This window comes from Streptomyces cellostaticus, assembly GCF_001513965.1.
Classification (GTDB): Bacteria; Actinomycetota; Actinomycetes; order Streptomycetales; family Streptomycetaceae; genus Streptomyces; species Streptomyces cellostaticus.
On sequence record NZ_KQ948021.1, the window covers coordinates 306,365 to 364,035 of the forward strand.

46 protein-coding genes and 2 pseudogenes (1 of these 48 cut by a window edge) are annotated in these 57,671 nt (G+C 69.8%); 22 read left to right on the top strand and 26 right to left on the bottom strand.

The features are described from left to right. Window positions 1-639: 639 nt before the first annotated feature. A complete protein-coding gene (locus AQI88_RS16380; protein ID WP_066998924.1) occupies window positions 640-1,944 on the top strand; it encodes a hypothetical protein in 1,305 nt (434 codons plus the stop codon). A gap of 96 nt (window positions 1,945-2,040) precedes the next feature. Here the strand turns inward: AQI88_RS16380 and AQI88_RS16385 are convergent, their stop codons facing one another. Further along, complete coding sequence (locus tag AQI88_RS16385) at window positions 2,041-3,084, bottom strand: serine hydrolase domain-containing protein (RefSeq protein ID WP_107118573.1); 1,044 nt, start codon at window positions 3,082-3,084, stop codon at window positions 2,041-2,043. Between the two features lie 400 nt (window positions 3,085-3,484). Between AQI88_RS16385 and AQI88_RS16390 the strand changes: the two genes are divergently transcribed. From AQI88_RS16390 to AQI88_RS16405, 4 genes are all read left to right on the top strand, one after another. Further along, window positions 3,485-4,468 carry an ABC transporter permease gene (locus tag AQI88_RS16390; RefSeq protein ID WP_066998930.1) on the top strand — a complete coding sequence of 328 codons (984 nt, stop codon included), beginning with the start codon at window positions 3,485-3,487 and terminating at the stop codon, window positions 4,466-4,468. Between the two features lie 61 nt (window positions 4,469-4,529). After that, window positions 4,530-5,420 (top strand): ABC transporter permease, encoded by an 891-nt coding sequence (locus AQI88_RS16395; protein WP_066999200.1) that lies wholly within the window; start codon window positions 4,530-4,532, stop codon window positions 5,418-5,420. Beyond that, window positions 5,417-7,501, top strand: a complete 2,085-nt coding sequence (locus AQI88_RS16400; RefSeq protein WP_066998933.1) for a dipeptide ABC transporter ATP-binding protein — start codon at window positions 5,417-5,419, stop codon at window positions 7,499-7,501. The genes AQI88_RS16395 and AQI88_RS16400 overlap by 4 nt, the downstream gene beginning before the upstream one ends. 66 nt (window positions 7,502-7,567) lie before the next feature. Beyond that, window positions 7,568-9,250, top strand: a complete 1,683-nt coding sequence (locus AQI88_RS16405; RefSeq protein ID WP_208615801.1) for an ABC transporter family substrate-binding protein — start codon at window positions 7,568-7,570, stop codon at window positions 9,248-9,250. Between the two features lie 95 nt (window positions 9,251-9,345). Here AQI88_RS16405 and AQI88_RS16410 read toward each other — a convergent pair whose 3' ends face one another. The 4 genes from AQI88_RS16410 to AQI88_RS16425 form a co-directional block, all read right to left on the bottom strand. Further along, window positions 9,346-10,008: a VC0807 family protein gene (locus AQI88_RS16410; protein WP_159050343.1), complete on the bottom strand. Its 663-nt coding sequence runs from the start codon at window positions 10,006-10,008 to the stop codon at window positions 9,346-9,348. Window positions 10,009-10,724: 716 nt separating this feature from the next. Next, window positions 10,725-11,783, bottom strand: a complete 1,059-nt coding sequence (locus tag AQI88_RS16415; RefSeq protein ID WP_066998939.1) for a sulfotransferase family protein — start codon at window positions 11,781-11,783, stop codon at window positions 10,725-10,727. A gap of 183 nt (window positions 11,784-11,966) precedes the next feature. Next, window positions 11,967-13,277 (bottom strand): serine hydrolase domain-containing protein, encoded by a 1,311-nt coding sequence (locus AQI88_RS16420; RefSeq protein WP_066999202.1) that lies wholly within the window; start codon window positions 13,275-13,277, stop codon window positions 11,967-11,969. 273 nt (window positions 13,278-13,550) lie between these two features. Continuing rightward, window positions 13,551-14,342: a TetR/AcrR family transcriptional regulator gene (locus AQI88_RS16425; RefSeq protein WP_066998942.1), complete on the bottom strand. Its 792-nt coding sequence runs from the start codon at window positions 14,340-14,342 to the stop codon at window positions 13,551-13,553. 277 nt (window positions 14,343-14,619) lie between these two features. Between AQI88_RS16425 and AQI88_RS16430 the strand changes: the two genes are divergently transcribed. The 3 genes from AQI88_RS16430 to AQI88_RS16440 all read left to right on the top strand — a co-directional run bounded on the left by AQI88_RS16430 (window position 14,620) and on the right by AQI88_RS16440 (window position 18,115). After that, entirely contained in the window at window positions 14,620-16,332 is a 1,713-nt protein-coding gene (locus AQI88_RS16430; RefSeq protein ID WP_066998944.1) for an MFS transporter, read from the top strand. Window positions 16,333-16,854: 522 nt separating this feature from the next. Continuing rightward, a complete protein-coding gene (locus AQI88_RS16435) occupies window positions 16,855-17,604 on the top strand; it encodes a maleylpyruvate isomerase family mycothiol-dependent enzyme (RefSeq protein ID WP_066998947.1) in 750 nt (249 codons plus the stop codon). A 43-nt stretch (window positions 17,605-17,647) separates the two neighbouring features. After that, on the top strand, window positions 17,648-18,115 hold the full coding sequence (locus AQI88_RS16440) for a serine hydrolase family protein (protein WP_159050344.1): 468 nt from the start codon (window positions 17,648-17,650) through the stop codon (window positions 18,113-18,115). A 4-nt stretch (window positions 18,116-18,119) separates the two neighbouring features. Here the strand turns inward: AQI88_RS16440 and AQI88_RS16445 are convergent, their stop codons facing one another. From AQI88_RS16445 to glyA, 7 genes are all read right to left on the bottom strand, one after another. Continuing rightward, on the bottom strand, window positions 18,120-19,811 hold the full coding sequence (locus tag AQI88_RS16445; protein WP_066999204.1) for a tetratricopeptide repeat protein: 1,692 nt from the start codon (window positions 19,809-19,811) through the stop codon (window positions 18,120-18,122). A 295-nt stretch (window positions 19,812-20,106) separates the two neighbouring features. Beyond that, a complete protein-coding gene (locus AQI88_RS43125) occupies window positions 20,107-20,496 on the bottom strand; it encodes a cupin domain-containing protein (RefSeq protein ID WP_079057602.1) in 390 nt (129 codons plus the stop codon). A gap of 529 nt (window positions 20,497-21,025) precedes the next feature. After that, window positions 21,026-21,634 carry a sarcosine oxidase subunit gamma gene (locus AQI88_RS16455; protein ID WP_066998956.1) on the bottom strand — a complete coding sequence of 203 codons (609 nt, stop codon included), beginning with the start codon at window positions 21,632-21,634 and terminating at the stop codon, window positions 21,026-21,028. Beyond that, on the bottom strand, window positions 21,627-24,512 hold the full coding sequence (locus AQI88_RS16460) for a sarcosine oxidase subunit alpha family protein (protein WP_066998959.1): 2,886 nt from the start codon (window positions 24,510-24,512) through the stop codon (window positions 21,627-21,629). The genes AQI88_RS16455 and AQI88_RS16460 overlap by 8 nt, the downstream gene beginning before the upstream one ends. Beyond that, window positions 24,509-24,805 (bottom strand): sarcosine oxidase subunit delta, encoded by a 297-nt coding sequence (locus AQI88_RS16465; protein ID WP_066998962.1) that lies wholly within the window; start codon window positions 24,803-24,805, stop codon window positions 24,509-24,511. Before AQI88_RS16465 ends, AQI88_RS16460 begins: the two co-directional genes overlap by 4 nt. Window positions 24,806-24,839: 34 nt before the next feature. After that, complete coding sequence (locus tag AQI88_RS16470; RefSeq protein ID WP_066998965.1) at window positions 24,840-26,060, bottom strand: sarcosine oxidase subunit beta family protein; 1,221 nt, start codon at window positions 26,058-26,060, stop codon at window positions 24,840-24,842. Continuing rightward, window positions 26,057-27,379 carry a serine hydroxymethyltransferase gene (gene glyA, locus AQI88_RS16475; RefSeq protein ID WP_066998968.1) on the bottom strand — a complete coding sequence of 441 codons (1,323 nt, stop codon included), beginning with the start codon at window positions 27,377-27,379 and terminating at the stop codon, window positions 26,057-26,059. Before glyA ends, AQI88_RS16470 begins: the two co-directional genes overlap by 4 nt. A gap of 96 nt (window positions 27,380-27,475) precedes the next feature. Between glyA and AQI88_RS16480 the strand changes: the two genes are divergently transcribed. From AQI88_RS16480 to AQI88_RS16490, 3 genes are all read left to right on the top strand, one after another. Next, window positions 27,476-28,141 carry a GntR family transcriptional regulator gene (locus AQI88_RS16480; protein WP_066998971.1) on the top strand — a complete coding sequence of 222 codons (666 nt, stop codon included), beginning with the start codon at window positions 27,476-27,478 and terminating at the stop codon, window positions 28,139-28,141. A gap of 127 nt (window positions 28,142-28,268) precedes the next feature. Further along, window positions 28,269-28,931 carry an aldehyde dehydrogenase family protein gene (locus AQI88_RS16485; protein WP_066998974.1) on the top strand — a complete coding sequence of 221 codons (663 nt, stop codon included), beginning with the start codon at window positions 28,269-28,271 and terminating at the stop codon, window positions 28,929-28,931. A gap of 82 nt (window positions 28,932-29,013) precedes the next feature. Next, window positions 29,014-29,367: a VOC family protein gene (locus AQI88_RS16490; RefSeq protein ID WP_066998976.1), complete on the top strand. Its 354-nt coding sequence runs from the start codon at window positions 29,014-29,016 to the stop codon at window positions 29,365-29,367. A gap of 143 nt (window positions 29,368-29,510) precedes the next feature. On the opposite strand, the gene AQI88_RS16495 is transcribed toward AQI88_RS16490, so the two are convergent. The 3 genes from AQI88_RS16495 to AQI88_RS16505 form a co-directional block, all read right to left on the bottom strand. After that, entirely contained in the window at window positions 29,511-31,235 is a 1,725-nt protein-coding gene (locus AQI88_RS16495; protein ID WP_066998979.1) for an acyl-CoA dehydrogenase family protein, read from the bottom strand. Between the two features lie 97 nt (window positions 31,236-31,332). After that, complete coding sequence (locus tag AQI88_RS16500) at window positions 31,333-31,905, bottom strand: PadR family transcriptional regulator (protein ID WP_066998982.1); 573 nt, start codon at window positions 31,903-31,905, stop codon at window positions 31,333-31,335. A gap of 297 nt (window positions 31,906-32,202) precedes the next feature. Continuing rightward, window positions 32,203-32,877: a hypothetical protein gene (locus AQI88_RS16505; protein ID WP_066998985.1), complete on the bottom strand. Its 675-nt coding sequence runs from the start codon at window positions 32,875-32,877 to the stop codon at window positions 32,203-32,205. Window positions 32,878-33,724: 847 nt separating this feature from the next. Here AQI88_RS16505 and AQI88_RS45935 point away from each other — a divergent pair. Continuing rightward, a complete protein-coding gene (locus AQI88_RS45935; RefSeq protein ID WP_066998990.1) occupies window positions 33,725-34,084 on the top strand; it encodes a hypothetical protein in 360 nt (119 codons plus the stop codon). Window positions 34,085-34,167: 83 nt separating this feature from the next. On the opposite strand, the pseudogene AQI88_RS47690 reads toward AQI88_RS45935, so the two are convergent. Continuing rightward, window positions 34,168-34,418, bottom strand: a pseudogene (locus AQI88_RS47690) (IS110 family transposase); the annotation flags it as partial. 255 nt (window positions 34,419-34,673) lie between these two features. On the opposite strand from AQI88_RS47690, the gene AQI88_RS16525 reads away from it, so the two are divergent. Then, window positions 34,674-34,955, top strand: a complete 282-nt coding sequence (locus tag AQI88_RS16525) for a hypothetical protein (protein ID WP_066998996.1) — start codon at window positions 34,674-34,676, stop codon at window positions 34,953-34,955. Window positions 34,956-35,821: 866 nt separating this feature from the next. After that, window positions 35,822-36,865, top strand: a pseudogene (gene pyk, locus AQI88_RS16535) (pyruvate kinase); the annotation flags it as partial. Window positions 36,866-36,990: 125 nt separating this feature from the next. Here the strand turns inward: pyk and AQI88_RS48490 are convergent. The 8 genes from AQI88_RS48490 to AQI88_RS16575 form a co-directional block, all read right to left on the bottom strand. Beyond that, window positions 36,991-37,437 carry a LuxR C-terminal-related transcriptional regulator gene (locus AQI88_RS48490; protein ID WP_079057603.1) on the bottom strand — a complete coding sequence of 149 codons (447 nt, stop codon included), beginning with the start codon at window positions 37,435-37,437 and terminating at the stop codon, window positions 36,991-36,993. 202 nt (window positions 37,438-37,639) lie between these two features. Continuing rightward, window positions 37,640-40,639, bottom strand: a complete 3,000-nt coding sequence (locus AQI88_RS16545; RefSeq protein WP_066999007.1) for a glycine--tRNA ligase — start codon at window positions 40,637-40,639, stop codon at window positions 37,640-37,642. Window positions 40,640-40,819: 180 nt separating this feature from the next. Further along, the gene (locus AQI88_RS16550; RefSeq protein ID WP_066999010.1) at window positions 40,820-41,974 is read right to left on the bottom strand and encodes a hypothetical protein; all 1,155 of its coding nucleotides are present in this window, start codon (window positions 41,972-41,974) and stop codon (window positions 40,820-40,822) included. After that, window positions 41,968-43,044: a S66 peptidase family protein gene (locus AQI88_RS16555; RefSeq protein WP_079057604.1), complete on the bottom strand. Its 1,077-nt coding sequence runs from the start codon at window positions 43,042-43,044 to the stop codon at window positions 41,968-41,970. The genes AQI88_RS16550 and AQI88_RS16555 overlap by 7 nt, the downstream gene beginning before the upstream one ends. Further along, complete coding sequence (locus AQI88_RS16560) at window positions 43,041-44,387, bottom strand: MFS transporter (protein WP_066999016.1); 1,347 nt, start codon at window positions 44,385-44,387, stop codon at window positions 43,041-43,043. Before AQI88_RS16560 ends, AQI88_RS16555 begins: the two co-directional genes overlap by 4 nt. A 122-nt stretch (window positions 44,388-44,509) precedes the next feature. Continuing rightward, window positions 44,510-45,361 (bottom strand): class I SAM-dependent methyltransferase, encoded by an 852-nt coding sequence (locus tag AQI88_RS16565; RefSeq protein WP_066999018.1) that lies wholly within the window; start codon window positions 45,359-45,361, stop codon window positions 44,510-44,512. A gap of 23 nt (window positions 45,362-45,384) precedes the next feature. Next, complete coding sequence (locus AQI88_RS16570) at window positions 45,385-46,407, bottom strand: asparagine synthetase A (RefSeq protein WP_079057606.1); 1,023 nt, start codon at window positions 46,405-46,407, stop codon at window positions 45,385-45,387. Window positions 46,408-46,487: 80 nt separating this feature from the next. Then, a complete protein-coding gene (locus AQI88_RS16575; RefSeq protein ID WP_079057607.1) occupies window positions 46,488-47,708 on the bottom strand; it encodes an ATP-grasp domain-containing protein in 1,221 nt (406 codons plus the stop codon). Window positions 47,709-48,172: 464 nt separating this feature from the next. Between AQI88_RS16575 and AQI88_RS16580 the strand changes: the two genes are divergently transcribed. The 7 genes from AQI88_RS16580 (at window position 48,173) to AQI88_RS16610 (ending at window position 56,037) form a co-directional block, all read left to right on the top strand. Then, the gene (locus tag AQI88_RS16580) at window positions 48,173-49,375 is read left to right on the top strand and encodes a LeuA family protein (RefSeq protein WP_066999021.1); all 1,203 of its coding nucleotides are present in this window, start codon (window positions 48,173-48,175) and stop codon (window positions 49,373-49,375) included. Next, window positions 49,375-50,784, top strand: coding sequence for a 3-isopropylmalate dehydratase large subunit (gene leuC / locus AQI88_RS16585; RefSeq protein ID WP_066999024.1), 1,410 nt, complete (start codon window positions 49,375-49,377; stop codon window positions 50,782-50,784). The genes AQI88_RS16580 and leuC overlap by 1 nt, the downstream gene beginning before the upstream one ends. Beyond that, window positions 50,784-51,416: a 3-isopropylmalate dehydratase small subunit gene (gene leuD, locus AQI88_RS16590; protein WP_066999027.1), complete on the top strand. Its 633-nt coding sequence runs from the start codon at window positions 50,784-50,786 to the stop codon at window positions 51,414-51,416. The genes leuC and leuD overlap by 1 nt, the downstream gene beginning before the upstream one ends. Beyond that, entirely contained in the window at window positions 51,413-52,627 is a 1,215-nt protein-coding gene (locus AQI88_RS16595; RefSeq protein WP_066999030.1) for a pyridoxal phosphate-dependent aminotransferase, read from the top strand. The genes leuD and AQI88_RS16595 overlap by 4 nt, the downstream gene beginning before the upstream one ends. Then, window positions 52,624-53,652: an isocitrate/isopropylmalate dehydrogenase family protein gene (locus tag AQI88_RS16600; protein WP_066999033.1), complete on the top strand. Its 1,029-nt coding sequence runs from the start codon at window positions 52,624-52,626 to the stop codon at window positions 53,650-53,652. The genes AQI88_RS16595 and AQI88_RS16600 overlap by 4 nt, the downstream gene beginning before the upstream one ends. A gap of 129 nt (window positions 53,653-53,781) precedes the next feature. Beyond that, on the top strand, window positions 53,782-54,768 hold the full coding sequence (locus tag AQI88_RS16605) for an amidohydrolase family protein (RefSeq protein ID WP_066999036.1): 987 nt from the start codon (window positions 53,782-53,784) through the stop codon (window positions 54,766-54,768). A gap of 33 nt (window positions 54,769-54,801) precedes the next feature. Next, window positions 54,802-56,037, top strand: coding sequence for a cytochrome P450 (locus AQI88_RS16610; RefSeq protein ID WP_066999039.1), 1,236 nt, complete (start codon window positions 54,802-54,804; stop codon window positions 56,035-56,037). A 126-nt stretch (window positions 56,038-56,163) separates the two neighbouring features. On the opposite strand, the gene AQI88_RS16615 is transcribed toward AQI88_RS16610, so the two are convergent. Continuing rightward, window positions 56,164-56,673, bottom strand: a complete 510-nt coding sequence (locus AQI88_RS16615; RefSeq protein ID WP_066999042.1) for a hypothetical protein — start codon at window positions 56,671-56,673, stop codon at window positions 56,164-56,166. Window positions 56,674-57,036: 363 nt separating this feature from the next. Then, window positions 57,037-57,192, bottom strand: a complete 156-nt coding sequence (locus AQI88_RS45940; protein WP_159050345.1) for a hypothetical protein — start codon at window positions 57,190-57,192, stop codon at window positions 57,037-57,039. A 155-nt stretch (window positions 57,193-57,347) separates the two neighbouring features. Between AQI88_RS45940 and AQI88_RS16620 the strand changes: the two genes are divergently transcribed. After that, window positions 57,348-57,671, top strand: the 5' portion of a protein-coding gene (locus tag AQI88_RS16620; protein ID WP_066999045.1) for a helix-turn-helix transcriptional regulator. 714 nt of this gene lie beyond the right edge of the window; only the first 324 of its 1,038 coding nucleotides appear in the window; its start codon is at window positions 57,348-57,350; its stop codon lies beyond the right edge, outside the window.

Consider the following 57,671-nt stretch of genomic DNA (forward strand, 5'->3'; position numbering starts at 1 on the left):
CCATGGGTTGCATTTACCCTTTCAGAGAGACATAGTGATGCCGCCTCGCTCTGCCAGACACTTCCCCCGCAGCCGAGGCCACTACGGGGCGGTCGGCAGCACGGGAGGAGGGGAAAGACTCATCGGCCCAGGCCAGGACCCGGCGAGGAACTGAGGGGACCAACCTCGGGACCACCAGAGACCGAACCAACCCAAGCCCTTGGGTGTTCACCTCATGCAGGAGGCTGCTGTGCCCCTTTGTCCCCCTCGCCCAGGGGAGCCGGCCCGGGCCGTCGAGGACGCCGTGCTTCTCATGGCCTCTTCCTTAACACCCGAGCAGATGCTTCCTCCCCTGCCTGACCGGGCCAAGCCCAGTGGTGGGCCGTGTCGTCGGCTCTGCGACCCAGGGGTGTCCCGACGTCGGCGGTCCTCGGGCGTTGACGTGCTGCCGTCCCCGGGGGCACGCCGAACGGATTCGTTCACGCCCCCTCCGACCACGGCAGCCGGTGTTCACCGGACGCCGCGGCTCGGCCCCCCTCTTCCCTCAGTGCCTGAAGCCAACTCTCCGGGACGCGCGCGCATCTGGTCCTCGTAGTCTGCGAATGTCCGGCCCCGGCCACCCATCGCCCTGACACATCTTCCGTCCTGGAGCCCGTTCTCATGGCCATCACCTCCGCCGCACCCGTCGTCGCTCCCCGGTTCGAAGCCGCCGCGGGCAGTGTGGCGATCGTCGCCCCCTACGACAGCTCCTGCCACGCGGAGACCTTCGCGCGGCAGGGCTGGCGAACCGTGGCCGTCGAACTGGACACCCGGCACCGGCTGTCGGCACTCGCAGTGGCGCGCGGGGCAGGCGCCTGCGCGGACTCGGTGGAGCATCGCGGATCCCTGCGTCAGACGGTCAAAAGGCTGCGGGGGCTGGGTGTGTCGGCCGTCGTCGCCGGGAGCGCGGCGGGCATCGAGTTGGCGGATCGGATCGCCTGGCATCTGGGCCTGCCCCAAGGCGATCCTGAGACGTCGCGGTTGCGCTACGACCGTGGCGTACAGGCGGCCGTCCTGGCGCGCGTCGGGATAGAGGCACCTCGTGGCATCCGCAGCACGAATCTGGCCGAGGTCCTGGCCTGGGCCAAGTCCTGCCCCCTGCCCGGCTACGTGCTGGCCCCGGCTGCGGCCGGGTTACCGGTCGAGCCGGTGGCCTGCGGCGGGGAGAGGCAGATCAACACCGCCTGGCCTGCCATGATGCGAGCGGCCGCCCGATACTCCGACGACGCGTGTCTGGTCCTCACCGAGCAGCTGCCCGCCCGGCAGTTCGTCGTCAACAGTGTCAGCCGTCCCGGTCCGGACGGGCAGACCGACCATGTCATCACCGACGTGTGGGCCGAGACGCGCTCCTGCGACCGATCACTGGACCGCACCGACCTGTTGCACCATCACGAACCGCTGACGCGCGTTCTGTCGGCGTACATGCTGCGCGTGCTCGACGCCCTGGGCGTGATGCGCGGTCCGGTCACCGCGCGCGTCGCCTACGACGAGGGCCGGGGCCCGCTGCTCGTCTCGGCACTGGCGGTGCCCGGGATCTCGTTGGCCGACGAGGCGCTGCGCATGGCAACCGGCTACGACCGCGTGACGGACGCACTGGACACCTGGATCCCGCCCTCGCCCGTGCAGCTCGATCGAGGCCCGGCCGGTCACCGGGTCGTCCGGGTGCACCTGCAGCGGAGCAGCGGCAACGCCGTCGACCCGCGCCTCGGGCGCATTCTGCGCCGACTGCCGACGGTGGTCGCGGTCAGCGCAGACCTCCTGGGGCAGCACGCCCCGGTCACCGGTCCGGCCCGGTGTGCCGAGATCGTCCTCAGCAGCAACGAGCCGGAGTCCGTCGAGGCGGACTATCGCCTCATCCGGGCCCTGGAGTGCGAGAGCGTCTACGGCGGAGAAGAACTCAACCTGGTGTACTCCCCTTCTGGATAGGTGACACAGGAACCAGCGGGCCGACCGACAGCGGCGCGACTGCCGAGGCGGTCGCCCCGCTGCTTTCGACGGGCGCTCCATACCGCCGGGCAGTGCTCAGCTCGTGGCCGGCGGGGAGAAAGCCGCGGAAAGTATCTGGTTGACGAGGGCAAGGTCGTTGCCACCGCCGGTGGTGGGGTTGAAGGAGTAGACGAGGCGACGGCGCAGGTCGGGCGTGACGAACATGCCGTCGGTGTAGCCGAAGGTGCTGCCGGTCTTGCCCCATACGGTCACGCCGCCGACGGTGACGCGCATCGGGCCCGCACCGTAGTAGGCCCAGCCGTGGCCCGGGTCGTGTTCGGAGCCGTCCAGGTTGCGGACGTGGGGGATGGTGAGCATCTGGTCGAGTTGGGTCGGTGACAGGAGCCGTCCGCGGAACAGCGCGGTCATGAAGCGGTCCAGGTCGGCTGTGGTGGAGATCATCCCTCCGGCGCCCGGGTTCTGCTCGGTGATGTCCTTCAGACAGCTCCCGTCGCACGGCTGGGGGACGGTTATGTAACCGTGGGCGTGCGGGCCGGGGATGGTCGGGTCGGTTTCCGGGGCGGTGGTGTGCCGCAGGTTCAGCGGCCGCACGATGCGGTCGGTGATCTCACGTTGGTAGCTGTGGCCGGTCAGCTTCTCCACGAGCATCGCAGCGACGTAGTAGCCGGTGGCCCCGTAGTGCTGCATGGCGCCGGGCTCGAACAGTCGGGGGTGCCGGACGGCCTTGGCGACCAGCTCGGAGAGCGGGACGGGCGGGTAGTCGCCGGGCAGCACACCGGGGAGGTACTCCTGGACGGGGCGGTCGAGATCGACCCGCTGTTCGGCGGCCAGCTGCAGTACCACGGTGCTGATGAACATCTTGGTGACACTGCCGAGCCGGAACCGGCCCTCGGGCGAAACCGGCTCCTGGGTGTTCACATCGGCCGTACCGAACGTACCCATCCAGTGCCCGGCCGGTCCGCTGACTCTCGCCAGTACCGCTGTGACTCTGTCGGGAGCACTGGAGATCGCCTGCTGAAGTGCGGTCGGGTTCAGCGCGGCAGGAGTCGGCCCGACGGAGGCGGAGCGGGCTGTGGGCCTTTCAGACGCGGCAGCGACGGCAGGCCCGGCCGTGCTCATGGCCACAGCGGTCGGGGCCGTGCAGGCCAGTAGCACCCGTGCCAGGCGTGTACGGCGGACACGCTCGGTCGCTGTTCAGGGTCACGGTGGGCTCCCGCCGATCAGGGCAGTACATCGCCGGCCGGTACAGGGCCGACGGGACCATGAAGAACGTAACGGCGAGGCACGCCAAGATCATCCAGATTGCGCCGTATTCCGGATTGTCTGCTACGGCAACATGTCGGCCTCATGGCGGGACCAGCCAAAACCTGGTGTCCACCGCAAAGTACGGACCAAGCTGACGCTCGCACCTTAGTGGCTCCGTTCCGTCCCCGTAGAAAGCTCCACGGCGCATGCATCCGTCTCGTCTGTCCGGCGCTCCCGAGGCGCACCTGTCGTGTGTGGCGAGGAGGTGTCGAGCATGGTGCGCTATGTGACGCGCAAAGCGGTCGGCTGGCTCCTGATGATCGTGGTCGCGACCAACGCGACGTACTTCCTGGCGAGTTGGTTCCTTGACCCGCGGTCGAACTTCAAGGAGCTGCGGCCCGTTCGCAGCGAGGCCCAGATCGACCGGGCCCTTGCGCCGTACAATCTGGACCCGCGGGTGCCCTTGGTGCACCGATGGTGGGACTGGCTCACCTCGGTGACCCTCCACTTCGACTGGGGAAAGTCCCCCACCGGCGTCTCCGTCAACGGGGAGGTGGGCTACCGGTCACTCATCAGTGCCGAGTTGGTCGTCATGGCGACCATCCTGTCCGTCGTGATCGGCGTTGCACTCGGTGTCTACACCGCCGCACGGCAGTACGGCTGGGCCGACCGGGTCTCGCAGGCCATGTCCATCGCGTTGTTCAACGTGCCGACGTCCGTCGCCGCACTCGCCGTGGTCTTCGTCGCCATCTGGCTGAACCAGCACGCCGGGCTGCACTTCCTCTATGTCGCCGGGGAGAACTCACCAGGCGTCGAAGGGCTGTTCCCGACGATCGGTGACCGCCTCCTGCACCTGATCCTGCCGACCCTGACACTGACGCTGATGGGTTACGTCGGCTACCACCTGACGCAGCGTTCGCTGCTGCTCGACACGATCAACGCCGACTTCGTGCGCACCGCCCAGGCCACCGGGCTCACCCGCAGCCAGGCGATCCGCAGGCACGGCCTGAGGGCCGCGCTCATCCCGACGGCGGCCTCCGTGGCGTTCAGCGTCCCAGCCATCTTCACCGGCGCCGTCATCACCGAGACGGTCTTCGGCTGGAACGGCATGGGGCGTTACTTCATCCAGACCATCAGCAAGAACGACGTGCACGGCACGGTCGCGACGGCCGCCTTCGCCGCGGCCCTGACCGCGATCGGCGCGATCCTCGCGGACATCGCCACGGTCTTCCTCGACCCGAGAGTGAGGGTGAACTGACGTGGCCACCGACGCGACGACCAATGCCCCATCCCGTGCAGCGGCAGACCGGGTTCCGGCACTGGCACGCTCCGCGCGGAAGCACACCGACCTCGGCCTCGGCCGGCTCTATCTGCGGCGCTTCCTGCGCAACCGACTCGCCGTCGTCGGTGTGGTGATCCTCGTGCTGCTGGTGCTGTTCGCTGCCTTCGGGGGCCGGTTCACCTCCTACGCGTACACCGACGCCGACTTCACCGCACTCACCCGGCCGCCGGGCGCCCTCCATTGGTTCGGCACCAACCAGGGTGGCAACGACATCTACGCCTGTACCGTGCACGGACTTCAGCGCTCCCTGACGATCGCCGTGAGCGTGTCCGTTCTGACGATCCTCGTCGCCGCGATCGTCGGCTCCGGCGCCGCCTACTTCGGAGGCCGAGTCGAGAGGGTGACACTCGCCGTCATCCACTTCCTGCTGATCGTCCCTTCGTTCCTCATCCTGGCCCTGGTCTCCCACCACCTGGCCGGCGACTGGCGCGTCCTCATCGTCGTGCTGACCGTGTTCGGCTGGATGTCCACTGCGCGGGTGATCTGGTCCGTCTCGACCTCACTGCGCGAACGGGACTACGTGAGGGCGGCCGAGTTCATGGGCGTCAGCCCGCTGCGCATCATCCTCCGCCACATCATCCCCAACCTCGGCTCCCTGCTGATCGTCAACCTGACGCTCGGTGTCGTCACGACCGTGCTGAGCGAAACCGCCCTCTCGTTCCTCGGGTTCGGCGTCCAGACTCCGGACGTCTCCCTCGGCACGATGCTCGCGGACGGGGCGAGCACCGTCACGAGCGCCCCCTGGCTCTTCGCCTTCCCCGCGGGGCTGGTCGTCCTGCTCACCGTGTCGATGACCTTCATCGGCGACGGACTGCGCGACGCCCTCGACCCCACGTCGGTGACCGGCTCGGCAGGAGGCCGACGATGACACTCGCGACCCCTGTGCTCAACCCGGTACCACCCACCGATGCCGCCCCTGTGCTCTCCGTGCGGGACCTGCGGATCTCCTTCCCCTCCGAGGCCGGAACCGTCGAGGCGGTGCGCGGCGTGAGCTTCGACCTGCTGCCCGGCCGGACCCTCGGCATCGTCGGCGAATCCGGCTCGGGCAAGTCGGCCACCGCGATGGGCATCATGGGCCTGCTGCCGCCCTCCGCCGCCCTGCGCGGTCAGGTGCTGCTCGGCGGACGAGACCTGATCGGCCTCGGTGACCAGGCCCTCTCGGAGGTACGGGGCAACTCCGTCGGCATGGTCTTCCAGGACCCCCTGTCCGCGCTCACGCCGATCTTCTCCGTGGGCAGACTCCTCTCCGACGCCCTGCGGGTCCACCAGGACCTGACGAAACGGGCAGCCTGGGAGCAGGCCGTCGAATTGCTCGATCTCGTCGGCATCCCCGACCCGCGCAACCGGGCCACCTCCTTCCCGCACGAGTTCTCCGGCGGCATGCGCCAGCGCGTGGTCATCGCCATGGCGATCGCCAACAAACCGTCCGTGCTCGTGGCCGACGAGCCCACCACCGCACTCGACGTCACCGTGCAGGCACAGATCCTCGACGTCCTGCGACTGGCCCAGGAGGAGACCGGCGCCGGCCTCGTCCTCATCACCCACGACCTCGGGGTCGTCGCCGGCCACGCGGACGACGTCGCTGTCATGTATGCGGGCCGCTTCGTGGAACATGCGGGCGTCGAGGAACTGTTCCGCCGGCCGACGATGCCGTACACCGCGCGGCTGCTCGCCGCAGTGCCGACCGTGGACGGCGGGGCCCGCCGGCCCCTGGTCCCGATCGGTGGGGAACCCCCCGCCCTGGTGGGCCTCCCGGACGGCTGCCCCTTCGCAAGCCGCTGCGCCGTCGCCCTCGACGCGTGCCGCTCCGACGAACCGGAGCTGCGCCATGTCACCGGGCACGGGCACGTGGCCTGCCTGCGCGCCACAGAGATCGCCGACGGATCCCTCGACCCCGCAGGGGACGCCGCGCCCGTGGATCAGCAGGCGACCGCCGACCGTACCGAGGCCGGCGAGGTGGTGCTCCGTGTCGAAGACCTCGTCAAGACCTTCCCGGTCACCAAGGGCGCCTTCCTCAAGCGCCGGACCGGCACGCTGCACGCCGTCAACCGAGTCAGCTTCGAGCTGCGCGCCGGGGAGACTCTGGGCCTGGTGGGCGAGTCCGGCAGCGGCAAGACCACGACGCTGATGGAGATTCTCCGGCTCAGGCGGCCCGAAGGCGGCCGGATCGAGATCGCGGGCACCGATGTCGGAACGGTTGGTTCCGGCGCACGCGTACGGGAGTTGCGGCAGGACGTACAGATCGTCATGCAGGACCCGTTGGGGGCCCTGGACCCGCGCATGACCGTCTTCCACCTGCTTGCCGAACCCCTGCGGGCCATCGGGCGGGATCGCGCGTCGATCCGCTCCCGTGTTCGCGAACTGCTGGCACTGGTCGGTCTGGACGACTCGGTGAGCGACCGCTTCCCGGCCGCCCTCTCCGGCGGTCAGCGCCAACGGGTCGGCATCGCCCGCGCCCTGGCCACGGAGCCGAAACTGCTCGCCCTCGACGAGCCGCTCTCCGCCCTGGACGTGTCGGTGCAGGCGGGGGTGATCAACCTGCTGGCGCGGCTCAAGCGTGAACTCGGGCTCGCCTACCTCGTGGTCGCCCACGATCTGGCCGTGGTCCGATACATCTCCGATCGCATCGCGGTGATGTACCTGGGGCACATCATCGAGACCGGGGAGACCGAGACCCTCTTCTCCGATCCGAAGCACCCCTACACCCGGGCGCTGCTGTCAGCGATCCCTATGCCCGATCCGCTGCGGGAACGCACCCGCGAACGCGTCGTGCTGGAGGGCGAGCAGCCGAACGCCGCACGACTGCCCACGGGGTGCGTCTTCGTCGACCGCTGCCCGCTGTACCGCCTTGCCGACGACAGCGTGCGCCGGCGCTGTCGCACGGAACGCCCCGTGCCGACCCCCGTGGCGGGACAACCCGGCCATCAGTACGCCTGCCACGGCGTCTGAGTACCTGCCCCGGCGACCGGGGCCGCGTCCGCATCCGCTCCACCGACCCAGAAGGAACCGTCCCCCATGCACACAAGACTGGCCCTGCCTGTCGTTCTCATCGCCGCCATCTCCGTCACCGCCACCGCGTGCCAGTCCTCATCCGGGAAGGACTCCGCAGGCTCGGACGCAAGGGACGTCCCCTCCGCCGCACCGGCTGCCGCCGACTACAACCCCACGCCTTACGACAAGATCAAGGACGGCGGTACCTACACCACGGTCGGGACCTTCGACGACCAGGGCAACCCGTTCAACGTCAATGCCACGTTGACCGCATCCCGTGTCTGGGCCTGGTACAACGCCGACGCGATCACCTACTCGCCGACCGGCAAGGTGCAGTACAACCCGGACTACTACAGCGACGTGAAGGTGTCCGTCGAAGGCGGCAACCAGAAGGTCACGCTGACGATCAACCCGAAGGCCGTCTTCAACGACGGCACACCGATCGACTGGACCGCGATCAAGGCCACCTGGAAGGCGAACAACGGTTCCGACAAGGCCTACGCCGCCTCGTCCACGGACGGCTACGACCACATCACCTCGGTCGAGAAGGGCACGAACGCCAAGCAGGCCGTCATCACCTTCAAGGGCGTCAACGCCTCCTGGTCGAGCCTGTTCACCACCTTCCTGCACCCCAAGGCGGCGACGGTCGACAACTTCGACAAGGCGTACGTCAAGAAGGCCCACCCGGAGTGGGGCGCCGGCCCGTACACGATCGGTACGTGGGACACCCACTCGGGCAACATCACCTTCGTCCGCAACCCGAAGTGGTGGGGCAAGCGGGGCAAACTCGACAGGCGCGTCTACGTCAACCTGGAATCGACCGCTGCGGTCAACGCCTTCAAGAACGGTCAGCTCGACTACGTCTCCGCCGTCGACGCCGAAAGCCTCAAGCAGGTCAAGGGGCTCAAGGGCACGGAGATCCGCAGCGGCGGGAGCCCCTTCGAGTACTCGCTCTACTTCAACACCAAGTCTCCCGTCCTCGCGGACAACGACGTCCGCAGAGCCGTCCAGGAGAGCATCGACCGCACGCAGATCGCGAAGATCCGGTTCCAGGGCCTCGACTACAAGGAGCCGCTGCCTGGTTCGGCCGTGCTGTACAGCTTCCAGAAGGGCTACGAGGACAATGTCTCGGCCGTGCTGAAGTACGCGCCGGACGACGCCAAGAAGGCACTCGACGCAGCGGGCTGGAAGCCCGGGGGCGACGGCATCCGGGTCAAGAACGGCAAGAAGCTCGAAGTCGGCTACACACTCCTCGGCGACGACCCGCTGGACAAAGCCACGGCCGGCGCCTTCGCCGCGATGCTGAAGCCGGTCGGCATCAGCCTGGTCATCAAGAAGGCCGATGAGGCGGACTTCTCCAACATCCTCAGCGAGCGCAAGTTCGATCTGTTCCTCTCGGGAAACCGGTCCATGGACCCGTTCGGCGCCCGCTACCTGTGCGACTTCTACTGCTCGGACCGTGCCTCCAACATCACCGGTGCGGGTTCGCCTGCGCTGGACAAGGAGATCCGCGCCACCACAAAGATCGCCGATCTCGACCAGCAGGCTGCGGCGGTCAACAAGGTCGAGCGGAAGGCGCTCCAGGAGTACGCCTTGCTCCCGCTGTTCAGCGGCCCCTCGACCTACGGCGTGAAGCAGGGCCTCGCCAACGTCGGCGCGACCATCTTCTACAACCCGCTCCCCGAGACGGTCGGCTGGGAGAAGTAACCCCGCTCGCCCTGCGAGGACAGGTCGGGTCGGTGCGGGACGCCGCACCGTCACAGCGGGATCGGCACGGCACCTGCCTGGTTCCGGTGACTCTGTCAGGCTGCCGTTGCGGCCTCGTTGTGGATGGCGGCGATCCGGGTCGGCTTGCGACCGTAGCGTCGGCTGAAAAGCTCCAAGGTCACGAACAGCGCCACGTACTGGAGCGTGGTCACCAGCATCACCGAGTCGATGGGCACCGTGTACGCGAGCACCACCCGCACCACCGAATCCAGCAGCAGACCCACGCCCCAGACCGCCGTCAGCAACCGCATCACGCGGCGGAAGGTCGGCGACGCCTGCCAGTTGCGTTCCATCTCCGCGCGCCTGTCCCCCCTCGCCACCGACGACAGGATCCGGTAGATGATCGGTTGTCCACGCAGCGTGCCCAGGAACACCAGCCCGACGATCCCCGTCATCCAGCCGTCCTTGGCGAACATGAACCGCGGGCTCCCCGTCACCGCCGACAGCGCCGCGCCCAGGGCCACCATGCTGAGCACCAGGATGCCCAGCATCCCGACGCGCCGCTCCCGCGCCATCGTCAGCAGTGCCTCCAGCATCGGCGGGACGGCGCTCGCCAGCACCGCCCACCACAGGCCGACCCCGGCCGCCCGCAGGCCGTAGAACACGGCCAGCGGCGCGGCGACGTTCAGCCCCAGGCTCTGCAGCAGCGGCCCGTTCGACGACCTCGCCTGCTTGTTCTCGATGTGCATCACGGTCATGTCCTTCACCCTCGTCCGTGTCCGTTCCCGATGCCTTCGAAGCTACGGAGCTGCGCGAACGCGGACTATGCACCCAGCCGCCGAGATGGGGTGGGGCCACACCCACCCCCCGTGCGGGGCCCGGACACACGGCGTCCGGCCTGCGGACCAGCCGCCAGGCCTCGGTGAACAGCTCGAGGAGCGTACCCGGGAGCAGTTCGAAGGCCTTCACGTCGCTCCCGTCGGCGCTCAGCTGCGCTCCGATCAGGGACGGCCGGCAGGTGCAGGGCGAAGGGGGCGCCCTGGTGGTCGCGGACGGTGAACGAGGTCGTCCCGGCGAGCCGGCCCAGGCGGAAACGGTGGGCCGGGTCGGCGAACGGCGTCCGCGTCCACATCTCCAGGAAGTCGAGCAGCACCTCGCGGCGCTCCGGCCCGGTCGCGGGGGCTGCCGCGCGCAGCGCAAGTGCGCCCTATGAGTTCCGTCCAGCTGCCCGCCGCGGGCGGACGGACCTCCCATGCGCCCGGCTCGGGCGCCCAACTGCCTTCGATGTAACGGCCGATGCGCCAGATGTCGGCGAAGGAGTCGTCATTCCAGCAGCCCGAGGCTCCGACGAGACCCTGCAGGGCGGCGGATGCGGCGAATCCGCTCCACGTGCGGGAGGACCAGGGTGCGGCCGTGTCGATCTCGTTCATGCATCCGATGATGACGGACGGCACTGACAACGGGCCGCCCCGTCCTACGGCCCGCTTCGTCCCGCCGACGAAACACCCGGTCGTCCCTGCAGAACGCGGGTGCCCGGGGCGCAGCTCTCCCTCAGTTCTTCGAGTTCAGCGGCCGGCAGGCTCCGGGCGGAGCCGCGTCGGCTGTGGTCGAGCAGTGCGGATGCGGTGAGCAGCCACTGCGGGAGAGGGGCGACGCCGATGAACTCGGCCAGGCGGCTCAGCTCTTCGGCGGGATCGTCAAGGAGGTCCTCGTAGGCAAGTGCGGTGCGCTGGTCGGCGGGCAGTTGACCGAGGAACTCCGTTGCCTCGGTGACGAGTTCGGACCACAGGGTGCCGAACGTCCGCAGGGGAACGTTCCGGTCGAGTACGAGGGCAGGATCGAAGCGCTCGTCCAGCAGCGGCGACAGGTCCGCAGGCAGCGAGCGCACGTGCTCATCGGTCAGGGCGGCGAAACTGTCGATGCCGGCTCGTGCCTTGATCTCGCGCAGCAGGGAGATCGTGCGGTATCCGGGATGACGGCTCATGGACAGGGCGCAGTCCGGTCCGTCTCTGAACATGTGCACGAACCTCGCGTGCGGGAACGCGGCCCGTAGCCCTGGTGCCCAGCCTGTCGAGTAACCGGAGCGCTCCACGACGGCGGTCCGTCCGAACCGCGCGCAGAGCAGGCCGAACAGCGCTTGGTGGTGCTCGGCGGCGGTGCGCTCGGGCCACCGGACCAGCGCTGCGCGGAGCTCGTCGAGGAGGCCGTCCGGGTCGTCGGTGAGGTGCGGCAACACCATCAGGGAGAGCGCAGGAATACCGGTGGTCTCCGACGTATACCTCCCGGGGCGGCGTGTGTAGAGGAATTCCGGCAGCGGCAGCCCGCTACGGATCATCCGCTCGAAGTGCGGAGCAGGCCGGAAGAGCGACTGCCAGAACTCTTCACCGGTCACCTTCCCTTCGGGGAAGGCGGCGTCGCCCACGGAGGCCATGAACTCGTTGAGGCTCAGTACGTCCGGGTGGGCGTTGAGGATGCGTGACAGCGCAGTTGAGCCGCTCCGCCCCGTGCCGATGACGAAGGTCAAGGTACGCATGGTCACCCTCCGCAGCTTCGTGACGCTCAGGACCAAGCCCCAGCTACCGCAGGACTATCCCATGACTGCACCAACCCGGACGTCACGGAAGCGTGCTGCCGGCGAATCCGCCGTACCTGGGTCATGGGTCCGCGAGAGTGTGATGCTTTCCGGCAAGAAAGCCACACTCTCGCGGCCGATGTCTCAGCGCAGGGCCGTGGCCCACGCCTCCGGCGACAGGTCCACGGCGGGCAGCACCGTCCGGGTCGGCGCCGTCACCGAGCGGGAGTCGGCGGGCGGGGCAGGTGTGGTCGTCGGGCACAGTGCGCGAACGACCTGGCGGTTGAGGGCGTCGTCGATCGGGCTCGGTTCAAAACCGGAGCCGTCGGACTTGAGGCGCTCGTACTTCATGAGGTTCCAGCCCATGGCAACCTGGCGCTTGCCGTCGGGGCTGGAGTAGACGAGGGTACCGGCGCCGAAGACCGCGCCGTCGTGACCCCAGAAGCGGCCGCAGCCGGGGATGTCGATGGCGTAGATGCCCAGGCCGTAGTCCATGCCGTCGGCCGGGACGGTGCGCTGCATCTCGTGCAACGCGGCCGGGCCGATCAGCTTGCCGCCCAGCAGGGCGCGGTAGAAGCGGTTGAGGTCGTCGGTGGTGGAGACGATCGCGCCTGCGGTGTACGCCCAGGACATGTCGTAGTCGCTGTAGTCACGCGGCGGATTGATCAGGCCGTAGAACGAGTCGTACATGCGGGCGTGCGGACCCTGGATGTACGGGGTGCGTGGGAAGGAGGTGTGGTGCAGGCCGGCCCGGGCGATGACGTGGCGGGTGATGTACCCCGCGGCGTCCTGGCCGGTCACCTTCTCCAGAAGCAGCCCGGCGATGACGTAGTTGGTGTTGGAGTACGACCACTTCTCGCCGGGCTTGCCCGTGGCCGGTGCCGCCAGTCCGAGGCGGACCAGTTCCTCGGGACCGATGGAGCGGAAGCGGTTCTCGTCGAGGCTGGCCGTCGAGTTGTGGGCGAGGGAGGGGAAGGCGCCGATGACGTAATCGCCGATGCCGCTCGTGTGGTTGAGGAGCATGCGGACGGTGATCTCGCGGCCGCGCTCGCCCGGGACCAGGTCGGGGAGGTAGTCGCCGATGGGCGCGTCGAGGCGGACGCGGCCGCGTTCCACCTGCTGGAGGAGGGCGACGGAGGTGAAGGCCTTGCTGACGCTGCCCACCCGGTGGAGCATGCCCGGTCGGACCGGGCGCCCGGTGTCCACGTCGGCGACGCCGGCCGCGCCGGTCCAGCGCTGGGCGCCATCGCGTACGGAGGAGTAGATGCCGTACATGCCCGCGTCGTGGACAGCACGGAGGCCGGTGTCGAGCGCCGCCCTGTCCAACGTCTCGCTGGTTAAGGGGAGTTCGGACGCCTTCGTGGCCGGTCTGGCATCCGCCTGAGCGACCGGTGCCGTGGCGGTCAGCAGAAGCGTCGTGCCCACGACGGTTCCGACGAACCGGATGATACGCAAGAGGTGCCCCTTCCCTCGGGTCCGGACCCCGTGCCCGGACCTCGCCCGGTCATCGTCATCGATCATGGATGCGCCTTACATCCTTCCTGCGGAGGATCACGGCCGGCGCACCGTACGACCAAAGCCTTGGTCCGGCGCGATCACGCCGGGGAGGGAGTGGTTCGGGAACCCGTCACAGGACGCCCGGCTACCGGCCCTGCCTGACGCACCACAGTCGGAAACCATGCCGGCCCTGCTTGGTGGTGTCGCGGACCAGCTGGTGTTCGGAGCCCGTCAGGCGTCCGGACTCGAGCAGGCCGCCGGGTCCGGCAGATAGCTCGCCAGGCCCCGCAGGATGATCTCCAGACCGATGTCGAACCGCTGGTCGGAGGAGTCCGACACCATCAACCCGGCCAGAGCGCGCAAGTGGGGAAAGTCCTCTGCGGGCAGGGACGCGAAGTAGTTCTGCATCTCCTCGGCCATCTCGCGCCAGTCGGGGCGGGCCAGGGAGGAACCGTCGCCGCCGTGCCGGCCGGCCCGGTCCCGCCACATGCCCTCCTCCAGGACGAACCCGTCGATGTAGGTGGAGATGAGGTCGCCGGCCTCCGCCGCGATGTGGTCGGGCAACCCTGCGGTACGGAAGACGGCGAGCAACGCCTCGACGTGCGGCAGCAGTTCGGCGGTGAAGGGGACATGAGCCATGGAGATCCTGGCCATGTCCCGGTGGGACAGCAGACGCTGCCGTCCGGAGCGGGCGTAGGCCCGCACCTGCTCCCGCCACCTCTCCGGGTCGGGCTCGGGCATCGTGAAACCGTCGAAGAGCCGGGTGTACATGAGCTCGAGGAGGTCGTCCTTGGAGCTGACGTGGGCGTAGAGGGCGGACACCGTGACCCCCAGTTCGGCCGCGACCTGACGCATCGACAGCCCGTCGAGCCCCTGACGGTCCAGCACGGTGAAGGCGGCCTCGACGACCCGTTCACGCGACAGTGGTGCGCGCGCGGGGGCGACGCGGGCGCGCGCAGGGCGCTCGCGCTCCCAGGGGGACGGCGGAGGCGGTGCGGGGGTGCCGGCGGGCGCGTCGGTCATGAGGACAGTCTAGGCGTCGGGAGAACAGTGTTCTCCTTCGGTGAGCAGTATCTACATCACTGAACGCGATATATCTTGTCCGAGCCTCGAAGTTGCGCTATATCTTAATGAACGCCGTTCTCCAGGTGAGCACTGTTCTGTTAAGGTGAACAGTGTTCTGCGCGCGTCCGACCGTCCGTCTCCCCGGGCCGTACCAGCGAACCGGGCAGTCACATCCATCCGTCCGACCGCGCCCGCGGGTCGTCACCGCGGCGTGGCCTTTCTGCGAGGAGTTCCGATGTCCACCACCGGTGTCGCGTCCACCGAGACGCCCACCGACTCGCCAGCGCCCTACCGGTGGCGCTGGGCTGCGCTCTTCGTGATCCTCGCGGCCGAGGTGATGGATCTCCTCGACGCAGTCGTCACGAACATCGCCGGCCCTTCCATGCGGGCCGACCTCGGCGGCGGTGCCTCCACTCTGCAGTGGCTCGCCGCCGCGTACACCCTCTCGATGGCCGTCGGGCTCGTCACCGGAGGGCGGCTCGGGGACATTCACGGGCGCCGCCAGATGTTCCTGGTGGGGGCCGCCGGCTTCACGCTGGGTTCGCTGCTGTGTGCGATCTCCGTGTCGCCCGAGATGCTGATCGCCTCACGCGTCGTACAGGGACTGTTCGGCGCGGTGATGCTGCCGCAGGGTCTCGGCATGATCAAGGAGATGTTCCCGCCGAAGGAGTCGCAGAAGGCCTTCGGCATGTTCGGCCCGGTCATGGGACTCTCCGCGGTGTGCGGGCCGATCCTGGCAGGCTGGCTCGTGGACGCCGACTACTTCGGCACCGGCTGGCGGATGATCTTCCTGATCAACCTGCCGCTGGGTGCCGCGGCCTTCCTCGGTGCCGTGCGCTACCTGCCCAGGGGACTGTCCGCCAGCAAGCCGCGCCTCGACATTCCCGGCATGCTCCTGGTCACGCTGGGCGCGCTGCTCATCATCTTCCCGCTGGTCCAGGGCCGCGAGTACGACTGGCCCGTGTGGTCGTTCCTGATGATGGCCGCCTCGGTGGTCGTCTTCGTCGCCTTCGGCACGTACGAGTCGCGCCGCAGCAAGACCGGACGGGACCCGCTGGTCGTCCCCAGCCTCTTCCGCAAGCGTGGATTCAGCGGCGGCATGACCCTCGGACTGGTCTTCTTCTCGACCATGCAGGGCTTCATGTTGGTCTTCAACCTCTACACCCAGATCGGCCTCGGCTATTCGCCGCTCAAGGCGGGACTGGTGATGGTGCCCTGGTCGGGCGGCATGATCGTCGGCTTCGGGGTCGCTCAGGGTGTCGCCCGGTTCGGACGAGCCGTACTGCAGGCGGGCGCGCTGGTCATGGCGGTCGGCGTGTTCGGCGTGTGGCTGACCCTCGACATGGCGGGCGGCGGCGTCGGCCCCTGGCAGCTCCTGCCCTCCCTGCTCGTCACCGGCATCGGGATGGGCCTGCTCATGGCGCCGTTCTTCGACATCGTGCTCGCCAGTGTCGAGCAGCACGAGACGGGCTCGGCGTCCGGCACGATGACCGCGGTCCAACAGCTCGGCGGCGCCTTCGGCGTGGCCATCCTCGGCACCGTGTTCTTCGGCCTGCTGGGCGGCGGGATCGCCACCGCCGTCGACCACCACTCGAACGGCCTGCGGGGGCAGTTGACCGCCGCGCATGTCGCGCCCGCCGCTCAGGAGCGTGTCGTGGCGGACCTGCGCAGGTGCGCCTCGGACCGCGCCGTCGCCAAGGATCCTGCCGCGACCCCGGCGTCCTGCGCGCGCCTGGAGAAGGACACTCGGTCCGCCGTGACCTCACCTCAGGCCGGCGCCCGGATACCCGCCGCGCTGAAGGACACTGCGTCGTCGGCCTTCCGGAGCGGTTTCGGCTCCGTCATGAAGACGGTGCTGTGGATCGTCGACGGCATGCTCGCCCTGACCTTCCTTCTCGCGTTCCTGCTGCCGCGCCACGCGCGACCCGAGGGGTCCGCCGGGCACTGAGCCCCGGCCGCACCGGCATCGGAGACCGGACGGCCGGGCACCTCTGAGGAGGAAATGCCCGGCCGTCCGGTCTCCGCTGACACCAGGTGCCCGAGGCGGCTTGCAGGATTCCGAATACGGCCGGAAGGCAGCCACGGCGACCCCGGCCGCCTGCGCCGTTGATCTCTTGGTGATACACGCGGTGTCCCTGCCGCACATCTCGTGCAGGGCTCGGGCCGCGTACGGAACCGTGTCTCCAGCGCTGCGGAGATCTTCGAGGCTGGAGGCCACCTGGTGACGGCTCGCGCCAACCGCGACGGCGTGCGCCGACTCGCCGCACCGCCCGGATCGCCGCGATTGCCGAACATCCCCCAGGCTGCCGGTCACCGGCCCCCAGCCGGTTTCCAGGTGCGGCAGGCGCTGACGCGCCGCCACGCCCGCACAACTCGTCCTCGGCTTCGGCAGCGTCGGCGAACGAGCCGTCACCGAGGGCATCGCGGCCGTCGGCCACCTGATCACCGGCCGGCCGTAGAGTTGCGGCCCGTGACCGACACCACCGACCTCGACCGCGCGGACATCTCCCTTCTCCTCGACGACGTAAGCGGCTCCGCCGCACGTCTCGGCGCCACCCTCGACGTGCTGACAGACCTGAAGGCCCGCGAACCGTCCGGGCTTCCCGGCTGGAGCCGCGGCCACGTCATCACCCACCTCGCCCGCAGCGCCGACGTGTACCGGTGGCTGCTGACCGTGGCCCGCACCGGGGCCGAGCCCGGGCCACGGGCCGACGCCGCCACCCTGGACCGCGCGCTGCGCGACGGTGCCCAACGAGACGCCGCCGGCCTCGTCACCGACCTGCGCCGCAGTCTGGACCGACTGCTCGACGAGGCGACAGCCATGCCCGCCGAGCGCTGGCCCACCCTGGTCACCGCCCTCGCCGGATGGCGACACCCCGCCTGGTACACCCTCCACCGTGCCCGGCGCGAACTCGAAACCCACCACGTCGACCTGAACCTCGGTTACACCACCGCCGACTGGCCTGCCGGGTACGTCACCTGGGCACTCGACGAATCCATCGCCGCCCTGGCCGCGCGCGATTTCCCCATCGCCCGCATCGAAGCCACCGACCTCGCCCGCGCCTGGCCCCTCGCCGCGACCGGACCGACCGCCACCGGCCCGGGCCACGCGCTCCTCGCCTGGCTCACCGGCCGCGCGCCGGACACGCACCTCCTGTCGGACCTTCAGCTGCCGACCCCGCCGACGTGGCCACTCCCACCGGCGCCCGGCTGGACCTGAGCTGGACGCCCAGCCCGTCCCCGGCTTCACGACGATCTCGTGAGTGACCGTCTTCCGGAATTCGCCGGTGGTGGCAAGGACACCGTCGCTGTCCGGCATCTATGGCGCCTGTCTCGGCCATGCAGGGTTTCTGCTGATCGCCGAGATCATCGCCCGCCGCAGCGGCACTGCTTGTGCCGACTTCCTGCAGGCCCAGGTCACCGAGCCGCTCGGGCTGACCGCTGCCCTCGGCACCCCGCCCGGCGCCCGGGTCGTGCAGGTGCCCTACCTGGGGCCGGCCGCAGCCGCGGCCCGCGTCTCCTGCCTGGCCCTGGCCGACCCCGACGCCAAAGTGACCATCGCGGCGCACTTCAACGGCAACGCCCCGCTCACCGAGCGGATACGCCGAGACCACGCACTCCACACCGGCCGTGCTTCCGAAGCCGAAACAGGCAACACTTCGTCGGCTTCGCGCCCCATGAGTTCCTGCACTGCCGGCGGGAGGAGACAGCTCAGGACGGACCCTCCCTGACGACTCAGTGTTCCGTGTTGCAGCAGCCGTCTGCGCCGGCGGTGTCCGAGACCGCGTCGAGGCGGCAGAAGCAGGACGCCTCGATCGGTACGTCCGCCGACGCGGCGGCAATCTTCAACTGCTGGGCCACGATCTGCGCCTCTCCCGCCTTGCCCAGCCGGACCAGACACTCGTGCAGCCCGTGCAGGGCCCAGACATTGCCAGGGTGCTGCAAGGCGCGCGGAAGGGTGTCGTCGAGCCCCAGGTCGGCCCGATAGACCGCCTCGGCCTCCGCGACGCGCCCTTGTTCCAGGAGCAGGGCGCCGTATGCGTGCCGGGTGGGCTGCATCCATCCCCACGGCTCGTCGTAGGGAAGATTGTCATCCCAGGCGATCGACCGCTCGAGAGCGGCGAAGGCGGCGTCGTAATCGCCCTTGCGGTAGGCGAGTTCGCCGTCGAGCATCGCCGACGCGACCGCCAGGATGTCGGCGCAGGTGTTGTTGAACAGCATGCGCGTCTCGGGCACCCGGGCGACCGCCTCGCCGAACAGGCGCCGTTCGGCCTCGGCCTCGGCGATACGACCGGTCGCCGAGAACGCGACTCCTCGGGCGTAGTGAAGCATCGCCGTGCTCACGCTGTAGAGCTCCGGGTCGGCGGGCACGGGCATACGCAGGATGTCGCTCCAGCGGCCGAAGCGGATCAGTGCGTGGACCCGCATGGCGAGGAAGCCTTCCAGCCAGTCAGCCATCGGTGGGCTCTGCACGCGCAGCAGCTCCTCCGGGACGGACGCCTCCAACTGGGCAACGGCCTCCAGAGCGTTCCGTGACTGGCCGAGGAACATCGCGCCGTAGATCTTGAAATGGTAGTTGTGCGACCGGTACAGCGTGTAGAAGTTCATCGCGCCGGCCCGTGCGTGGAACTTCTCGTCGGCGACGATCGCGTCGCTGTTGTCCGACACCACGCGACGGTAGTCGCCGCACAGCACCTCGATATGTGAAGGCATGTGCTGCAGGTGGCCGGCGTCGGGGACCAGGCCGCGCAGCCGGTCGGCGACGGGCAGGGCCGCCTCGGGCGTCGGGGACATCTCCATCAGGTGGATGTACATGTGCAGGATGCCGAGGTGTGCCGCCCCGGCGTCCGTCGCGAGCGCCCGGTCAAGGACGGCCTTGGCCTCGAGCGTGCGGGCGCCCTCGGCCGGCTCACCGGTGCGTAGGTTCCACAGCTGCCAGGGAGTGAGATTCATCAGCGCGTCGGCGTACAGGGTGGCGATGTCGGCGTCATCAGGGGCACGTTCGTAGACGGCGCGCATGCTGTCGGCGTAGGGCGCGTTCCACACGGAGCAGTCCCCGACGGCCTCGGCCTGCGGATAGCGGGCGCGCAATGCGCCGATCAGGGCCCGTTCGACGGGCGTGGCGCCGGCCTCCGCCTTCTCGTGGGCGCGTTCTACGGCGGCATGGGTACGTTCGACGGTACGTGCAAGGTCCTGCTCGTCGAAGAACTCCCACGGCTTGTTGTAGTTGGGTCCGAGCGCGTACGCGATGCCCCAGTGCGCCATGGCGCAGCCGGGGTCGGCCGCGGCGGCGGCTTCGAAGCAGGAGACGGCTTCCTCGTGGTTGAAGGCGTACGTCCAGATCAGTCCCCGGTCGAACCACAGTTGTGCCTCGGGAGAGGAAGTCGTCACGGGGCGGCTGTAAGGGCCGAGATCGTAGTAGTCCATGTCCATGGAACTTCCCTGACTGCCCGACCGCCGAGGCGCCGGGAACCGACCGCAGTGATGTCGCAGAGCGCGCACTGCGCAGCATAGTGTGCCGAGTCGTGAATTGGTCACCAACAGTAGGCGGGCGCGGGTTCCTTGCGGACCAGATCAACCGGCGGCTGCCCAAAGGGGTCGTTCACTCCGCTCGTGGATTCCAGCGGTAACGGCGGACGGCCACCGCCGCACCGGCCCCCTTGGGCTTCTCTGGTGGATCACGTCTCGCAGACGAATCGCTGTGCCCCTCGCTCCTTCGTGCTCAGCTCTGCAGCCGTGCCTGATCCTTCTCTGTCACTGCGTAGCCGGGCACGGACGGCCACCGAACAGTCAGCACCACCGACTCTTCCTCCGCGAACCACGAGTGGTCGACTCCGCGCCCCCACACGACGTAATCACCCTGTTCTTGCAGAAGAACGCTGCGGCCGGGGAGTTCAACGCGGAAGCGGCCGCTGACGAGAACCAGGAGAGCTGTGCGTTCCTCGCCCCTCACCCACTGCAATCGCTCATCGCCACGGGGGTGGACGCCCCATTTGATCTCTACAGCCTCGCTGTGCCTCGGATCGCCGACGTCCTTGAAGTGCCCGAGGAGCCATCCCCGGTCCAGTGCCGCATCCTTGCCTGCGTTGCCCACGTACACGCTGTCGCTCACATGGCCGGACGCTAGCAGCCGCTCCAGTGAGCGCAACCAGCACCTTCGTGCGGGACGTCTGCGCGGTCATCGAGAAGCGCTCGGGAAAGACACCCCCTTTGCCCCGGCTCTCGCGCGGGCTACCGCTGATATCGGGCCTCAGCCTTGGCCCGGAACTTCTCGAACTTCTCCGGCCGATATCGCTCATGCCACAACACATTCAGCGCACCCAGGCCGCACAACAACAGAGTGCCGAGTGTCCAACCCGCTACCACTGGCCAACTGCGGTGCCCAGCAATGTTCGTGACCGCCGCAACAACAGCAGCGCCGGCCGACATGAGGGCCTGCCGTATCCACCATCTTCGAGACATGCTGCGCACTCTAAGCGCTCCCCCGGCACCAGTGTTCGAGGAGACTCAACCGTGACCCGTGGTCACTCCGTGCTTGCCTCTGCGGGGCAAGATGGAGGCATGCGGGATGAGTTGGCGTCCTTGGCCGGATCGGCCTGCTCGATGGCGGCCGGGACGCAGGTCGAACGCGCTCAACGCCATCAGGGGACCTCGGGGCCGCGGTACTCGCTCATCGCGTCGATGAGCCAGCGGGCGAGGTAGTCGGCGAACGAGGACCGCGGGAACAGCCGGTACGTGGGCGTGTCGTCGGCCTGCCAGAGCAGCACCGCGACGGGGCCGACCGTGGTCGACACCGCCTTGCCGGGTGCGAAGGACCGGGGATGCAGGTCCAGCGGGCAGCCTTTCTCCAGCACCTGCCGGGCGGCCGGGCCGCTCAGCTCCAGCGTGGTGCGGTTCGCCGAGACGTCCACGACCGAGCCCGGGGCGCCGCCGAGTGCCTCCCGCAACTCGGTGGCCACGGCGGTCGCGTCGGCCTGGGACAGCACCAGCCATTCGTCAGGGCCGAGCCAGGCGATGGTGTGGGGGCCGGATGTGGTGGTGTGGCCGCACTCGCGTGGGAGGGGCGCGCCCAGGCTCTTCTCGATGCGGTCGGCCGCTTCGGAAGCGGGGGCGACGCGCAGGTTCACCATGGTGACGAACGGCCACTCGGTCAGCGTGACGCCACGGGCGCCGGTGACCGTTGCGGCGCGCATCCGTTCTTCCAGGTGCGCCAACGGGCTTACCCGTGCGTCGATCGTCGGCTCAGCCATCGCGCTTGGTCCCTTCGGGGTCGTAGAGGACGAAGTCGGCCACCTCGACGGGCACCAGGTCCTCGCCCACCGGGGCGAGCAGGGTCTCGCCGATTCGTGCCCGCCCGTCGGCGACGAGGGCGAGGGCGAAGGGGCGGCCGAGGGCCGGGCTGTGGTAGCTGGAGGTGACGTGGCCGAGCATGGGGACGGGCACCGTCTCCAAGTTGACGTCCGGCGCGACGAGTTGGGTGCCCTCCGGCAGCCGGGTCGTGCGGTCACTCGGCAGCAGGCCGACCAACTGCTTGCGGTCGGTGCGGGAGGTGTCGGCGCGGGAGTAGGACCGCTTGCCGACGAAGTCCTTCTGCTGGGAGACGACCCACGACATGCCCGCGTCCTGCGGGGTGAGGGTGCCGTCGGTGTCCTGGCCGACGATGATGTAGCCCTTCTCGGCCCGCAGCACGTGCATGGTCTCGGTGCCGTACGGGGTGATGCCGTACGGCCGCCCGGCCTCGTACACCTGCTCCCATAGGGACAGGCCGTACCAGGCGGAGACGTTGATCTCGTAGGCGAGTTCGCCGGAGAAGGAGATCCGGCAGAGGCGGGCCGGGATGCCGGAGGCCAGGGTGGTCTCGCGGAAGGCCATGAAGGGGAACGCCTCGGCGGACAGGTCGAGGTCGGGCGCGAGTTGGGCGACGACCTGGCGTGACCGGGGGCCGACGACGGCGATCGTCGCCCACTGTTCGGTCACCGAGGTGCAGTGCACGTCGAGTTCGGGCCACTCGGTCTGCAGCCACTCCTCCAGCCAGTCCAGAACCCCGGCGGCGCCGCCGGTCGTGGTGGTCATGAAGTAGCGGTTGTCGTCGAGGCGGAGTGTCACGCCGTCGTCGAAGATCATGCCGTCGGGCTTGCACATGACGCCGTAGCGGGCGAGGCCGGGCTTCAGCTTCTTGAAGGCGTTCGTGTAGATGCGGTTGAGGAACTCGCCCGCGTCCGCACCCCAGATCTCGATCTTGCCGAGGGTGGAGGCGTCCATGAGCGCCACGCCCTCGCGGGCCGCGCGGCACTCGCGGGCCACGGCCGTGTCCATGTCCTCACCGGGCTGGGGGTAGTACCAGGGGCGCTTCCACTGCCCGACGTCCTCGAACTCCGCGCCGTGGGCCACGTGCCAGCTGTGGATGGATGTGGTCCGCTCCGGGTCGAACAGTTCGCCGCGCTCACGCCCGGCCAGGGCGGCGAAGGCCACCGGGGTGTACGGCGCGCGGTAGGCGGTGGTGCCGATCTCCCCGGGTGACGCGCCCGCGCCGAGGGCCTCGGCGATCACACCGATCGCGTTGACGCCGGACGTCTTGCCCTGGTCGTTCGCCGTGCCGAGCGAGGTGTAGCGCTTGACGTGCTCGACACCGCGCATGCCGGCGCCGGTGGACCGCCAGACGTCGGCGACGGTGACGTCGCGCTGGAGGTCGACGAAGTGGGTGTCCCAGCTGCCGGGGTCACTGTCAGGTGCCGGTACGAGCCACAGTGCGCGCACCGGGCCTGAGCCCTGGGCCTCACCGGACGACGGTACGGAAACCGGGAACCCGGCATCCGTCGCCGCCCGAGCACCGGCCCGCGCCCCTTCGGCCAGACAGCCGTCGAGGTCGTACGTCCCGCGGGCCGCACCGACGACCTGCTGGTCCCGTGCGGCGCCGTCGGGGACGAAGGCGACCAGGTCCTCGTCCCAGCGCAGCCGGCCCTGGCGCTGGCTGTGCAGGTGCACCACCGGACTCCAGCCGCCCGAGACGGCGAGCAGATCGCAGTCGAACGACTGTGGTGCACCGGTGAGTTGAGCGCTCTCGTCAAGAGCCTGGACGGTGACGCCGGTGAGCCGGCCGTCGCCCGCGGTGTCGACCACCGCGCTGCCCGCCAGCACCCGAACGCCGGTCGCCACGGCGACCTCGGCGGCCCGGTGGGACAGCTCGGGGCGCGCGTCCACGACGGCGGCGATGTCGATCCCGGCGGCGTGGAGGTCGGCGACCGTGTCGTAGGCGCTGTCATTGGTCGTGCTGACCACGGCCCGCGAACCCGGCACCACCGCGTACCGGTTGAGGTACGACCGCACCGCCGCGGCGAGCATCACCCCGGGCCGGTCGTTGCCGGCGAAGACCAGCGGACGCTCGTGCGCGCCGGTCGCCAGGACCACCTGGCGGGCCCGTATGTGCCACAGCCGCTGGCGCGAGACGCCCTCAAAGGGTTCAGGGGCGTCGGCTCCGAGGTGGTCGGTGCGCCGCTGGAGGGCCAGCACGTAGTTGTCGTCGTACGACCCGAAGGCTGTCGTGCGCTGCAGTACTACGACCTCGGGGGCGGCGTCGAGCGCCGCGCGGACCTCGGCGACCCACTCCAGAGCGCTCTGCGCGCCGACCCTCTCGGTGCGCCCGGAGAGCAGCGAACCGCCGGACTCGGGCTGGTCGTCGAGGAGGATCACGCGGGCGCCGGAGCCGGCGGCAGCGGCGGCGGCCGCGAGGCCGGCCGGTCCGGCGCCGACGACCAGGACGTCGGTGTGGACGTACTTCTTGTCGTAGACGGCCGGGTCGCGGGTCGGGTCGAGCCGGCCCATCCCGGACAGCGTGGTGGCGGACAGGCCGTCGTACAGCTCCACCGTCGTCGCCGGGAGCATGCCCTCCGAGCACGGGCCGTCGATCTGCACCAGGGCGTTGGGCTCCTCCACGCCCGCGGCGACGATGCCGCGCGGGCGACCGCGATAGAGCGACGGGGCGACCTCGACCAGCCCGTTCGCCAGCATCGCCGAGGCGACGGTGTCTCCAGGGTGTCCGGTCGACTCCCGCCCGTCGACAGTGAACCGGAGCACGGTGCCGCGGTCGACGCGGCCGCCTTGCCGGAGCCGGAAGTGCTGGTCGGTCATCGGTTCCCTCCGGCCTGGGGCAGTTCGGGGCGGGGCTCGTCCAGGCGGTAGGAGGCGAGCAACTCGTTGGTGACGGTGTCGCGCAGGACGTTGAACCAGCGGCGGCAGCCGGTGCTGTGCATCCACCGCTCGGCGAAGGGACCCTTGGGGTTGTCGCGGTAGAAGACGTACTCGGCCCACTGCTCGTCGGTGAGGTGCGCGGGGGTCTCGGGGTAGGGGACGTGGGCCTGTCCGCCGTAGTGGTACTCGGTCTCGTCACGGGGACCGCACCATGGGCAGCTGATCAGCAGCACGGTGTCCTTCTCTCAGCAGGCTCTCAGCGGGCTTTCAATGGGCTACGGCTGCTGCGCCGTGTTCGTCGATCAGCGCGCCCGTCGCGAACCGTTCGAGGGCGAAGGGGGCGTTCAGCGGATGCGGCTCGCCGGTGGCGATGGTGTGCGCGAAGGTCCAGCCGGCGGCCGGGGTCGCCTTGAATCCGCCGGTTCCCCAGCCGCAGTTCACGTAGAGGTTCTCGACGGGGGTGGTGCCGATGATCGGTGAGGCGTCCGGGGTGACGTCGACGATGCCGCCCCAGGTCCGCAGCACGTGCGCCCGCGCGAAGATCGGGAACAGCTCGACGGCGGCGGCCATCTGCTGCTCGATGACGTGGAAGGAGCCGCGCTGCCCGTAGCCGTTGTACGCGTCGACGCCCGCGCCCATCACCAGCTCGCCCTTGTGGGCCTGAGACACATAGACGTGCACGTGGTTCGACATGACCACCGTCGGGTGCACCGGCTCGTGCAGTTCGGAGACCAGCGCCTGCAGCGGATGGGACTGCACCGGCAGCCGTACGCCCGCCCGCGCGGCCAGCACGCTGCTGTGCCCGGCGGCCGCGAGTCCGACCCGGCCGGCGTGGATGCGCCCGCGGTTCGTCTCGACGCCCACGACCCGGTCGCCGTCCTTGAGGAAGCCGGTGACCTCGCAGCCCTGGATCAGGTCCACGCCCATCTCGTCGGCCCGGCGGGCCAGTGCCCAGGCGACGTGGTCGTGCTTGGCGATGCCGGCCCGCGGCTGGAAGGTGCCGCCGAGGACCGGGTACCGGGTGCGGGACGAGACGTTGAGGATGGGGCAGACCTTGGCGACCTCGTCCGGTTCGAGCCACTGGGCGTCGACTCCGTTGAAGCGGTTGGCGTTGACGCGGCGCATGCCCTCGCGGACGTCCTGGAGGGTGTGCGCGAGGTTGAGGACACCGCGCTGGCTGAACAGGAAGTCGTAGTCCAGTTCCTCCGGGAGCTGCTCCCACAGTTTCAGCGCGTGCTCGTAGATCGCCGCGCTCTCGTCCCAGAGGTAGTTCGAGCGGATGATCGTGGTGTTGCGGGCCATGTTGCCGCCGGCCAGCCAGCCCTTCTCCAGGACGGCGACGTTGGTGATGCCGTGGTTCTTGGCGAGGTAGTAGGCGGTGGCCAGGCCGTGGCCGCCCGCGCCCACGATGACGACGTCGTACGAGGAGCGCGGCTCGGGGTTGCGCCAGAGGAAGTCCGGATGCTCCGGCAGCGGCTGGGTGGTCATGCCGAGCCTCCGTTCACGTGGGGCAGGCGGGGCAGGTGGGGATAGAGGGGGAAGGCGGAGGCCAGCTTCTCGACCCGGTCGCGCAGTTCACCGTCGGGCCGTTCGCCCTTCAGGGCCTCGGCGATGATGTCCGCGACCTCCCGGAACTCCGCCTCGCCGAAGCCGCGGGTGGCGAGGGCCGGGGTGCCGATCCGCAGCCCCGAGGAGACCATCGGCGGGCGGGGGTCGAACGGCACCGCGTTGCGGTTGACGGTGATGCCGATGTGGTGCAGCCGGTCCTCGGCCTGCTGCCCGTCGAGCGCGGAGTTGCGCAGGTCGACGAGGACCAGGTGGACTTCGGTGCCGCCGGTCAGCACCGTGATCCCGGCCTCGGCAACGTCGTCGGCCAGCAGCCGTCCGGCCAGGGTGCGGGCTCCGTCCAGGGTGCGCTGCTGGCGCTCCTTGAACTCCTCCCCCGCCGCCACCTTGAAGGCCACCGCCTTCGCCGCGATGACGTGCTCCAACGGGCCGCCCTGCTGGCCCGGGAAGACCGCGGAGTTGATCTTCTTGGCCAGGTCGGCACGGCTGAGGATCACCCCGCCGCGGGGTCCGCCCAGGGTCTTGTGCGTGGTGGTCGTGACGACGTCGGCGTACGGCACCGGGCTCGGGTGGAGGCCCGCGGCCACCAGACCGGCGAAGTGCGCCATGTCCACCATCAGGTACGCGCCCACCGCGTCGGCGATCCGGCGGAAAGCGGCGAAGTCCAGTTGGCGGGGGTAGGCCGACCAGCCGGCGACGATCATCTTGGGCCGGTGGGCGAGGGCGAGCTGCTCGACCTCGTCCATGTCGATGCGCATGTCGGACTCGCGCACGTGGTACGGCACGACGTTGTACAGCTTGCCGGAGTAGTTGATGCGCATGCCGTGGGTCAGGTGACCGCCGTGCGCCAGGTCGAGGCCGAGGATCGTGTCGCCGGGCTTCAGCAGTGCGAACATGGCGGCCGCGTTGGCCTGGGCACCCGAGTGGGGCTGCACGTTCGCGGCCTCGGCGCCGAACAGTTCCTTCACCCGGGCGATGGCCAACTGCTCGATGACGTCGACGTGTTCGCAGCCGCCGTAGTAGCGGCGGCCCGGGTAGCCCTCGGCGTACTTGTTGGTCAGCACCGAGCCCTGGGCCTCCATGACGGCGGCCGGGGCGAAGTTCTCCGAGGCGATCATCTCGAGCGTGGACTGCTGGCGGTGCAGCTCGGCGTCCACGGCGGTGGCGACGTCCGGGTCGAGTTCGCTGAGCGGGAGGGAGAGGGGCGAGGTGAGCGTGGTGATCGACGGGTTCGTTGCCATCTGTGCACCATCCTGAGAGCCAGCTAATGAGCAACTGATATATCAGCCTCTGCGGTAAGGTATGGGAGCTCGCCGGCCAGGTCAAGGGGGCTTCTCATGCAGCAGGTGGCGACCGACCCCACGAGCGAGGAGCTGTCACTCGCCGAGCGCGCCTACCGCGCCATCCGCGACCGGCTCGTGATGCTCGAGATCCGCCCGGGCGCGCCGATCAACGAGGAGCAGCTGGGGCAGTCCCTCGGCGTCGGCCGCACGCCGGTGCGTGAGGCGCTCAAGCGGCTCCAGTACGAGCGCCTGATCACGACCTACCCCCGCCGCGGCACCTTCGCCACCGACGTCAACATCACCGACCTGGCCCACATCTCCGAGGTGCGCCAGGAGCTGGAGCCCCTGGCCGCCGCCCAGGCGGCGCGGCGCGCGACGGCCACGGACCGCGCGAGCCTGTCGGCCCTACGGCGCTCGCTGCAGAGCGTGGATCCCCGTCGGGATGACGCCGCCGAGCTCATGCACCTGGACCTTCAGGTCCACCGCGCCATCTACGCCGCCACGCACAACCCGTACCTGGAGGACACCCTCGTCCGCCACGACAACCTGGCCACCCGCATCTGGTGCCTGTTCGTCGACCGGCTGTCCGACATGGCCGGCCACGTCGAAGAGCACGGACCGTTGATCGAGGCGATCGTCGCCGGTGACTCCGACAAAGCGGCACAGCTCGCCCGTAGTCACGTCGAAGGCTTCGAACGCGCCATTCGCGACGCCATCTGAGAATCCGCCGGACAGGTCCTGGCGTCAGTGCGCGGCGCCCCGCAGTTCGTCCCGGTGCAGGCGGGGCCTGCCCGCCAGGGTGGTCCACAGGTGCGGGGCGACGTCGTCCTCGGGGAGCTGGGCGATCATGTGGCGGACGCTGCCGCCCGGCGTGGTGAACGTGGTGAACGGGTACGGGGCGGTCGCCGGTGCCCGGCTCGCCGAGCACCCGGACGTGGACATGATCGCCCTGACCGGTTCGGTCTCCAGCGGTCGCGCCGTCGCCCGGGCCGCCGCCGACACCCTCAAGCGGGTGCACCTCGAACTCGGCGGCAAGGCCCCGGTCGTGATCCGGGCTCTGGTCGTCGGTGAGCCGACCTCCGGCGAGGACGTCGAGGTCGGTCCGATGGTCTCCAGGGCCCACTTCGACCGGGTCACCGGGTACCTGGAGCGGGCCAAGAACGCAGGCATCCGTGTGGCGACCGGAGGCGGGGCCATCGACGGGCCCGGCTACTTCGTGGCCCCGGCCGTGCTGGTCGATGTCCCCGAGGGGGCCGAAGTCGCCCGCGAGGAGATCTTCGGCCCCGTGGTCACGGTCGAGACCTTCGCCGACGACGAGGAAGCGGTACGGCGGGCGAACGACGTCCCCTTCGGCCTGTCGGCATCGGTGTGGACCGAGAACGCCCGCCGCAGCCACGACATCGCCGCCCGGCTCGACTTCGGAACCGTCTGGGTCAACTCTCAAGCACGTGATGCACCACCACGGGCGCTGATCCGACCTTTCGTCCGATTGCATGGAGGTGCGGGGTGACCGTCGACGGCCCTATCGCGATCGTGCGCAAGTAGCGGCTCGCAGTTCAGCGAAAGCGACGCCATCCTGACAAGATGGCGACATGGAACGTGTGCTTGGAATCGGCGGATACTTCGTGCGGGCCACCGACCCGGGGGCGCTGAGTGCGTGGTATCGCGACTGCCTGGGCCTGGACGCCGATGAGAACGGCCTGTGGCGTCAGGAAGCCGGGGTGACGGTGTTCGCGACGTTCGAGTCCGAGACCGACTACTTCGGGTCCCGCGCCCAGCAGACCATGCTCAACTTCCGAGTCCGCGACCTGGATGCGATGCTCGCGCAATTGCGCGCCAAGGGAGCGGACGTGGCCCAAGAGACTCAGGACATGGAGGGTGTCGGTCGATTCGGTTGGGTCACTGATCCTGAGGGCAATCGGCTCGAACTGTGGCAGCCCGCCTGACCGTGTCATCAGGCGGGCTGGTTTCGGCCACCTTCGAGCCCCTGAACCGCCCTTCCGCGAGTCGGCGTGGTGGCGGCACGCACAGCCGACGCCCGAACCATGTTGCCCCACCACATGTGCCCCACCGGTGACGTAGGGCGCGGCTACGGAGCCATCTCGTACGCGCCGGACAGCGCCTCGACCTGCTGCCAGACCCGCTCCGTGCGCGCCTCGTCAACGACCGGTCGCCGGACCGCACCCAGCGCCCAGTCCTGCTGCTGCTCGGTCGCCGAGTCCTTGCCGTGCAGTTCGACGGCGTGCGCGGAGAAGTCCCGCACGAGGACGGCGAAGAGTTCGTCGAGTACGTCCTCGTCGAGTCCGGTCAGAGCGGCCTGCTCCAGGACGAGCTGCCCGTGTACGACGAGGGCGAAGAGCTGACCGACCGCGAGGACGAGATCGAGGTCGCGGCTCTGCTCCGCGTCGGGAGCGGCCGTGGCGACGAAGTCGCAGAGTGCGTCGGCCTGTTCGCGGAGGCGGGACACGTTGGGCAGGTGCGCGTACGCGTCGAAGGCGGGCCGCCAGTCGTGGAAGCGCACCGAGCCGAGGCCGCGGGCCGGCCCCTGCCGGAAGAGGAAGTCGTCGTCGGCCGCGTCGAGACGGGTCGGCACGCCGGGGTACTCGGCCGGGTCGAGGAGGTGGCTGCGCATGAACTTCAGGATCAGCGCCAGGTTGACGTGGACCGTGCCCTCGAGCTTCGGCAGACCGCGGATCTCCACGGCCGCCTGGCCGAAGTAGTTGTCCTTCTCGAAGCCCTTGGCCGCGATGACGTCCCACATCAGGTCGATGACCTTCTCGCCCTCCGTGGTCACCTTCATCTTCGTCATCGGGTTGAAGAGCAGGTAGCGGCGGTCGTCCGGACCGGCAGAGCGGAAGTAGTCGACCGCGCGGTCGCTGAAGTACTTCATGCCGACGAGCCTGACGTACGCGTCGGTCAGCTCGCGCCGCACGTGCGGGAAGGTGGTGACGGGGCGGCCGTAGAGGATGCGGTTGTGGGCGTGGGTGACGGCCTCGTACATCGCGTGCTCGCAGATGCCGATCGAGGCGGTGCACAGGTTGAACTTGCCGACGTTGACGGTGTTGAGGGCGGCGTCGAAGGCGGCGCGGCCGGTGTGCAGCACGTCCTCGGCGGCTACGGGATAGTCCTCCAGGCGGAACTCGCTGACGAACTTCGAAGAGTCGACGACGTTCTTGACCAAGTGATAGGCCGGGTGACGGCTGTCGGCGGCGAAGAACACGTAGCCGTCGGGGCCCTCGACGTCGGTCCGGCGGCCGAAGACGGAGACGAGTCCGGCGGCGTTGCCGTTGCCGATGTAGTACTTGGACCCGGTGGCGCGGAAGCCGCCGTTGCCGTCGGGCTCGAGCAGCATGTCGGTGGAGTAGATGTCAGCGCCGTGGGCCTTCTCGGACAGGCCGAACGCGAACACCTCTCCCTGGGTGAGGAGTTCCGCGGCGCGGGCGCGGGCGGCGGCGTTGTCACTCTGCCAGACCGGGCCGAGGCCGAGGATCGTGACCTGCCAGGCGTACCAGTAGTCGAGGCCGTAGAAGCCCAGGACCTCGTTGAGCGCGGCGATCCGGGCGGTGTCCCACCGCTTGTCCGGTTCCGCCTCCCCCGCGGCGGACGACGGCGTCAGGAAGGTGGCGAAGAGGTTCTCCTTCGCCGCGAAGGCAAGGAAGTCGCCGAGCCACGCGCGGGTCCGGTAGTCCTCGATCAGTCGCCGCTTCCCACGCTCCTCGAACCAGTCGACGGTGGCACGCAGCAAGCGGCGCGTCTCGGGGTCGAAGTGCGCGGGATCGTACGTGCGCGGGTTGAACAGCAGCTGGTCAGCCATGGGGATGACGCCTTTCGGCTGGTGGAAGGGTGAGAACAGGGGGGTCTGACGGCTGGACGGGCCGGATCGGGAGGATCGGCGGCGGGTGCGGAGGCGATCAGCGGCCCGGACCGAACCGGGCCAGTGTGGCGAGCACGTCGTCCAGCCACTCGATCATCATTCGCTCGTACGCGATACCACCGCGCAGGACGACGTGCTGGAGCTCTCGTTCCGCGTCGAGAGGCGCCTTTGCACCGGCCGTGCTCACCGCTGGTCCCGTGAAGTCCCGTGTCTCTCCTGCGAGATAGTGCGCCAGACGGTCCCGGTGCGCCAGACGGTGCCGCTCCACTTCGCGGATCAGGGCGGTCGGGTCGTCGAAGGCGGCGCCCCGGATCTTCACGGCCAGGTCGTGGCGGACGCTCTCCGGCTCGATCGGATCGTGCAACCAGGAGGACAGCGCAGCCCGGCCGAGGTCGGCGACGCTGTACTCCTTCTTGTCCGGCCGGCCCTGCTGCGGGACGTCCCTGACATCGACCCAACCGTCGCTCTCCATGCGCTTGAGCACGCGATAGATCTGTTGGTGGGTCGCGGTCCAGAAGTAGCCGATGGACCGCTCGAAACGCCGGGCCAGCTCATAGCCGGATCCCGGCTTCTCCAAAAGCGACACCAAAATCGCGTGTTCGAGCGCCATGACGCAGATCCTTATATGCAACTCGTTGCATAGCAAGCCTCGCCCGCTCCGATGCGACGTGGCTCACCCTCCGGGCGGCCCCTGTCCCAGCGGCAGAGCGCCCTGGATCCGCCCGCATGTGTCCAGGCGGGCGGCCTTTCGGCAGTCCCGGCAGCTGCGCGGTTGATGAGGGCCCCACAGAGATCGCCCGGACAAGGTGCAGCCTCACATGGCTGATCGCTCAGGGCCCCTGTGAGCTGCCCCCGGCTGCCTCGCGGATCCACGGACCGCGAGGCAGCCAGGCGCGCGATCGGCGGATCAGCGTTGAACGACGAACGTCTTGGCCTTACCGGAACGGCTGGAGCAGGACCGCTTCTCCGCGGAGGTCATCTTCCTGGACTTGACGACCACCGCGTTGCTCTGGCCGTCCGTCCCGTTCGGGGCAGGCCCGGTGACGACGTCGGGGACGAACCAGAAGTAGTGACCCCACTTCCGGTCGTCGTAATGGGTCTGCCACGTACCGGAGACGGTCTGCATCACCTGCGCGCGGGAGATCCAGCCGACTTCACCGGGTTTCACCGTCATGTTGACGGAGCTGGTCTCCGAGTGCGTGCTCGACCAGGTGTGGCTGTAAGTCGCCGTCACGCTCAAGTCGATGATTCCCGCTATCTTGCCGCCGGCGGTCACGGACACGCCCGCCGAGTCCGTGGAACCGACCGTGTCGGACCAGGTCATCGACTGGGTGGCAGGCGAGGTGCTGCAGTTGTAGAGCGAGTCGGAGACCCGGTGGAAGCCTCCGAGATACGCCTCGCCCAACTGCGGGTCGTTGAAGGTGCACTTGCCTTCACCCGAGTCGCAGTCGGCTATGAGCTGTGCCCGAGTAGGCTGGTCATCGGCCGAGGCCGGAACGGCTATCGCCGCGACCATGCCCAGGGCAGCCGCTGAGAGCGCCAGCATCCGTCCGGCGTAGCGCATCCTGCGGTTGTTCGCCATACATGTGCCTTTCGCTGTGCATGAGGGGGTCGGCGAGCGCAGGAGAGCGACTGAAGTCACCCGCGATCACCGCCTGTTGCGATCCAGGAGACGCAACAACTGACTTATTTACTACACCAGTTGATGAAATCCCAGCCATGGACTGCCTTCTGCCTGTAAATGATCGGCGGGACCCACTTCGCCTCCGCGATGATGTGCCACGCTGGGCCGGGGGGCCGTGCTGAAGTGCTGCGAGAGCGACCGCAAGCTCTGCGAGAGCGACTTATCCGACGAAGGGTGAGCGCTGATCTAACCGGTGATCACCGCACTCATGACACCGGGATACACCCACCACCGAGATCCCCGCCGGCATGACCGTGTGCGACGGCCGGCGATGCCGTGACCGAGGACCAGCGCGAGGGTCTGCACCAGTGCGTCGGTATCACCCCGGCCGCCCAGGCGGCGCACGAGTCGGTGGCGGTCGTGGTCGGCCGAAGGACCCGGGCGCCCGGCTGGGCCCCCGGCTGGCGCCGCCTCACCCCCAGCGGGTCGCACCAGGTCACGGGGTGGGTCGTGTACGTCCCCCCACGCATCGACGGTAGTTCAGCGCCGAATGGCCCACATCGCCTTGCGCTCGCGGCGCGGCCACACGGGTGGTTCTGCGCGGAGCGCTTACGCCCGCGGTTCGCCCTCGCGATGCCTTGATCACACGGGGAACCTGGGTCGGCCGGGCCGACGCCGCCCGTGTTCGTTGATCAGACGATCCGGCGTGCCGACGAGCGAATATCGGGCATTTACGCATTAACCTCTCGTCACCTTATGACGTGGCGGATCGCGTACGCATCCGCTTCAACGCTCGGAGAAGACAATGCGCAAGACTCGCAAGACCGCTGTCGTGGCCGTCCTTCTCGGCACCGTCGGCTTCCTCGGCGCCGGCACCGCCTACGCCGACGGGCACGAACCCGGGCACGGGCACAAGCACGGGCACAAGCACGGGCACAAGCACGGGCAGAAGCACGAGCACCATGGTCGAGCGATCAAGACGATCCTCATCAGCCAGAGCACCTCATGCACGACGACCGAAGAGAACATCGACGTACAGGGCGAGTCCGGGTTCGAGAACGGCCAGGAGGGCAACCGGTCCAACGGCGAGGGCTCACCTGGCACGCAGACCACCACCATCGGCTCACGCCTGGGATGCAACAACACCCTCGTCCTCGGCAAGTAGCTCACACAGGTCCCGGCGTCGGGGTCCGGGCCCCCGGGGGGTTGCTCTCTCACCAAGGGGCGGGGCGGCTGTTCTGTGGTGGTTCAGACGGCTCGGGGGGTGTGGTGTGGTTCGAAGAAGGTGCCGCCGCGGAGCATGGCGAACAGGACGTCTACGCGGCGTCGGGCGAGACACATCAGGACCTGTTTGCGGCGCATCCCCTCGCCCTCTTCCCCTCGTAACAGGCCCTGGACGCGCAGTCGGCCAGGGCCGCGAACGTGGAGAGAAGGGGCCCCTTCGAGGTGTTGTCGCCGCGGCGGGAGGGTCTCTCGCCGCGGATCGAGGATCCGGATCGCGCAGATGCGTGCCGAGGGCCGCGCAGTCGACAGCGAACTCCTCGCGCACATCTCCCCGGCCCACAGCGAGAACGTGAACTCGCCTTTCGTGTCCGTCCGCTGGATCTGCATGGATTGTCCGGCATCGACCAGGCAGAACGCATCTCAGGTATGACGGACAATTGCGCCAGGGATGCACACTGCGTTCTCCCATCCCTCGTGCCCCGGGCCAGCGACCCCACAGGGCGGCAGGGAGACACACCCCAGGAGAGCCCGTGCATCCGAACCACCATGACACACCCCTCGGCCACGCCGGAGATGCGCAACCTCCCCCGCGCCAAGGCCGGCAGCGCATCGCGGTACCCGTTCCTCCGGTCCTGCTGTCGGCGAAGGCCGGCATCACCAACAGGCCCGGAACCTACGGGGCCACCTCCCTGGCCGGCTACATCGCCGCAGGCGCCACACACGGCTCCAGCACCTGGGCAGTCGTGGTCATTGCGGTTGGTCTGATGGCCGCCGAGACGATCCAGAACTGCCGACGTGGTAGTCAGTTCTGAGCGGACAGACACCGGGCCTCGGCACGTGAAGGTGCAGCATGGGTGAGCGGAAAGATCTTGCCGGGCGGGGAAGAGGCCGTCCCATCCAGCTGAAGGCGGAGACTGAGCAGGCCGCCGAGCTGGCGAAGTGGCTGCAGGACGTTACTCAGAGGGAGACCATCCGATCCTTGGCCGATCGGTTCCGGTATGAAAAGACGAAGTGGGCGCAGTACCGCAACGGTGAAGAACTCATCCCGAAGTGGCTGTTGGAGCAGGTGGTACATGAGTTCGTACGTGAACCGCTCCGTCGCAGGCAAGTCCTTCAGCGGGGCCTTCGATTGCTCGACGAGGCCGAGCGGGCCACAGCAGGCAAGCTGCCACAGAGCATAAGGACACTGCCGGAGCCACTGCTTCGAGCACGCCTGGACCAAGCCCTCGGACATCTGGCGCGCGCCGAACAAGCAGTGCTGGGCATGACCCGGCTCATGCTGCTGCTGAGCACGCTCACGAGCACGCTGCACGAGCGATGTCAGCGACTCGAACAGGGCTCTCTCTCCCATGCCTTGGAGTACCTCAGGCGCCTGGAGCGCGCAGAGTCCCAGCTGTGTGAAGCTACAGAGGGCCGCGATGAAGCCGAATTGCTGCGCCGCGAAGCCCACCGGCAGGCCGAACCGTACCGGCAGGCCGTGACCGATGACCGCCTCCCGGAAACAGCGGCTTCCGCTGTCCGCGCAGATCAGCTGCCGCCGGTATCGGCAGAGCAAGCCGATGAGCTCCTGGCGCGCAATCAGCAATTCCTGGCCCAAGCCCGCCAGGCTCTCGATGATCTACGGTCCCTGCTTGGCCTGCCGCCCGCCGGACAACCCCGCATTGTCCGCGGACAACTCGTGGACCGTACCGAGCCTCGGCGCGGCACGGGGATCGTGGCGACGCTGGGCCCGGCGACCGACTCGTTCGAGCAGCTCCGCGCGCTGGTCAAGGCAGGTATGGACCTCGCACGCCTGAACATGGCCCATGGCACCTGGGCTGAGCACGAGGAGCGGTACCGCAGGGTTCGGGCGGTGGCGGCCGAAGCGGGACGGCACGTGGGGATCCTGGCCGATTTTCCAGGAGCACGCCTGAGTCTGGGGGCCTTCGCGGACGGCCGTGTCGGGCTTGAGCAGGGGGACAGGTTCATCCTCACGGTTGAAGACGTGCTGGGCGACCAGTCGATCTGCACGGTCGCCTATCCGCTGCTGCCCAATGACGTCTCGGTCGGTGACCCGATCCTCGTCAACGACGGAGCGGTCGAGCTGCAGGTGACGGCCGTTGACGGCCCACGCGTCATCACCACAGTCGTCACGGCCGGGCTGGTCTCCGACCACAAAAGCCTCTCCCTTCCCCGGAGTGTGCTCAGCAGCCGCCCGATGCTCTCCCCGAAGATTGCTGACGACCTCAGGTTTGCGCTGCGGCTGGGCTGCGACGGGGTCGCGGTGTCCTTCGTCCGGCGCGCTGCCGATGTCCAGGAGGTCCACCGGATCATGGACGAGGAGGGGCATCGGCTGCCGGTGATCGCCAAGATTGAGACGCCAGAGGCCGTGGAGAACTTGGAGGAGATCCTCCGGGCCTTCGACGGCATCATGATCGCGCGCGGCGACCTCGGGGTGGAGCTCCCGTTGGACCAGGTGCCTATCGTGCAGAAGCGAGCGATCCGACTGGCCAGGCATGACAACAAGCCGACGATCGTCGCCACGCAGCTCCTGGACTCCATGATCCAGGCGCCCAGGCCCACCCGCGCGGAAGCCAGTGATGTGGCCAATGGCGTGATGGACGGCGCAGACGCGCTCATGCTCTCTGGCGAAACCAGCGTGGGTCACTACCCGCAACTGGCTGTGGAGACCATGGCGAGGATCATCGCCACCACCGAAGAGGACATGACGGCCAACGGCCTCACACTGGCCCACGGCATACCAGCCTCCTGGACGGGACAGCACCACTCCCGTGGCGGACCGCGCCAGAGCCTGCCTTGAGGCAACGTCGAGATCTTGGTACTCCCCGGCGAGCTGTCGGCCATGTCCTACGGGGCGACGCACGCCGGCAGCACCCGCGGCGGCCATTGTCCGGGGGCGAACAGGCCCTGTGCGTATGCCTTCGCCACCAGGGCCGTACGGTTCGGCACCTCGAACTTCCTGAGCATGTCGCTGATGTGGTAGTCCACGCCTTGCTTGCTCAGGAAGAGGTGGATGGCGAGGTCGGCCGTGGAGTGCCCGGCCGCCACTCCCTCCAGGATACGGGCCTTCAATGTGTTGAGCGGTCCGGGACGTGCCGGCCCCAGCACTTCGCTTCCCTGCGCTGTCCGAGGTCCGGTCACCGTGCCTCCGGGTACCTGGACGCCGTGCCGCCGTGCGGCCGTCTGATTGCCTTGACGTGTGGTCAGACCGACCGACCTCCTCGAAGTCGTGGATCCGGGCATCCGGACCCGGGGGTGTTGACACTTCAAGGATGTGAGAGAGGAGGTGGTCATCGGCGGATCTGCATCGCTCACCAAGCTGTTCGACACGAAAGCGAACGGAGGGCGTTTCGGGCGAACCGGTCACAACCACGCATCACGCCGCTGCGACACCGCTGAGCTGCTTGCACGGCAGAACTCCCGGTAGGCGACATGTCGGGGCCGGGACGGCCTCTCGCCCGTCCCGGCCCCGATGCGTACCTCGGGAACGAACCCTCTACAGGGCCCGCCAGTCCAGCATGTTCCCGGCGATCGCCTCAACGCCGGCGATCAGCCCCAACCGCGCGGCACGGACGGTGTCGTCGGGGTCCATGACCAGCACCTCCTCGAAGAACCGGTCGACCGCCGTGGTGAGGGGGGCACAGACGTCGACCAGGTGCGCCAAGTCGTCCTCATGCCCGCGCATCGCGGCGGCGACGGCATCGGTCGCGTCGATCAGGGCCCGCTCCGCCGGTTGCGTGAGCAGCGCGGGGTCGTACCCGCTGGGACGATCGCCCGGCAGGATCCGGCTCACGCGCTGCAGCGCCGCGGCCAAAGCGGTGAAGTCCTCCCCCGCGACCCGCTTTTCCAGCGTGGCCAGGGTGAGGTCGCCGTGCGCGGGGGTGTCCGCCCAGAGCATGACGGCCTGCACCAGCCGGTGTTCGTGGCCGGAGTCGATGAGCTGCTGCTCGTAGCGCCGTGCGACGAGTTCGGCCGCGGCGTCGAGAGGTTCGGGGCCGATCTCGACACCCTGGGCCCGGTAACGGGAGGCGGTTGCCTCCAGGCAGGCTCGGACGGACAGCGAGCGAGCGGCCGGGAGCGTGCGGAGGATGTTCACGATGCCGATGGCCGCGCGGCGCACCCCGTACGGGTCGGACTTGCCGGTGGGTACGGCGCCGATCACGAACATGCCGGCGAGCAGGTCGAACCGATCGGCGAGGGACAGCATGACTCCCGCGTCGCTGGCCGGGAGGGCGCCCCCGGCGGAGCGCGGCATCTCCATCTCCACGAGCGCCTGGGCGATGTGCGGTGGCTCCCCCGCACGTGTGGCGTACTCGCCCGCCATGGTGCCCGCCAGGCTGGAGAGCTCGACCACCATCTGCGAGGCCAGGTCGAACTTCGCCAGCGTTCCCGCCCTTCCAACGGTGTCGACGGCTGCCGCCGGCAGTGCGGCCGCGGCCGTCAGGTCCAGGGCCAGTCCGGCGATGCGTTCCGCGCGGTCGCCGACCGAGCCGAGGCGGTCTTCGAAGGTGAGCTTGTCGAGTCGGCGACGGAACTCCTCGGGTGCCACCGCGAGGTCCGCCTGCCAGAAGAACGACGCGTCCTCGTAACGGGCCCGCAGAACCGCCTCGTTGCCCTTGCGGACCACCTCGCGGTCACATTCACCATTGGCGACGGTGATGAAGTACGGCAGGAGGCGGTCGCCGTCGAACACGGGAAGGTAGCGCTGGTGCTTGCGCATGACGGTGGTCAGCACGCTCGCCGGCAGGTCGAGGTAGCGCGAATCGAAGCTGCCCGCCAGCGGGCTGGGGTATTCGACGATGTCGGTGATCTCGTCGATGAGAGCCGCCTCGGCGTCGGCATCCACCCGGCCGCCGACCGAAGCCGCCAGTTCCTCGGCACCCCGGACCACCAGCTCCCGGCGGCGCTGCCGGTCCAGCAGGATGCCGTGTCCTGCCAGGAATTCCTCGTAACCGTCCGCCCGAGTCACCTCGACCACCGGCTCCGGGGCGGTGCGGAGCAGGCGGGTGGTGGTCCCCGCGCGGAGCCCGGAGACGGTCACGGGCAGGGGCGTGTCACCGAGCAGCGCCAGCAGCCAGCGGACCGGCCGGGAGAAGGACAGCGACGGGTCGTTCCAGCGCATGTTCCGGTCGGAGCGCAGTCCCGCGACCACGTCGGCGAGCACACCGGTGAGCACCTCGGTGGCGGGGCGGCCGGTGTCCGTCGTGGCGAGCGTGACGTAGTCGGTGCCGTCGACGTCGACGACGCGCAGGTCCGCGACGTCGGCGCCATGGCCGCGGGCGAACCCCCGGGCAGCCGCGGTCGGTTCGCCGCCTGGGCCGTACGCCGCGGCGGCCCGGGGACCGCGGACCACCTTGTCGGTGTCGGGCTCGCGGGCGGCCACGTCCGCGACCGTCACCACAACCCTGCGCGGCGTGGCCGCGACGGTGATCTCACCGTGCGGCAGACGGGTTCCCGCGAGCTTGGCCGACACCGCCTCGCGAACGGCGGCGGTGACGCGCCGTACGTCGGCGTGGGGCAGCTCCTCGACACCGATCTCGAACAGGAGGGTTCGCGTGAGTTCCGGAGTCGGCGCGAGCCCGGCGAGCGCCGGCAGCATCGGCGGGACGTGTTGTCCGAGGGGATGTCCGAGTTCGGCGCGACGCCGCTTCCACAGCGCGGCCGATTCGTGGGTCAGGCCACGCATCAGGGAGAACGCCCTGGCGCGCTCGGTGGTGCTCACCGCCCCGCGGGAGTCGAGCACATTGAACGTGTGGCTGCACTTGAGCACGTAACCGTACGCCGGAACGGGCAGGCCCGCGTCCAGCATGCGGCGCGCCTCGGCGGCGTACTCCTCGAACAGCCGCCGGTTCGTGTCGATGTCGGCGTCGTCGAGGTAGTAGCGGCTCATCTCGTATTCGGCCTGGCCGAAGATCTCGCCGTAGGTGATGCCCGGCGCGTAGACGATGTCCTTGAAGTGGGAGACACCCTGGAGGGCCATCAGAATGCGTTCCAGGCCGTACGTGATCTCCACGGACACCGGATCGAGCGGGATGCCACCGACCTGCTGGAAGTAGGTGAACTGGGTGATCTCCATCCCGTCGAGCCAGACCTCCCAGCCCAGCCCCCAGGCGCCGAGTGCAGGTGAGGCCCAGTTGTCCTCGACGAACCGCACGTCGTGGGCGCGCAGGTCGACGCCGAGCGCCTCCAGGCTGCCGAGGTACAGCTCCTGGGAATCGCCCGGGTCAGGCTTGAGGATGACCTGGAACTGGGTGTGCGTCTGCAACCGGTTGGGGTTCTCGCCGTAGCGCGAGTCGTCCGGCCGCACGCTGGGCTCGACGTAGGCGACGTGCCAGGGCTCCGGACCGAGCACCCGCAGCGCCGTGGAGGGGTTGGCCGTTCCGGCACCGACCTCGGTGTTGAGGGGCTGGGTGATCAGACACCCCTTGCTCGTCCAGTACTTCTGCAACGCTGCAATGGCGTCCTGCATGGTCAGCGGGACCTGGCGCTCAGTCATGATGGTGATCTCATCCAGCTCGTGTGTCGTTGGCGACGGCGTGGGTGGGTCGTTGACGATGGGCCCGGGCGTCGGTGGCGCCGGCTCGCGCGCCGGTCGGTCGGGCCGGGCCGCCGTGGACAAGGGATGCGGTGACGGGCGTTGCACCCGGCACTTTGCGGGTCGGTGGCGGACATCATGTCATGGGGCAACTCCGTGGTCAGAGCGGTTATTTGCGCGACTCGGGGCCGAGCGCCGAGGCGCTTCGAGATGACGGCTGCCGGCGGTCGGCGCCGGCGCGACCCGGCACAGGTCGTCGACCAGTTGTCGGGCGGTCCGTTCGGCGGACAGGTCTGCCACCCCGTCTGCCGGCGGACTGGCATGCCTGCGCAACTCCTCCTCGGCCCGGGCGACCGCGCCGGCCGCCCGCTGCATCGCTTCCGGAGCCGCACCGGCGCGTTCGTCGAGCAGCCGCAGCAGCGCCCGGTAGTTCTGGCCACGTCCGCGGGCGACGGGCCTGAGCCCGTCCATGGCCAGCACCGTCGCTGACGACAGCGCGTCCAGCGCCACCAGGTCCCTGACGCCGAACTCCTCGGCGGCAGCGGCCGCACCCGCGCGGACCGGATGGCCGAGTCCGAGCGTGTGGACGAGAACCGCGTTGACGCCGAAGGCCAGTTCGGCACCGATCGGCCTGCCGTGGCGCTCGATCACGATGACGTTGGCCACGTCGGCCCAGCCGTCCGGCCCGCGCAGGGCGAGGTTGGCGTTGCGTCCGGTGATCCCCTCGATGCCGAACCGGTGCCGGAAGACCTCCGGGGTGTCGGGGCAGTGGATCACCGCCACCCCGGCCCCCCGGGCATGGTCGACCAGGTCGCCGTCGGTGGGCAGCAGACGCAGCCGCACGTCGTCGTCCCCGACCCCGAGTCCGCGGACCAGAAGGTCGCGGGCGAGCGCGGTCAGCGCTCCGGCCTCCCCGGGCGGGGCGAGCGCGCCGAAGGACATGAAGGCGCATCCCCAGGGGGACATCGTTCCGGTCCTGCGGACGTGGTCGAGATTGCGCAGCCGCAACGCGGGCTGCACCAGGAAGACGCGGTCCCGTACGCGTTCGGAGAGCAACGGCTTGAGCACACTGATCGTCGAGTTGGTGTACCGGATGGAGAGGTCATGGTCGGACACCACGGCCCGTCGGCGCTCCTCCCGGTAGCCCCGGGCGTGGCAGAGTCCGCGGAACGACCGCAGGACGGCCGCGCCGGCGTCGGCGACCCGGCGCGCGGCCGGCGTGCCCGAGCCGGGCGGGGCCGGGGTGGGCGCCGTGACCGGCGTGGCAGGCGTCGGCGTGTGCGTCGGATTCACCATCCGTGCTCCTGGTCCCGTCCCGGGCGGGACTTCGGCTCGTCCTGTCGCGGCCGGACCGCCGGTTCGTCGAGTACGAGGGCGCCGCCGTCCAGCGTCGCCCGTACGCCGAGCGGCAGGGTGGCCATCGGGCTGGTGTGACCTGCGGGGAAGCCGATCACCGTGGGAACGTCGCATCGTGGCAGCGCGAGCCGCACGGCGTACTCCAGATCGTCCAGCTGCTCGTGACGGAAGGGCCAGCCGAAGACCAGCGCCCGAGCACCGTCCAGCACCCCGGCATGACTCAGAGACAGCAGGTCCTCGGCCGCGTCGGCCATGTCGTAGGGCGATTGAGGGGTCTCCAGCACGGCGATCGTCTCCCTGAAGTCGGGCTGCCAGCGGGTGCCCACCAGACGCCGGAGTACGGGCAGGCAGCCGCCCGCCAGGACACCGCTCGCCCGTCCGGGTCGGATCACCCGCTGGGTGGGGGCCCGCTCGGCGCGCCTGGGGCGGTGGTCCGCGCCCCAGTCCACGGTCTCCCTGACGATCCGGTGCGGGAACGGGATACGTCCTGCTGCCCGCGGTTCACCGGTCACCCTCAGGAAGTGCCGGACCGTCTCCGTGAGCGGGCGGGGGTACTCCGCCCATTCGCCCAGCAGTGAAGGGCCGTAGAAGGTGATCAGGCCGGTCTCGGAACGGATCGCCGTGTGCAGCGAGGTGATGTCGGAGTATCCGCAGAAGATCTTGGGGTGGGCGGCGATGTGTGCGAAGTCGAGCTCCGGCAGCAACTGGGCGCTCAGTCGGCCGCCGATGGTGCACAGCACCGCGTGTGAGCTCTCGTCGGCGAAGGCGTCGTGCAGATCGGCGACGCGGTCGGCGACGCCGGCGGAGGTCCAGCGGCCACGGGACCTCGCGTGGCCCGCGAGCCGGGGGCGCAGTCCGACCGCGCGCAGCGCCCGCAGTCCCCGTTCGAGCCGGGCCGGGAACAGCGCCGCCGTGCCGGCCGCCGGGGCGACCACGGTGACGACGTCTCCGCGGGCGAGAGCGGGTGGCCTTACGGCCGCGTGTGCGGCGGGGTGCGGGAGCCGGATCATGCCACACCGTCCGGCGCCTTCGGCGCGTGCGGGACCGGTGGCGTCGACGGTTCCTCGGGCGTGCCGGGACCGGTGCCGGCCGCCGGTGCGGCATCGGAGGCGGACGTCCCCGGGCTGTCCGAGGTGGCCACCGCGGTCGAGGGCAGTAGCCGGGTCGTGAGCGCCGCGACGAGGCACAGTGCCGCGGCGGCGGCGGTGAACGTCCGTGCGTGACGGGCGTCGACCAGCAGGCCGGCAGCGAGAGGACCGATGACGTAGCCGAGGGAGGTGGCCGCCCCGTGCAGGCCGTTGACGCTGCCGAGCCGACGAGGGCCGGCGACCGCGGTCAGCAGGACGGGCATGCCGACCGCGTAGAACGACTCGCCGACGGCGAAGATCCCCATGGCCACGGCGAGCCCGCCGACCGCGGCCGGCTGCTGCCCGAGGGGCCAGGTCACCAGGGTCAGCCCCCAGAACGACGCCCAGGCCAGCGCCGTCAGGCGCAGCGCGTCGCGGGCGGTGCGACGGCCGGCCGCCGACAGGACCAGGGCCCTGCCCGCCACGACCACGAGGGTGTTGACCGCGAACAGCAGCGCCAGGTCCGCGGTGCTCATGCCGTGGGCCGCCACGAGCACCGCGGACAGTCCGGATTCGAGCTGTGAGTAACCGGCCAGGTAGAGCAGGAAGGCCACGAGCAGGACCCCGCCGAGCCGCACGGGAACGGTCGGTGGCCGCGGGCCGGGTGGCGCCTCCTCGCCGTCCTCGAGATCGTCCTGCCGGGTGGCGAGGCTCCGCCGCACGACCAGCACCAACAGGGCGACCAGGACGAAGGAGAGCCCGTCGGCGACGTACAGCGCGCGGAAGGCGGTCAGTCCGCCGCCGTGGACGGCTGCCCCGCCGATCAGTCCGCCGGCGCCGATCGCGGCGTTCATCACCGCGAAGTTCAGCGAGAAGACCGCGGGCCGCTGCCGGGCGTCGGCCGTGCCGGTGAGCAGCGCGTTCCACGCCGCGTTTCCGCCGATGCCGAGCCCGAACACGGCCGCCGCGAGCAACGCCTGCCAGGGGCGGTGGACGACGGCGAACAGCACCATGCCGACGGCTGCCACGGCCAGCGCGACGAGCACGGCGGTGATCCTGCCGCACCGGTCGGAGACCCAGCCCGACAACGGGCCTCCGATGAAGGCGCCCACCGAGATCAGCGCCACCGCGCCGGTCGCGACGGAGACGGCGAATCCCTGCTCGGTGTGGAGATAGGCCACGAGCAGCGGGGCGACCAGGCCGCTGCCCAGTGCGTTGACGCCCCCTGCCGCCAGGAGGAGCCGGGCGGGGGGCGGCAGGGCACGGAACGGGTCGAGGGGTTTCATGACGGGGACTTTCCTGCTCGGTGGGTCGGCCGCCGTGGCGCCTCGGGAGGCGAAGGTCGGCGCCATGGCGGCCCGGGGGTGCGCGAACCGTTACCCGGCAAAACCGGGTCCCGTGGGCCGGGTCAGGCGGGCTTCTCCAGCAGGTAGTACGTCAGGAAGCCGCACCTGGCCCGCGTTTCCGCGTCGACCTGCTCCTCCACCGCGCGCATCGCGTCGATGTCCTCGGCGCAGAAGTCCCGGTGCGGGAAGTCCGCGTAGCGCGGGTCGAGCGCTGTCAGCCTGCCGCGCAACTCGCCGTACAGGGCGTCGAGTTGCGGGTCGCCGGGGTTGTAGTACTTGGCGCGCCCGAAGAAGAGGTGCGCGCCGTCCACAGCCGCCACCCTCAGTCCGAGCTCCGCGGCGAGGCCGGGTATCGAGATGTCCTCGTGGTCGTCCTCGTAGACGCGTTCCTCCCTGCTCACGGTGGACAGGAACGAACGGAACACCGGACCGTGCTCGTTGGGGACCGCCACCAGGATCCAGCGGTTCGACTTCGCGGCACTGAGCTCGAGGAAGGCGCGCTGGCCCGCCGGGTCGAAGTGCTCGATGACGCCGACGTGCAGGACCAGGTCGGCCGGTTCGAGCCCGTCGACGAAGTGCGGGTCGTCGAAGTCGCCGTTCAGCAGCTCCGGCGGGGCGGCGCCCAGGCTCTTCGCGGCGTGCTGGGCGAGCTCCAGGGCCATCGGATCGCGGTCCACGCCGACACAGCCGACGCCCTCCGCCTGCAACTGCAGCAGCAGGGTCGCCGAGCCGCAGCCGAGTTCGAGTGCGGTGCGCAGCCGTCCACCGGACCGGCCGGTGCACTCGCGCAGCAGCCGGTCGCGGACCGTCAGCAGGGACTGCCACTTGGCGGGTTGCCACCCCCGGTAGTCCTCGCCGGGGTGATGCTCCAGGAAGTCCTGGAAGTCGTTGAGCTCGTCGCTCCAGTAGGACATGTGGGACTCCTCGGTCGGCGGGTTCAGGGCATCAGCGACACGCCGTTGAGGCGCGGCACGAGCTGGAGTTCGCGGATGTCCGGCTGCTTGAGCATCCACATCAGCCAGCGCTCGACGCCCATGCCGAACCCGGCCGTGTGCATCGGGCTCTCGGCCTTCATCCGGACGTACCAGTCGTAGTCCTCCGGCGGCACCTGGTGGTGCTCCAGCGCGCGCAGGGTGTCCTCGCCGCCGACGTGCCGCTCGCCGCAGCCGATCACCTCTCCCGGGCCGAACAGCAGGTCGGCGTTGAGGGCGGACCGCTGCCCGCCCGCGGCGTACGCCTGGTAGAAGGGCACAGAGAGGTGGTCGTAGTGGGAGACCCACACGAAGGGGCTGACCTCGCGCAGCAGGCGGTGCTCGCCGTGTCGGGTCAGCGTCCGCCAGCCCTGTGCGTGGGTGACGACCGCCGCGGGGTCGTCACCGAGGAGGGACACCGCCTCGTCGAAGGTCAGCCGTACGAACGGGTCGGTGGTCGCCATGTGTTCGATGTGGGACAGGTCTCCAACGACGGCGCGCAGTTCGTCCGCGAGCTCGGTGAGCGCCCGGCGCGCCAGGTCGCGGACGTACTCCTCGCTCACCCGCATCACGTCGTCGAGCCCGCCGGGGATCTCTGCCTCACTGTGGAAGAACTGGTTGAGGTGGGTGCTGTCGGCGTCCTCGCCGCGGAAGCTCGGCATCAGGTACCACGCGCCGGCCTCGCTGAGACGGCAGCCGTACTCCAGCATGAACTGCATGGAGTCGGCCAGGTAGGTGCGCTGGCCGAACATGTCGACGCTGACGGGCTGGCTGTCGCTGCCCAGTCCCATCGGGCTGGAGATCGAGTTGGTGGTGATGGGCAGGTGCAGGCATCGTGCGCCGCGCGCGGACCAGAAGTCGGTGGTGGCCCTGGTCGACAGGTCCTGCAGGTCGACCACGAGACGGTGCAGCGGGTTGTCGAGGATGTGCAGAAAGCGGTCCGGATGCGGACGCCACCCGACGGTCTCGCGGGTGAGGATCTCGGTCATGACGGTGTGTCCAATCATTCGGCGGGCCATGGGTCGGACAGATGTGGCCCGGGTGGTGTCAGGAAGTCAGAGCGCGACGGTCATGCGGGGTCGATGGCGACGTGCAGGGCACGGGTCGCCGACAGGGCGTTGAGCAGGGCCAGTTCGGCCGTGTCGCCCCCGGCCGACAGGATCGCCACCGCCGCGGACTGGTCGCGCACGGTGTGTACGGTCTGTCCGGGGGAACGGGTGGGGTGCAGCACCACGTCGCCCTGGTGGGCGTCGAGGCGGTCGAGGCCCTCGATGCCGGCGAAGACGCCGGTACGCGGGGCGTACAGGGGAACGCTCGCGGTGCCCCCGGTGGGGGCCGGCGGCCGGTCCAGCATTCCGGGCCGGATGTCCAGAGCCATCTCGACCATGGCTTCGTAGAGGTCGGCGCCGAGGACCTCCGACATGTGCTCACCGCACGGACCGCCGGGAATCCGCGGATTGATCTCCACGACCTCGAATCCGGAGTCCGTCAGGATGAACTCGGTGTGCGCGAAACCGTCGGAGTAGCCGACCGAGTCGAGCACACCGGTGATCCACTCGGCGATCTCGTCCCTCGTTGCGGCGGGGAACGCGACGGGGAAGGCCAGCGCCTCCTCGCGGCATATCGGCTCCGGTGACATGATGCGGCCCGAGATGCCGAGCAGTCGCGTGTCCCCGTGCCAGGAAAGAGTCTCGGCGCTGTACAGCGGTCCGACGAAATACGATTCGGCCATCAGGCGACCGGTGGGGTGGGCGTCGCGCAAGGTGCCGCGAAGCCCGTCGAACTCTTCCTGCGACCGGATCAGCCAGACGTTCTGGCTGGAGCTGCCGGCGGTGTCCTTCACGACGAACGGGCTGCCGACCGCCGCGGTGAGTTCGTCCCAGCGCGCGGTGGCCGGGTCGGCCAGGACGCCGGCCCCCTTGGAGAGTCCCGCGTCGGCCAGGTGGGCGCGCAGCCGCCGCTTGTCGCGTACCAGGCGCACAGCCTCCGCGGCCGGCCCGCGAAGGCCGAGCCGGGCGATGACGTCCAGGGTGAGCATGTCGGTCTTCTCGACGGGACCGATGACACCGGCCACCTCGCCGATCGCCTCCAGTGCCGCGGTCACGGCGTCGGGATCGCGGGTGTCGACGTCGTGGACGACCAGACCGCCGGTTCCGGTTCTCTCCAAGTCGTAGGAGTAGATCGCCCGGTGGTCGGTGAGCAGGTGGAGCGTGGCGCCCTTGCGTGCGGCAGCTGCGGCGAGCCGGCCGACGCCGAAGAACATCCACTCGATCGTCACCAGATTCTTCACGTGCGGACCGTTCCTTTCGGAAAGCGGGTTCAAATGGACCGCGCATATGTGAGCGACGTATCGCTCATTCATCGCGATCGGCCATGACAATGCCGCCCAGGAAGGCGTCTGGGGGGCGCTCGTCATGACTTCACGCTAGGGATGAACGACGGCGTCCGACAAGGATGTCGGGCGGTCACTGGTCAATGCACTAATGATGACTGGGACATCCTCCAGTGTTGCCGAATGAGAGGGGGTCCCGGCTTGACGGCGCGTCGGTGGGCTGCCTAGTTTCACCTCGGCGAAGCACCGGGAACTCCCGCCTCTGCGGGCCCCGTTCGCCCGGGCTTTTTCTCGCGACTCGCGAGATGAATTCAGTGAGTCAGTGGATTCATCGATCCTCATGGATGCATCGCATCCTTCGGTCGCGTCTGCCGGACAACGGCACGAGTGGATCCGACAAACCCATCGGAATGGAGAACGGTATGGGCTCCGACCAACCCCGTGGACCGAGGCGGATCTCGGTCTTCGACACCACCCTCCGGGACGGCGAACAAGCCCCGGGCAACGCCATGTCGGCGCGCCAGAAGCTGGAGATCGCGCTGGCGCTGGAGGCACTGGGCGTCGACGTCATCGAGGCGGGATTCCCCAGTTCCTCGGCCGACGACTTCCAGGCCCTGCGGCTCATCTCCGACGCGCTGACCACGGCGCGCGTCTCCTCGCTCACCCGGGCCTGCCGGGACGACATCCAGGCGGCGGTGGACGCGGCAGGTGTCGAGCGCCACCACATACAGGTCATGGTCACCGGCAGCGACATCCACCTGCGCCACAAGCGGGGCATCACACGGGAGGAAGGGCTGCGCGAGGCCGTCGAGGCGCTGCGCTTCGCCCGGTCCCTGGGCCTCGACGACATGTCGCTGGCCATCGAGGACGCGAGCCGCGGGGCGGACGACCTGCTGCGGCCGCTGATCGAGGCCGGGCTCGCCGAGGGAGCGGGGACGGTCGTCCTCGCCGACACGACGGGTCACATGGTGCCCGCCGAGTTCGGGTCCCTGGTGGCGCGGGTGCGCTCGTGGATACCGGACCGGGTCACGCTCTCCGTGCACTGCCACCACGACATGGGTCTGTCCCTGGCCAACGCCCTGGCCGGGATCGAGGCGGGCGCCGACGAGGTGCAGACGACGTTGGCGGGCATCGGCGAACGGGCCGGCAACACCCCCCTGGAGGAGCTGGCCGCGGTCCTCGCCTACAAGGGCGACCGGTTCGGTGCCACCACGTCGATCGACACGACCCGGCTCTACGAGGCGTTCGGGCTGCTGTGCCGGACCATCGGCCTGGTCCCGCCGCGCAACAAGGCCATCTTCGGCGACAACGCCTTCGCCACCCAGGCGGGCATCCACCAGGCGGGCATCCTGCGCAACCCGGTGACGTACGAGTATGTGGAGCCGGAGCGGTTCGGGCGTACCAGGTCGCTGCTCGTGGGGCGGCACTCCGGCCGCGCGGTGATCCGCCATCTGCTCGGCGAGCTGGGCGTGCCCTTCGGCGACGCGCTGGTGGAGTCCGTCTACCAGGAGCACGTGGCCGACCGCAGCGACGGCACGTGCCTGTCCGCGGACGACCTCAAACGGCTGCTCCAGGAGCTGCCGGGCCTGCGTGCCGACGCCGCGCTGTCGCAGACGGGTGCCTGATGGGACGGGCACGCACCATCATCGACAAGATCTGGGACGATCACGTCGTCCACTCGGCGGACGGTGGCTCGGACCTGCTCTATGTGGACCTCCACCTGGTGCACGAGGCCAGTTCGCCCCAGGCCTTCGACGGCCTGCGGCGCGAGGGCCGCACCGTGCGCCGCCCGGACCTGACCCTGGCGGTCGAGGACCACAACGTCCCGACCGACAGCCTGCTGATCCAGGACCCCCTGGGCCGCGCCCAGGTCGAGGAGCTCCGGCGCAACTGCGCCCGGCACGGCATCGAGCACTTCACCCACGGCTCGGCCCGCCAGGGCATCGCGCACGTCGTCGCCCCGGAACTGGGCCTGGTGCAGCCGGGCATGACCGTGGTGTGCGGCGACAGCCACACCTCCACCCACGGCGCGTTCGGCGCGCTCGCCTTCGGCATCGGCACCAGCGACGTCGAGCACGTCCTGGCCACCCAGACCCTGCCGCTGCGCCGCCCGAGGACGATGGCGGTGAGGTTCGCCGGGACCACACCCGCCGATGTGACGCCCAAGGACCTGGCGCTTGCGGTGATCGCGCGGATCGGAGCCAACGGCGCCCGCGGCCATGTGGTGGAGTACAGCGGGGAAGCCGTCGAGGCCATCTCGATGGAAGGCCGCATGACGATCTGCAACATGAGCATCGAGGCCGGCGCCCGCGCGGGTCTCATCGCCCCGGACGAGACCACCACCGCGTACCTGAGGGGCCGCCGGCTGGCGCCGGCCGGCGCCGGCTGGGAGCGGGCGGCTGCGTTCTGGCGGGAGTTGCGCACCGACCCCGGCGCCGAGTTCGACCGTGAGGTCACGGTGGACGTCTCGGGGCTCACGCCGTTCGTCACCTGGGGTACCAACCTCGGCCAGGCCGTTGCGCTCGGCGCAGCGGTGCCGGACCCGGAGTCGTTCACCGACCCGGGCGAGCGGGCCGCGGCGGTCCGGGCCCTGGAATACATGGGTCTCGCCCCCGGCACCAGGCTGCGTGAGGTCGCCATCGACACGGTGTTCCTCGGCTCGTGCACCAACGGCCGGATCGAGGACCTGCGCGCCGCCGCCCGCGTCCTGCGCGGCCGCACGGTGGCCCCCGGGGTGCGGATGCTGGTGGTGCCCGGCTCGATGGAGGTCCGGCGGCAGGCCGAGGAGGAGGGACTGCACGAGGACTTCCTCGCGGCCGGAGCGCAGTGGCGGCTCTCCGGCTGCTCGATGTGCATGGGCATGAACAGCGACCGGCTGCGGGGCGGCGAACGCGTCGCGTCCACCTCCAACCGCAACTACGAGGGCCGCCAGGGCGACCGGGCCCGTACCCACCTGGTCTCACCGGCCACCGCCGCGGCGTCCGCCGTGGCGGGACGGCTGGCGTCGCCCACCGAACTGGACGGGGGCCTGTGATGGAACCACTGACCGAACACACGGGGCGGGCGATCGTGCTGCGCCGCGACCACGTCGACACCGACCAGATCGTCCCCGCCGCGTTCTGCAAGCGTCTGACCAAGAGCGGTTACGACGACGCCCTGTTCGCCCACTGGCGCGAGGACCCGGACTTCGTCCTCAACCGGCCGGCTGCGCGCACGGCGTCCGTGCTCGTGGGCGGCGCCAACTTCGGCACCGGCAGCTCCCGGGAGCACGCCGTGTGGGCGCTGCGGGACTGGGGGTTCGCCGTGGTCGTCGCGTCGAGCTTCGGCGACATCTTCCTGCGCAACGCCCTCAAGAACGGGCTGCTGGCCGTCGCCCTGCCCGCCGAAACGCTCGGCGCGCTGGCGGACGCCGTGGAGGCCGACCCGGATCTGGCCGTCACCGTGGACCTGCACCGGCTCGAGCTGCGCGCGGCCGGCGGGTGCCATCCGTTCACCGTGGACAAGCACGCCCGCTTCCTGCTGCTGAACGGTCTGGACGACATCGCGGTCACGCTGCGCGGGCAGGACGCCGTTCTCCGCTACGAGCGCGACCGCAGGCCCTGGCTGCCGTCGATGGCCCCGGGGAGCCTCACCGGGGAGCCCATGTCCTCGCGGGGCCGGCGATGACCGCGTCCGCCGCCCCCGAGGCGCCGGCCCGGCACATCGCACGGCGGGCGCAGGGCCTGCGCGACGGTGCGCTCGCGCGCCTGCTGTCGCTGGCTCAGGAGGCGGGTGCCGCAGACCTCGCCGTCGGCACACCACTACTGCCCGCCACCCCACCGCCGGTCGTGGACGCGGCCGTCAGCGCGCTGCGCGCCGGACGCAACCAGTACGAGTCACCGGCGGGGGCGGCGGCGCTGCGTGAACGGATCGCGCGGTCGCTGTCCACGCCCGCCGATCCGCGGACCGAGATCACGGTCACCGCCGGTGGTACCGAGGCGCTGTGCGTCGCGCTCCAGGCACTGGTGGACCCCGGTGACGAGGTCGTGGTCCTCGAACCGTTCTACGAGAATTTCCTCGGCGCGATCACCCTGGCCGGCGGCGTGCCCCGGTTCGTCCCGTTGGAGCCGCCGCTGTGGCGGTACGACTCGCGGACGCTGCGCCGCTCCTTCGGACCGCGCACCAGGGTGATGCTGCTCAACACCCCGGCCAACCCGACCGGCCGGGCCCTGGATCTCGACGAGCTCAACGAGATCGCCGCGCTGTGCGAGCGCTGGAACACCACCGTGGTCAGCGACGAGGTTTACTCGAGCCTGGTCTACGACGGCGCACGGCATCTGTCGGTGGCGGACGTCCCGGCGCTGCGCGACCGCAGCGTCGTGATCGGTTCGCTGTCCAAGAGCCATGCCGTGAGCGGATGGCGGCTGGGCCACCTGCGCGCCCCCGCCGACCTGACGGCGGTCCTGCGCCGGGTGCACGAGGTCACCACCAGCGGCACCGCCGCGCCTCTTCAGGCGGCCCTCGGGAGCACCGGTCTGACAGACGCAGGGACGTCCGAGCGGCTGAGGCAGCTCCAGTCGGCGCGGGACCGGACGGTCGCCCTCTTCGAGCGCCTGGGCCTGCGGTTCGGATCGATCCAGGGCGGGTGCTTCGCGTTCGGCCGGATCGACGGGGTCACCGACGAGGACGGAGAGACGTTCGCCGCCCGGCTGCTTCGCGAGCACGGCGTGCTGGTCGCACCGGGCAGGCCGTTCTTCGCCACCGCCGAACGGGCCCGCCCCTATGTGCGCATCGCCTTCAACCGCCCCCCGGACATGCTCGACGACGTGGAGCGCCGCCTCTTCGGCAGCCGACGCACGGCATCGGCTTCGGCTTCGCAGATTCGGAGTACACCATGACAGTCATCTCGGTCATCGCCGGCGACGGGATCGGCAGGGAGGTGGTGCCGGAGGCCATCGAGACGCTGGACGCCCTCGGGCTCGGCCTGCGCTACGACGTGCTGGACCACGTCAACGCGCAGTCGTACCTGCGTACCGGCGCGGCCCTGTCCGACAGTGACCTGGACCGTGTACGCGCCAGCGACGCCACCTTGCTGGGGGCCGTCGGTGATCCGCGGGTCACCTCGCCCGACTACGCCCGCGGCGTGCTGCTGCGGCTCCGGTTCGAGCTGGACCTGTATGTCAACCATCGCGCGGTGACGCTGCTGCACGACCGCCTCAGCCCGCTGCGCGACGAGAAGCGACGGGGCATCGACTGCGTGATCGTCCGGGAGAACACCGAGGGCCTGTACGCGGGCATCGGCGGTGCGCTGCGCGGCTCCTCGGAGCTGGAGACCGCCCTCGACGTGGAGGTGAACACCCACGCCGGGGTCTCCCGGGTCATCGCCTACGCGTTCTCCATCGCCCGTACCGGGGTGTGCCTGGTGGACAAGTCGAACGCGGTACCCCACGGCGGGCGGCTGTGGCAGCGCTGCTGGGCGGAGCAGTGCGCGCAGTGGCCAGGCATCCACGCCACCCACCAGTACGTCGACACGGCAGCGATGCGTCTGGTGGCCGATCCGACCGCGTTCGACGTCATCGTCGCCAACAACTCCCACGGGGACATCCTCAGCGATCTGGCCGCCCAGCTCGGGGGCGGGCTGGGCACCGCGGCCTCGGCCAACCTCAACGCACGCACCGGCTTCGGCCTGTACGAACCGGTGCACGGAAGTGCTCCCGACATCGCCGGCACCGGTTCGGCCAACCCCGTGGGCGCGGTGCTGTCGGCCGCGTTGATGATCGAGCACCTCGGTCATCCGCAGGAGGCCCTGGCCGTGCGCAGCGCGGTCGCCCGCAGCATCGCGGACCGGCGCTGCACTCCCGACCTCGGCGGCACTCTGACGACTCGTCAGGCGGGAGCCGCCATCCGAGCCGCGCTCGACTGACGCGATACGTCTGCCCTGATCCTCTCCGCCCACGACGTCGTGCGAGCCCATGATGAACACATCACCACAACCTCCCCTCCGTCATGAACAGAGGGCCGTGATCCCCTTGGCGCAGGGCGGGGTGCCCCGATGAGCGTCAAGGACGCGGTGGAACTCCTGCTGCGCAGCGGCGCTTCGCTGGTGAGCGCCCATGAGCACGCGGGCAGCGAACTGGTGCACCACCGCGAAGGCGTCGAACACCGCTACCAGCAGAGTGTGGACACGCTCATGGGCCTACTGCGGTCGGTGGCCCGGCAGCACATCGGCGCTGCCGTCGGCCCGGTCGGGGCCCTGGTGCTGCCCATGCCGTTCTACCGGGCGCTGAAACCGCAGGGCGCACCGGTGGATCCCGCGACGTGCACGGACGTCATCCGGCAGCGCAATCTGCGCCTGCTCGACGACTGCGCACGGTACCGCGACCGGCACGGGCCGGACGGAGGGGTTCCCATGGCTGCGGCGCTGGTCGACCCCTTCCGCAGCGCTGAGGACTTCGCCGCCGAACTCCGCCATCGGCGCGATGAGATCTTCGCGCTCAAGTGGCATCCGCCCGCCCTGGAAAGCCCGGTGGACGACCACGTGGCGGCGGGTTACCTGGACCTGTCGGCCGAGTGGAACATCCCCACGGTCATCCACTGCTCGCCCACCGGGCGGCTGGGCGACCTGGACGAGATCCGGACCCATGCGCTGCCGGTCGCGGCGAGGGCGGGAGTACGGGTGAGCATCGCGCATCTCGCCTTCCTCGCACCGGAGTTGCCGACGGTGCTCGACCAGCCGGGAGTCTTCGCCGACCTGGGGCCGTGGGAGGCGGTGTGCGAACGCACCGTAGGCCGGCCGGACCCGGCGCTCGCCGACCGTCGCCTCGCCTGCGTGATGGAGCGCAACCCGGATGCGCTCATGTTCTCCCTCGACACCCCCTGGCACCTCCAGCCCTGGGACGACGGCCGGGTGCTCGGCGCGAGCGTGGCCGACGCCGTGACCCGCGTCCGCGCGGCCGGCGAGATGGCCGGCCTGGACAGCGCGGCGCTGCTGCACGGCACCGCGCTGCGGCTGCTGTTCGGCCCGGGCGCGGACGCATGACCGACGGACAGCCAGATCACGGACGGAGCTGACGTGCACACCACTACCCACAGGACCCTGCCGAACCGATCCCGGACGTTCGACCCGGACCGCATCCTCGACCCCGAGGTGCTGCTCGACCCCATGCCGTTCTACACCGCGATGCGCACACACGATCCCGTCCATTGGAATCCGGCGACCCGAAGCTGGTACCTGACGCGCTATCACGATGTCGAGCGCTTGCTGCGGAACGACCACCTCGGCGCCCGGGACAAGTCGGCCGCGCTCGCCGCGATGACGGCCGAGGAACAGGCGGCCTTCGCGCCGGTCGAGCGGTTCCTGCGCAAGTGGCTGGTCTTCTCCGACCCTCCGTATCAGAGCGCGGTCCGACGGCACGTCCAACGGGTCTTCACACCTCACGCCGTCTCCGCCCATGGGGCGGCGCTGGAGGACGCCGCGTACCGCCGCACGGCGGTCCTGGGGAGCACCGGCGCCGATCTCCTGCGTGACGTGGTGCGCCCCTACACGCTCGACGTCATCTGCCGTTTCCTCGGTATCCGTGAGGACGAGCGGGCGACGGTGCTGGGCTGGTCGGACCAGGTGATGACTTACCTGAGCACGGCCGAACTCGACATTCCGGCCGCGCTCGCCACGGGCGCAGCCATCGACGCCCTCACCACGTATGTGACGGACAGTGTGCTGCCGCGGGAAGAGGGACCGGTGGCCGCCCTCTTGCACGGCCTCCATCAGGACGGTCGCCTCGCTGCGGACGAGGTGACCGCGACGTTCACCCAGATCCTCACCGGTGGAGTCGATCCGGTGGCGAACGCGGCGGTCCACGGGCTGGTGATGCTGGCCGAGGCCCCGCGACAGCGTGCCGTGCTGGATGACGGGGAGGCCGGCTGCACCGCAGCCGTGGAGGAGACGCTGCGGCTGTCTGCACCGTTCCACTTCGCGCCGCGCACGGCACTCGACAGCGTCGAGCTCGGACACGGCAGGACGGCGGCCCCGGGAGAGCGGGTGGTGCTCGTACTGGCCGCCGCGAACCGCGACCCGGCGGTGTTCGACCACCCCGACGCCTTCGACGTCGGGCGGCGTGGGCCCCGTCACCTGTCCTTCGGCCGCGGCGGGCACTTCTGCCTGGGCTCCGTGCTCGCCCGGCAGTCGATGGCGGCACTCTTCCGGGCCTTTCACGCCTCGTGTCCCGACGCCGGCCCGGGCACCCTGCGGCCCGTACGCCGGGCAGCCTTCGGATCCACCTCGTTCGACGCGGTCCCGCTGTTCGTCTGACGAGCGAGGCGTACGAGCAGGTCGGCGCGGACGCCGGACGAGCCCGCCCTCGGGCGACTGCCGAGGGCGGGCTCGATGTTTCGGTCCGCCGTAACGGCGGCGGGACGACACGGACGCGGACGGGACTCACCCGGAACCCTGCGCCCCGAGCGACAGTTCGAGCAGCAGGCAGCGGGCACGTGCTTCGGAGAACTCGCAGATGAAGCCCCTCGGCGTGTAGATGACCTCACCGGCCCGCAGCCTGAGGGTGAGCGGGCCGAGGGGTTCCGGCTCGTGCGCGGCGTCAAAAGGGCTGACCCGTAGACGGAATCCCCCGCGGATGGTGAGCAGCAGCGTGTCCGATTCCGTTCGGTAGATGAGCTCGGGATCGCTGCCGCTTCCGCGGGCCGACAGCGCCCGGCAGGTGACGGTGACCGCCTCGCCGAGCAGCTCCTTCAGTCGCGCGGCCAGCCGGCCGGGTGGCGAGCCGTCGCCGGCGTCGGCGGCCGACTGCCGCTCGTAGTGGTCCGACAGGGTCTCCACCACCGCGTCCGCACCCCGCGGCCAGACCACGACGACTCGGCCGCGGTGCTGGATCGACAGGCACAGGACCACGTCCGACAGGAACGCCTCAAAGTCCTCAGCGGACAGTGGCATCCGTCCAGCCCTTCCCACGTGCAGCGGTAGCGGATGGGCCCCGCCGTGCCTGACGGGAGGCGCGCATCCTGGAATCGGCGGAACGGACGCAGTGTTCGTGATCACAGTGGTTGCGGCGCTGCCGTTCCGCCGGCTCCGGGGAATCCAAGGCGCCCGATTCCCCGGAGCACACGCCGGTCATGTGCGATCCGGGACCGGCTCGCGAGCCCGGAACGTCCGTCTCCGCACGGGAGCCCGGCACCTCCGGGTCCTGACCCGGGTCAGGGGGACGGGAACCAGTCAGCCGATCTCGACCTCCTCCTTCCCGGAGTCGGTTTCTCCGCGTCCGTCAGCCTTGGCGGCCACGACGGTTCGCGAGCGATCTCAGTGGTGGTGGCCTCCCCACCCCGTGTCCCCAGCCTCGACCACCGATGCCGATCCGCCCGTGTGAGGGGAGATGTCGTGCGTGACCGCCTGCTTACCGACCACCACGAGCACCGCCGCGAACACAAGGGCGATGACCGGCCGAAGGATTCTCATGGCTCTCCTCATGGGTTGGCGGGGCGCTCTCCAACGGGCGGCCCCGCAGCTCGGAATGACTCGTGATCATTGTTGCTCCGGCGCGGACCCCGGCCCGCCGGGCCGGCCGTTCACCAAGCTGCCGAGCATCAAAGCGAACAGGGAAGAAAAGGTGTATGGAAGACAAAACACTCACCCCCGTCCTGAGCGAGAACGACATGACGGTTTATCAGTGGGTGCTGACCTACCGGACGTGGGACGTGGATCGGGCAACAGCGGACCTGGGACTCGGCCGGACGGCCGTGGGGCGTTCGCTGCGCGTACTGCAGAACGCCGGGCTCGTCCGCGTCGATCCCGCTGAGCCGTCACGGGTCAACGCGCTGGACCCGGATCTGGTGGCGTCCGTGCTCACCCGGCCGCTGCGTGAAAGCATCCAGGAGAGCCAGGAAAGCCTCTTCCAAGTCGAGCGGGACTTCAGCAGGTTGAGGAGCTACTACCTG

Bases quoted from the DNA above. Each gene is read 5' to 3' on its own strand.
- AQI88_RS45940 (WP_159050345.1), bottom strand. From the start codon at position 57,192: ATGAGAATCCTTCGGCCGGTCATCGCCCTTGTGTTCGCGGCGGTGCTC.
- AQI88_RS45935 (WP_066998990.1), top strand. From the start codon at position 33,725: ATGCGCAAGACTCGCAAGACCGCTGTCGTGGCCGTCCTTCTCGGCACC.
- AQI88_RS16460 (WP_066998959.1), bottom strand. From the start codon at position 24,512: ATGACCGACCAGCACTTCCGGCTCCGGCAAGGCGGCCGCGTCGACCGC.
- AQI88_RS16405 (WP_208615801.1), top strand. From the start codon at position 7,568: ATGCACACAAGACTGGCCCTGCCTGTCGTTCTCATCGCCGCCATCTCC.
- AQI88_RS48490 (WP_079057603.1), bottom strand. From the start codon at position 37,437: ATGACCACCTCCTCTCTCACATCCTTGAAGTGTCAACACCCCCGGGTC.
- AQI88_RS16565 (WP_066999018.1), bottom strand. From the start codon at position 45,361: ATGTCCTACTGGAGCGACGAGCTCAACGACTTCCAGGACTTCCTGGAG.
- AQI88_RS16570 (WP_079057606.1), bottom strand. From the start codon at position 46,407: ATGACCGAGATCCTCACCCGCGAGACCGTCGGGTGGCGTCCGCATCCG.
- AQI88_RS16605 (WP_066999036.1), top strand. From the start codon at position 53,782: ATGAGCGTCAAGGACGCGGTGGAACTCCTGCTGCGCAGCGGCGCTTCG.
- AQI88_RS16550 (WP_066999010.1), bottom strand. From the start codon at position 41,974: ATGGTGAATCCGACGCACACGCCGACGCCTGCCACGCCGGTCACGGCG.
- leuC (WP_066999024.1), top strand. From the start codon at position 49,375: ATGGGACGGGCACGCACCATCATCGACAAGATCTGGGACGATCACGTC.
- AQI88_RS16380 (WP_066998924.1), top strand. From the start codon at position 640: ATGGCCATCACCTCCGCCGCACCCGTCGTCGCTCCCCGGTTCGAAGCC.
- AQI88_RS16385 (WP_107118573.1), bottom strand. From the start codon at position 3,084: ATGAGCACGGCCGGGCCTGCCGTCGCTGCCGCGTCTGAAAGGCCCACA.
- AQI88_RS16390 (WP_066998930.1), top strand. From the start codon at position 3,485: ATGGTGCGCTATGTGACGCGCAAAGCGGTCGGCTGGCTCCTGATGATC.
- AQI88_RS16410 (WP_159050343.1), bottom strand. From the start codon at position 10,008: ATGACCGTGATGCACATCGAGAACAAGCAGGCGAGGTCGTCGAACGGG.
- AQI88_RS16580 (WP_066999021.1), top strand. From the start codon at position 48,173: ATGGGCTCCGACCAACCCCGTGGACCGAGGCGGATCTCGGTCTTCGAC.
- AQI88_RS16600 (WP_066999033.1), top strand. From the start codon at position 52,624: ATGACAGTCATCTCGGTCATCGCCGGCGACGGGATCGGCAGGGAGGTG.
- AQI88_RS16615 (WP_066999042.1), bottom strand. From the start codon at position 56,673: ATGCCACTGTCCGCTGAGGACTTTGAGGCGTTCCTGTCGGACGTGGTC.
- glyA (WP_066998968.1), bottom strand. From the start codon at position 27,379: ATGGCAACGAACCCGTCGATCACCACGCTCACCTCGCCCCTCTCCCTC.
- AQI88_RS16490 (WP_066998976.1), top strand. From the start codon at position 29,014: ATGGAACGTGTGCTTGGAATCGGCGGATACTTCGTGCGGGCCACCGAC.
- AQI88_RS16470 (WP_066998965.1), bottom strand. From the start codon at position 26,060: ATGACCACCCAGCCGCTGCCGGAGCATCCGGACTTCCTCTGGCGCAAC.
- AQI88_RS16415 (WP_066998939.1), bottom strand. From the start codon at position 11,783: ATGCGTACCTTGACCTTCGTCATCGGCACGGGGCGGAGCGGCTCAACT.
- AQI88_RS16455 (WP_066998956.1), bottom strand. From the start codon at position 21,634: ATGGCTGAGCCGACGATCGACGCACGGGTAAGCCCGTTGGCGCACCTG.
- AQI88_RS16555 (WP_079057604.1), bottom strand. From the start codon at position 43,044: ATGATCCGGCTCCCGCACCCCGCCGCACACGCGGCCGTAAGGCCACCC.
- leuD (WP_066999027.1), top strand. From the start codon at position 50,784: ATGGAACCACTGACCGAACACACGGGGCGGGCGATCGTGCTGCGCCGC.
- AQI88_RS16500 (WP_066998982.1), bottom strand. From the start codon at position 31,905: ATGGCGCTCGAACACGCGATTTTGGTGTCGCTTTTGGAGAAGCCGGGA.
- AQI88_RS16430 (WP_066998944.1), top strand. From the start codon at position 14,620: ATGTCCACCACCGGTGTCGCGTCCACCGAGACGCCCACCGACTCGCCA.
- AQI88_RS16545 (WP_066999007.1), bottom strand. From the start codon at position 40,639: ATGACTGAGCGCCAGGTCCCGCTGACCATGCAGGACGCCATTGCAGCG.
- AQI88_RS16595 (WP_066999030.1), top strand. From the start codon at position 51,413: ATGACCGCGTCCGCCGCCCCCGAGGCGCCGGCCCGGCACATCGCACGG.
- AQI88_RS16425 (WP_066998942.1), bottom strand. From the start codon at position 14,342: ATGACCGACGCGCCCGCCGGCACCCCCGCACCGCCTCCGCCGTCCCCC.
- AQI88_RS16400 (WP_066998933.1), top strand. From the start codon at position 5,417: ATGACACTCGCGACCCCTGTGCTCAACCCGGTACCACCCACCGATGCC.
- AQI88_RS16505 (WP_066998985.1), bottom strand. From the start codon at position 32,877: ATGGCGAACAACCGCAGGATGCGCTACGCCGGACGGATGCTGGCGCTC.
- AQI88_RS16495 (WP_066998979.1), bottom strand. From the start codon at position 31,235: ATGGCTGACCAGCTGCTGTTCAACCCGCGCACGTACGATCCCGCGCAC.
- AQI88_RS16480 (WP_066998971.1), top strand. From the start codon at position 27,476: ATGCAGCAGGTGGCGACCGACCCCACGAGCGAGGAGCTGTCACTCGCC.
- AQI88_RS16485 (WP_066998974.1), top strand. From the start codon at position 28,269: ATGTGGCGGACGCTGCCGCCCGGCGTGGTGAACGTGGTGAACGGGTAC.
- AQI88_RS16445 (WP_066999204.1), bottom strand. From the start codon at position 19,811: ATGGACTACTACGATCTCGGCCCTTACAGCCGCCCCGTGACGACTTCC.
- AQI88_RS16560 (WP_066999016.1), bottom strand. From the start codon at position 44,387: ATGAAACCCCTCGACCCGTTCCGTGCCCTGCCGCCCCCCGCCCGGCTC.